The sequence below is a fragment of the Burkholderiales bacterium genome (assembly GCA_035518095.1).
In the GTDB taxonomy this organism is placed as follows: Bacteria; Pseudomonadota; Gammaproteobacteria; order Burkholderiales; family JAHFRG01; genus JAHFRG01.
This window is the reverse complement of sequence record DATIXX010000036.1, coordinates 1-52,813: the sequence shown is the minus strand read 5'-3', so window position 1 is coordinate 52,813 and position 52,813 is coordinate 1. Positions and strand designations below refer to the sequence as shown.

Annotated in this window: 54 protein-coding genes and 1 pseudogene; 19 read left to right on the top strand and 36 right to left on the bottom strand. The window is 55.2% G+C overall.

Features of this window, described 5'->3' with window-relative positions; genetic code table 11:
• Positions 1-43 precede the first annotated feature (43 nt).
• The 11 genes from VLV32_07000 to VLV32_06950 form a co-directional block, all read right to left on the bottom strand.
• The gene (locus tag VLV32_07000; protein HUL41634.1) at positions 44-604 is read right to left on the bottom strand and encodes a NifU family protein; all 561 of its coding nucleotides are present in this window, start codon (positions 602-604) and stop codon (positions 44-46) included.
• Positions 605-616: 12 nt separating this feature from the next.
• The gene (locus VLV32_06995; GenBank protein HUL41633.1) at positions 617-1,105 is read right to left on the bottom strand and encodes an SUF system NifU family Fe-S cluster assembly protein; all 489 of its coding nucleotides are present in this window, start codon (positions 1,103-1,105) and stop codon (positions 617-619) included.
• A 139-nt stretch (positions 1,106-1,244) separates the two neighbouring features.
• Positions 1,245-2,507 carry a cysteine desulfurase gene (locus VLV32_06990; protein HUL41632.1) on the bottom strand — a complete coding sequence of 421 codons (1,263 nt, stop codon included), beginning with the start codon at positions 2,505-2,507 and terminating at the stop codon, positions 1,245-1,247.
• Positions 2,504-3,823, bottom strand: coding sequence for a Fe-S cluster assembly protein SufD (gene sufD / locus VLV32_06985; protein ID HUL41631.1), 1,320 nt, complete (start codon positions 3,821-3,823; stop codon positions 2,504-2,506). Before sufD ends, VLV32_06990 begins: the two co-directional genes overlap by 4 nt.
• 8 nt (positions 3,824-3,831) lie before the next feature.
• The gene (sufC, locus tag VLV32_06980; GenBank protein ID HUL41630.1) at positions 3,832-4,599 is read right to left on the bottom strand and encodes a Fe-S cluster assembly ATPase SufC; all 768 of its coding nucleotides are present in this window, start codon (positions 4,597-4,599) and stop codon (positions 3,832-3,834) included.
• Positions 4,600-4,613: 14 nt separating this feature from the next.
• Positions 4,614-6,050 (bottom strand): Fe-S cluster assembly protein SufB, encoded by a 1,437-nt coding sequence (sufB, locus tag VLV32_06975; protein HUL41629.1) that lies wholly within the window; start codon positions 6,048-6,050, stop codon positions 4,614-4,616.
• A 139-nt stretch (positions 6,051-6,189) separates the two neighbouring features.
• Positions 6,190-6,513: an iron-sulfur cluster assembly protein IscA gene (iscA, locus tag VLV32_06970; GenBank protein ID HUL41628.1), complete on the bottom strand. Its 324-nt coding sequence runs from the start codon at positions 6,511-6,513 to the stop codon at positions 6,190-6,192.
• 34 nt (positions 6,514-6,547) lie between these two features.
• Positions 6,548-7,705, bottom strand: coding sequence for a cysteine desulfurase family protein (locus tag VLV32_06965; GenBank protein HUL41627.1), 1,158 nt, complete (start codon positions 7,703-7,705; stop codon positions 6,548-6,550).
• A complete protein-coding gene (gene iscR / locus VLV32_06960; protein ID HUL41626.1) occupies positions 7,702-8,175 on the bottom strand; it encodes a Fe-S cluster assembly transcriptional regulator IscR in 474 nt (157 codons plus the stop codon). Before iscR ends, VLV32_06965 begins: the two co-directional genes overlap by 4 nt.
• A 65-nt stretch (positions 8,176-8,240) precedes the next feature.
• Positions 8,241-8,993, bottom strand: coding sequence for a serine O-acetyltransferase (cysE, locus tag VLV32_06955; GenBank protein ID HUL41625.1), 753 nt, complete (start codon positions 8,991-8,993; stop codon positions 8,241-8,243).
• A 59-nt stretch (positions 8,994-9,052) separates the two neighbouring features.
• A complete protein-coding gene (locus VLV32_06950; GenBank protein HUL41624.1) occupies positions 9,053-9,769 on the bottom strand; it encodes an RNA methyltransferase in 717 nt (238 codons plus the stop codon).
• Positions 9,770-9,828: 59 nt separating this feature from the next.
• Between VLV32_06950 and VLV32_06945 the strand changes: the two genes are divergently transcribed.
• Complete coding sequence (locus tag VLV32_06945; GenBank protein HUL41623.1) at positions 9,829-10,626, top strand: inositol monophosphatase family protein; 798 nt, start codon at positions 9,829-9,831, stop codon at positions 10,624-10,626.
• A 15-nt stretch (positions 10,627-10,641) separates the two neighbouring features.
• Positions 10,642-13,236, top strand: coding sequence for a DNA mismatch repair protein MutS (gene mutS / locus VLV32_06940; protein ID HUL41622.1), 2,595 nt, complete (start codon positions 10,642-10,644; stop codon positions 13,234-13,236).
• A gap of 184 nt (positions 13,237-13,420) precedes the next feature.
• Here mutS and VLV32_06935 read toward each other — a convergent pair whose 3' ends face one another.
• On the bottom strand, positions 13,421-13,888 hold the full coding sequence (locus tag VLV32_06935) for a peroxiredoxin (protein ID HUL41621.1): 468 nt from the start codon (positions 13,886-13,888) through the stop codon (positions 13,421-13,423).
• A gap of 165 nt (positions 13,889-14,053) precedes the next feature.
• Here VLV32_06935 and VLV32_06930 point away from each other — a divergent pair, with 165 nt between their 5' ends.
• The 4 genes from VLV32_06930 (at position 14,054) to VLV32_06915 (ending at position 15,965) form a co-directional block, all read left to right on the top strand.
• Positions 14,054-14,311, top strand: a complete 258-nt coding sequence (locus VLV32_06930; protein HUL41620.1) for a hypothetical protein — start codon at positions 14,054-14,056, stop codon at positions 14,309-14,311.
• Positions 14,311-14,751, top strand: coding sequence for a cupin domain-containing protein (locus VLV32_06925; protein HUL41619.1), 441 nt, complete (start codon positions 14,311-14,313; stop codon positions 14,749-14,751). Before VLV32_06930 ends, VLV32_06925 begins: the two co-directional genes overlap by 1 nt.
• Positions 14,752-15,109: 358 nt before the next feature.
• On the top strand, positions 15,110-15,613 hold the full coding sequence (locus tag VLV32_06920; protein ID HUL41618.1) for a hypothetical protein: 504 nt from the start codon (positions 15,110-15,112) through the stop codon (positions 15,611-15,613).
• 127 nt (positions 15,614-15,740) lie between these two features.
• Positions 15,741-15,965 (top strand): hypothetical protein, encoded by a 225-nt coding sequence (locus tag VLV32_06915; GenBank protein ID HUL41617.1) that lies wholly within the window; start codon positions 15,741-15,743, stop codon positions 15,963-15,965.
• A 49-nt stretch (positions 15,966-16,014) separates the two neighbouring features.
• Here VLV32_06915 and VLV32_06910 read toward each other — a convergent pair whose 3' ends face one another.
• From VLV32_06910 to VLV32_06895, 4 genes are all read right to left on the bottom strand, one after another.
• Entirely contained in the window at positions 16,015-16,785 is a 771-nt protein-coding gene (locus VLV32_06910) for an MBL fold metallo-hydrolase (protein ID HUL41616.1), read from the bottom strand.
• A 96-nt stretch (positions 16,786-16,881) separates the two neighbouring features.
• The gene (gene bamC, locus VLV32_06905; GenBank protein HUL41615.1) at positions 16,882-18,006 is read right to left on the bottom strand and encodes an outer membrane protein assembly factor BamC; all 1,125 of its coding nucleotides are present in this window, start codon (positions 18,004-18,006) and stop codon (positions 16,882-16,884) included.
• Between the two features lie 26 nt (positions 18,007-18,032).
• A complete protein-coding gene (gene dapA, locus VLV32_06900) occupies positions 18,033-18,911 on the bottom strand; it encodes a 4-hydroxy-tetrahydrodipicolinate synthase (protein ID HUL41614.1) in 879 nt (292 codons plus the stop codon).
• 54 nt (positions 18,912-18,965) lie between these two features.
• Positions 18,966-19,496, bottom strand: a complete 531-nt coding sequence (locus tag VLV32_06895; GenBank protein HUL41613.1) for a class I SAM-dependent methyltransferase — start codon at positions 19,494-19,496, stop codon at positions 18,966-18,968.
• A gap of 31 nt (positions 19,497-19,527) precedes the next feature.
• Here VLV32_06895 and VLV32_06890 point away from each other — a divergent pair, with 31 nt between their 5' ends.
• Complete coding sequence (locus tag VLV32_06890) at positions 19,528-20,259, top strand: creatininase family protein (GenBank protein HUL41612.1); 732 nt, start codon at positions 19,528-19,530, stop codon at positions 20,257-20,259.
• A gap of 140 nt (positions 20,260-20,399) precedes the next feature.
• Here the strand turns inward: VLV32_06890 and VLV32_06885 are convergent, their stop codons facing one another.
• Both VLV32_06885 and clpB read right to left on the bottom strand, forming a co-directional pair.
• Positions 20,400-21,437: an MBL fold metallo-hydrolase gene (locus VLV32_06885; GenBank protein ID HUL41611.1), complete on the bottom strand. Its 1,038-nt coding sequence runs from the start codon at positions 21,435-21,437 to the stop codon at positions 20,400-20,402.
• Positions 21,438-21,493: 56 nt separating this feature from the next.
• Complete coding sequence (gene clpB / locus VLV32_06880) at positions 21,494-24,073, bottom strand: ATP-dependent chaperone ClpB (protein HUL41610.1); 2,580 nt, start codon at positions 24,071-24,073, stop codon at positions 21,494-21,496.
• A 146-nt stretch (positions 24,074-24,219) separates the two neighbouring features.
• Here clpB and VLV32_06875 point away from each other — a divergent pair, with 146 nt between their 5' ends.
• The 7 genes from VLV32_06875 (at position 24,220) to nadC (ending at position 29,412) form a co-directional block, all read left to right on the top strand.
• Positions 24,220-24,636 (top strand): SRPBCC family protein, encoded by a 417-nt coding sequence (locus VLV32_06875; GenBank protein ID HUL41609.1) that lies wholly within the window; start codon positions 24,220-24,222, stop codon positions 24,634-24,636.
• Between the two features lie 41 nt (positions 24,637-24,677).
• A complete protein-coding gene (locus tag VLV32_06870; protein ID HUL41608.1) occupies positions 24,678-24,884 on the top strand; it encodes a hypothetical protein in 207 nt (68 codons plus the stop codon).
• Positions 24,871-26,433 carry a cytochrome ubiquinol oxidase subunit I gene (locus VLV32_06865; GenBank protein HUL41607.1) on the top strand — a complete coding sequence of 521 codons (1,563 nt, stop codon included), beginning with the start codon at positions 24,871-24,873 and terminating at the stop codon, positions 26,431-26,433. The genes VLV32_06870 and VLV32_06865 overlap by 14 nt, the downstream gene beginning before the upstream one ends.
• Positions 26,430-27,572, top strand: a complete 1,143-nt coding sequence (gene cydB, locus VLV32_06860) for a cytochrome d ubiquinol oxidase subunit II (protein ID HUL41606.1) — start codon at positions 26,430-26,432, stop codon at positions 27,570-27,572. The genes VLV32_06865 and cydB overlap by 4 nt, the downstream gene beginning before the upstream one ends.
• 10 nt (positions 27,573-27,582) lie before the next feature.
• Positions 27,583-27,699 (top strand): cytochrome bd-I oxidase subunit CydX, encoded by a 117-nt coding sequence (gene cydX, locus VLV32_06855; protein ID HUL41605.1) that lies wholly within the window; start codon positions 27,583-27,585, stop codon positions 27,697-27,699.
• A complete protein-coding gene (locus tag VLV32_06850; protein ID HUL41604.1) occupies positions 27,696-28,379 on the top strand; it encodes a haloacid dehalogenase type II in 684 nt (227 codons plus the stop codon). The genes cydX and VLV32_06850 overlap by 4 nt, the downstream gene beginning before the upstream one ends.
• A gap of 196 nt (positions 28,380-28,575) precedes the next feature.
• Positions 28,576-29,412, top strand: a complete 837-nt coding sequence (gene nadC, locus VLV32_06845; protein HUL41603.1) for a carboxylating nicotinate-nucleotide diphosphorylase — start codon at positions 28,576-28,578, stop codon at positions 29,410-29,412.
• Between the two features lie 237 nt (positions 29,413-29,649).
• Here the strand turns inward: nadC and thrC are convergent, their stop codons facing one another.
• The 3 genes from thrC to alaC all read right to left on the bottom strand — a co-directional run bounded on the left by thrC (position 29,650) and on the right by alaC (position 33,369).
• The gene (gene thrC / locus VLV32_06840; protein HUL41602.1) at positions 29,650-30,774 is read right to left on the bottom strand and encodes a threonine synthase; all 1,125 of its coding nucleotides are present in this window, start codon (positions 30,772-30,774) and stop codon (positions 29,650-29,652) included.
• A gap of 97 nt (positions 30,775-30,871) precedes the next feature.
• The gene (locus VLV32_06835; GenBank protein ID HUL41601.1) at positions 30,872-32,188 is read right to left on the bottom strand and encodes a homoserine dehydrogenase; all 1,317 of its coding nucleotides are present in this window, start codon (positions 32,186-32,188) and stop codon (positions 30,872-30,874) included.
• Positions 32,185-33,369, bottom strand: coding sequence for an alanine transaminase (gene alaC, locus VLV32_06830; GenBank protein HUL41600.1), 1,185 nt, complete (start codon positions 33,367-33,369; stop codon positions 32,185-32,187). The genes VLV32_06835 and alaC overlap by 4 nt, the downstream gene beginning before the upstream one ends.
• Before the next feature lie 99 nt (positions 33,370-33,468).
• Between alaC and VLV32_06825 the strand changes: the two genes are divergently transcribed.
• The 4 genes from VLV32_06825 to VLV32_06810 are packed head-to-tail and all read left to right on the top strand — an operon-like array spanning position 33,469 to position 37,760.
• Entirely contained in the window at positions 33,469-33,840 is a 372-nt protein-coding gene (locus VLV32_06825; GenBank protein HUL41599.1) for an Mth938-like domain-containing protein, read from the top strand.
• 38 nt (positions 33,841-33,878) lie between these two features.
• On the top strand, positions 33,879-34,820 hold the full coding sequence (locus VLV32_06820; GenBank protein ID HUL41598.1) for a MoxR family ATPase: 942 nt from the start codon (positions 33,879-33,881) through the stop codon (positions 34,818-34,820).
• Positions 34,821-34,846: 26 nt separating this feature from the next.
• Complete coding sequence (locus VLV32_06815) at positions 34,847-35,827, top strand: DUF58 domain-containing protein (GenBank protein ID HUL41597.1); 981 nt, start codon at positions 34,847-34,849, stop codon at positions 35,825-35,827.
• Positions 35,811-37,760, top strand: coding sequence for a DUF3488 and transglutaminase-like domain-containing protein (locus tag VLV32_06810; protein ID HUL41596.1), 1,950 nt, complete (start codon positions 35,811-35,813; stop codon positions 37,758-37,760). Before VLV32_06815 ends, VLV32_06810 begins: the two co-directional genes overlap by 17 nt.
• Before the next feature lie 61 nt (positions 37,761-37,821).
• On the opposite strand, the pseudogene rpoS reads toward VLV32_06810, so the two are convergent.
• From rpoS to VLV32_06780, 6 genes and pseudogenes are all read right to left on the bottom strand, one after another.
• A pseudogene (gene rpoS, locus VLV32_06805) lies at positions 37,822-38,664 on the bottom strand (RNA polymerase sigma factor RpoS).
• An 80-nt stretch (positions 38,665-38,744) separates the two neighbouring features.
• Positions 38,745-39,749, bottom strand: coding sequence for a peptidoglycan DD-metalloendopeptidase family protein (locus tag VLV32_06800; GenBank protein HUL41595.1), 1,005 nt, complete (start codon positions 39,747-39,749; stop codon positions 38,745-38,747).
• A complete protein-coding gene (locus VLV32_06795) occupies positions 39,749-40,378 on the bottom strand; it encodes a protein-L-isoaspartate(D-aspartate) O-methyltransferase (GenBank protein HUL41594.1) in 630 nt (209 codons plus the stop codon). The genes VLV32_06800 and VLV32_06795 overlap by 1 nt, the downstream gene beginning before the upstream one ends.
• 28 nt (positions 40,379-40,406) lie before the next feature.
• Positions 40,407-41,153 carry a 5'/3'-nucleotidase SurE gene (surE, locus tag VLV32_06790; GenBank protein ID HUL41593.1) on the bottom strand — a complete coding sequence of 249 codons (747 nt, stop codon included), beginning with the start codon at positions 41,151-41,153 and terminating at the stop codon, positions 40,407-40,409.
• Positions 41,154-41,686: 533 nt separating this feature from the next.
• On the bottom strand, positions 41,687-42,076 hold the full coding sequence (locus VLV32_06785; GenBank protein ID HUL41592.1) for a DUF1634 domain-containing protein: 390 nt from the start codon (positions 42,074-42,076) through the stop codon (positions 41,687-41,689).
• Between the two features lie 2 nt (positions 42,077-42,078).
• Positions 42,079-42,915 (bottom strand): sulfite exporter TauE/SafE family protein, encoded by an 837-nt coding sequence (locus VLV32_06780; GenBank protein ID HUL41591.1) that lies wholly within the window; start codon positions 42,913-42,915, stop codon positions 42,079-42,081.
• Between the two features lie 311 nt (positions 42,916-43,226).
• Here VLV32_06780 and VLV32_06775 point away from each other — a divergent pair, with 311 nt between their 5' ends.
• Positions 43,227-43,565: a P-II family nitrogen regulator gene (locus VLV32_06775; GenBank protein HUL41590.1), complete on the top strand. Its 339-nt coding sequence runs from the start codon at positions 43,227-43,229 to the stop codon at positions 43,563-43,565.
• Between the two features lie 312 nt (positions 43,566-43,877).
• Here VLV32_06775 and VLV32_06770 read toward each other — a convergent pair whose 3' ends face one another.
• From VLV32_06770 to VLV32_06730, 9 genes are all read right to left on the bottom strand, one after another.
• Complete coding sequence (locus VLV32_06770) at positions 43,878-44,261, bottom strand: hypothetical protein (GenBank protein HUL41589.1); 384 nt, start codon at positions 44,259-44,261, stop codon at positions 43,878-43,880.
• A gap of 564 nt (positions 44,262-44,825) precedes the next feature.
• Positions 44,826-46,274, bottom strand: a complete 1,449-nt coding sequence (locus tag VLV32_06765; protein HUL41588.1) for an ammonium transporter — start codon at positions 46,272-46,274, stop codon at positions 44,826-44,828.
• Between the two features lie 572 nt (positions 46,275-46,846).
• A complete protein-coding gene (locus VLV32_06760; GenBank protein HUL41587.1) occupies positions 46,847-47,458 on the bottom strand; it encodes an ABC-type transport auxiliary lipoprotein family protein in 612 nt (203 codons plus the stop codon).
• Positions 47,455-48,402, bottom strand: coding sequence for an MlaD family protein (locus VLV32_06755; protein HUL41586.1), 948 nt, complete (start codon positions 48,400-48,402; stop codon positions 47,455-47,457). The genes VLV32_06760 and VLV32_06755 overlap by 4 nt, the downstream gene beginning before the upstream one ends.
• Before the next feature lie 45 nt (positions 48,403-48,447).
• A complete protein-coding gene (locus VLV32_06750) occupies positions 48,448-49,239 on the bottom strand; it encodes an ATP-binding cassette domain-containing protein (protein HUL41585.1) in 792 nt (263 codons plus the stop codon).
• A complete protein-coding gene (locus VLV32_06745; protein HUL41584.1) occupies positions 49,236-50,357 on the bottom strand; it encodes an ABC transporter permease in 1,122 nt (373 codons plus the stop codon). The genes VLV32_06750 and VLV32_06745 overlap by 4 nt, the downstream gene beginning before the upstream one ends.
• Before the next feature lie 362 nt (positions 50,358-50,719).
• Positions 50,720-50,869, bottom strand: coding sequence for a hypothetical protein (locus VLV32_06740; protein ID HUL41583.1), 150 nt, complete (start codon positions 50,867-50,869; stop codon positions 50,720-50,722).
• Positions 50,870-50,917: 48 nt separating this feature from the next.
• Positions 50,918-52,516: a DHA2 family efflux MFS transporter permease subunit gene (locus tag VLV32_06735; GenBank protein HUL41582.1), complete on the bottom strand. Its 1,599-nt coding sequence runs from the start codon at positions 52,514-52,516 to the stop codon at positions 50,918-50,920.
• Between the two features lie 23 nt (positions 52,517-52,539).
• On the bottom strand, positions 52,540-52,813 hold a 274-nt coding region (locus VLV32_06730; protein HUL41581.1), incomplete at its 5' end, for a hypothetical protein.

Genomic DNA, 52,813 nt, shown 5'->3' with positions numbered 1-52,813 from the left:
GGAAGCAATTCGTCAACCCGCGACACGGCAACCCATTCCGCCATTAAACCGCCACCAGCTGTATATCGGGATCAATGGTCCGCACCAAATTTTCCACTGCGGACAAGGTGCCAGCGAGTGAAGTCGGGCAACTGCCGCACGCGCCCTGATAATGAATGGTAAGCGTGTTGCCTTCCAGTTTCAGCACCTTGAGGTCACCGCCGTCACCCTGGAGATAAGGCCGGATTTGCTGATCGAGAAGCTCGTTGATTTGCGCCAGCCGCAGTGTGTCCTCAATGCTCAGGGCCACACCCGCTTCATTTTCGGCAGGCGCAGCCTGGGAATGTAACTGGGCTTCAGCGCTCGCAGTGCGGATCGGCACGGCAAGCTGTTTCAGCAGTTCCTGCCAATTCGCCTGTCCATCCTGGGTTACGGTAAGCCATTGGTCGACATAAAAAACATTGGTAACATGGGGAATGGCAAATAGCGCCGCAGCGAGCGGGTCATCTTTGGCTTGCGCCGCGCTGTCATAAGAGCGCGTCACTCCGTACGTAAGCGGCTCGCGCAAGATAAATTTCATGGCGTTGGGATTGGGGGTGCTTTCGATCTCCGCTATTTTGGGCATGGCAATTCTCTGTTATATGCTGACCCCGGCGGCTTTCATCGGCTCTTCTTCGTTTTCGGTCGTCGTCGTCGGAACTGAATGCAAGGCTGCGTGCAAGGTATGCCAGGGGAGAATCGCGCATTTTACCCTTGAGGGCAGGTCTTTCACTCCTTCAAACACTGCAAGCCGCCCGAGGTGATTCGGTTGTTTTTTCACATCCAGCTTGCCGGTCGCCATGTCGCGGAATTCCTGCACTATCGTCTGCGCCTGTTCCACGGTTTTTCCCTTTACGCTGGCAGTCATCATCGAGGTAGACGCCTTGCAAATGGCACAGCCTTCACCGCGGAAAGCGATGTCTTCAACCGTGTCGCCGCGAACGCGCAACGAAACGAAAATGTGATCGCCGCACAACGGATTCAATCCTTCGGCCGTGTGGCTTGGATTGTCCAACGTGCCGAAGTTGCGCGGCTTCCTGTTATGGTCCAGGATAACTTCCTGATATAAGTTTTTAACATCAGTCATAATCAGGCCCTAAGCAAAACAAGAAGTTTGACTTGAGAGAAGGCGCGGCGAAGTTGAGCAGCGGAGCATGCATATTTAAGCATGTGAGCACCGGAAACGAGCCGCAACGACGTATCAAGACAAAATCCGCAGTTTTGCATTATGCAAACATCCTTTGCACCTTTTTAATGCCCGCAACCAGCGCATCTACCTCTTCAAAAGTATTGTAAAACGCGAACGAAGCGCGCGCGGTGGCCGGTACCCCAAAGCGCCGCATTACCGGTTGCGCGCAGTGATGACCGGTGCGAATCGCAATCCCGTCTTCATTCAATATTGTGCCTACATCGTGCGGATGCACGCCTTCAACCATGAAAGACAGCACCGCTGCCTTATGCTTTGCAGTCCCGATAATTCGCACGCCTTGCATCAGGCCGATTTGTTGCGTTGCGTAGTTGAGCAAATCGGTCTCGTGCCCGCCGATGCGTTCGAAGCCAATGCTGCTAAGATAATCCATGGCCGAGCCCATGCCGATTGTGGCAGCGATCGGCGGAGTGCCGGCCTCGAACTTGAAGGGAACAGAATTGTAGGTGGTTTTTTCGAAGGTGACGCTCAATATCATGTCGCCGCCACCCTGGAAAGGCCGCATTTTCTCTAATAGCGCGCGCTTGCCGTAAAGCACGCCGATGCCTGTCGGCCCGCATATTTTATGGCCGGAAAAAGCGTAAAAATCGCAATCGAGCGCCTGCACATCAATTTTGAGATGCGGCGCTGCCTGCGCTCCGTCAAGCAGCACCGGAACACCTCGCTGATGCGCAGTAGCAATCATTTCGCGCACCGGATTGACCGTGCCCAGAGCATTTGAAACATGCGAAAGCGCCGCGAATTTGCTGCGTTCGTTAAACAGCTTCTGATATTCATCCAGCAGAATTTCGCCTGTATCGCTGATCGGTGCGACGCGCAGCTTCGCTCCTTTTTCTTCACACAGCATCTGCCACGGCACAATGTTGGAATGGTGCTCGAGTTCCGTGAGGATAATCTCATCGCCGGCTTGGATGAAGGCGCGGCCATAGCCCTGCATCACCAGATTGATGCTTTCGGTAGTGCCGCGCGTAAAGATGATTTCGTGTTCGTCCTTCGCGTTGATAAAGCGCTGCGCCTTGCGCCGCGCTTCTTCGTATTCCGCCGTGGCGTGCTCGCTCAGGGTGTGCACCGCACGGTGGATGTTGGCGTGCTCCTGGGTCTGATACCGTACCAAGCGGTCGATAACGGGCTGCGGCATCTGGCTGCTCGCTGCGTTGTCCAGATATACCAGTGGCTTGCCGTTTATAAGCCGCGCAAGAATCGGGAACTCCGATCGGATATGCGCCACGTCCAGCGACGCGGCGACCATTTTTTCACTCAGTACGGAGCTGGCCTTGTTCATAATCTGTCTCTTAACTGTATTTTTTCCATCGCCGTGTGCCGCAATTGCCGTGCCAACGAAGCGACCGGAATTTTGTCTATGATCTCCGCCGCAAAAGCGTATGTCAAAAGGCTGCGCGCACCTCTCTCATCCAGTCCGCGACTTCTAAGATAAAACACTTCGTCGGCATCAAGTTGCCCCACCGTTGCCCCGTGAGTACATTTCACATCGTCTGCGAAAATTTCCAGCTGCGGTTTAGTATCCACATGTGCCTTTTCCGAAAGCAGCAAGTTGCGGCTGGATTGTGCCGAATCCGAACGCTGCGCACCTTCGCGCACCAAAACTTTGCCGTTGAACACCGCGTGCCCGGCATCATCCACAATACACTTGTGCAGCTGGCGGCTGTAGCCGGCGGGCTTTGCGTGGTCCATAAATGTATGCGTGTCCGCAAGTTGACGGCCTGAAATCAGAGCAAGCCCGTCGAGCGAACAGCGCCCGCCTTCTGCGCTCTGCAACACACACAGGTTATGTCGCGAAAACCGCGCGCCTAAAGTGACGGTATCGGAATAGTATTCAGAATCCCGCGCCAGCGTTACCGCGCATTGCGCGATATGAAAGGCGGCACGGCTCTCGTGCTGCAGCTTGATGTGCTGGACGCGGGCACGTTCGCCGATAATGATCTCAGCCACTGCATTATTAAAATAAACGTCTTCTGCAACGCTAATATATTGCTCGACCAGCGTGCATCCACTCCCGGGCTCGGCCACCGCCAGTAAACGCGGGTAAACCACGGCTTCCGCTTTGGTCGCGATAAACAGCAAATGTATGGGGGTGGGGTGCACAACATCCGCGTCGATCACGATCAATGCGCCATCGCGCAAAAAGCTGGTGTTGAGCGCGCAAAATACATCGTTTTGAAATTCGGCATGGCGCGCAAGATGCTGCTGCAACATTTCGCCGTGCGATGACAGACCTTGCTCCAGGCTCGTTACCTGAATTCCGTGTTCGTGACCGCAGTGTGTGGAAAGCCCTGCCGCATACACGCCATCGATAAAAACCAAGCGGTCGGAAGAAGCTTCGGGAATGACAAAGCGCTGAATGTCTGCTTGCGCAAGCCGCGACATGCCACGCGCCGGCTGGAATGAAAATTTAAACAGCGGTGAGGGATCGGTAAAGCGCCAGTCTTCGTCCCGCGTGCTGGGAACGGTGAGCGCATTGGCGCGTTCCGTCGCCGCACTGCGAATTTGATTCAGCCAGCCAAGCGGGCTGGCCGCAGGTTGCCCAAGTAACAGGCTCTCGAAAAAGCGGTCTTTCGCGCCGCGAGTGACGAGTTCCATAGCTACACTCAGGCTGCGGCTCGGGTCGCGTCGAATTCGGCGCGTACCCAATCGTAGCCGCGCTTCTCGAGTTCCGACGCAAGGTCCTTGCCGCCGGTCTTGACAATTTGCCCGCTTTCCATGACATGCACGTAGTCGGGCACGATATAGTTCAGCAGGCGCTGGTAATGCGTTACCACGATAATCGCATTTTCCGGCCTCATGAGGTGGTTCACACCGCTCGCCACAATTTTCAAAGCGTCAATATCGAGCCCTGAATCAGTCTCATCAAGCACGGCAAGCTTGGGGTCGAGTACCGCCATTTGTACGATCTCGTTGCGTTTTTTCTCGCCCCCCGAAAATCCTGCATTGACGCTGCGGTCGAGAAAACTTGGATCCATTCCCACGAGCTTGATTTTTTCCCTCACAAAGTCGTCAAATTCCAGAGGGTCAAGTTCTTCGCCGCCGCGCGCGGCCTGCATCGTGTTGTACGCCAAGCGCAGGAAAGCGCTGTTGCTCACCCCCGGGATTTCGACCGGATACTGGAACGCGAGAAACACTCCCGCTCGCGAGCGTGCTTCCGGGGGCATATCCAGGAGATTTTTTCCCTGATACAGCACTTCGCCTCCGGTCACCGTGTAATCGGCGTGCCCTGCCAGCACCTTGGCAAAAGTGCTTTTCCCGGAGCCATTCGGTCCCATGATGGCGTGCACTTCGCCGGTTTCCACAGTGAGATCAATTCCTTTAAGAATCTCTTTGCCGGCGACCTGGGCGGACAAATTTCGGACTTCAAGCAGAACCGTGTTCTTGCTCATCCCACGCTTCCTTCCAGCTTGAGACCAAGTAATTTAGTGGCTTCGACGGCGAATTCCATCGGCAGCTGGTTGAACACATCCTTGCAAAAACCGTTGATGATAGTGGTAACGGCTGCTTCCGCGCCGATGCCGCGCTGCGCGAAGTAGAACAATTGGTCTTCGCCGATTTTCGAAGTGGATGCTTCGTGCTCCACTTTCCCAGAATTGTTCTGCACGTCGATATAAGGAAATGTATTGGCGCTGCAGGCGCTACCCAAAAGCATGGAATCACACTGCGAGTAGTTGCGAGCGTTTTGCGCCCGCGGTCCGATTTTCACCTGGCCTCGGTAACTGTTGATCGAACGCCCGGCCGAAATGCCCTTGCTGATAATGCGGCTCCTGGTGTTCCTGCCGATATGCGTCATTTTGGTTCCCGTGTCCGCTTGCTGTTTGTGATTGGTTAGCGCCACCGAATAAAACTCGCCTATGGAGTTATCCCCCAGTAAAACACACGAAGGATATTTCCAGGTAATCGCCGAACCGGTTTCCACTTGGGTCCAGGAAATTTTCGAATTGACACCCTTGCACAAACCGCGCTTGGTCACAAAGTTGTAAATTCCTCCAACGCCGTTCTCATCGCCCGTATACCAGTTTTGCACGGTCGAATACTTGATTTCGGCGTTATCAAGCGCAATCAATTCCACCACCGCGGCGTGCAGTTGATTGGTGTCGAATTTGGGAGCGGTACAGCCTTCGAGGTACGAAACCGACGCGCCTTCTTCGGCAATGATTAGGGTACGTTCAAATTGCCCCGAATCCTGAGTATTGATACGGAAGTAGGTACTCAGATCCATCGGACACTTCGTACCCTTCGGTATAAAGCAGAATGAACCATCCGTGAACACCGCTGAGTTAAGCGAAGCAAAAAAATTATCGGTCGGAGGTACCACGCTGCCGAGATATTTCTTCACCAACTCCGGGTGCTCTTGCACTGCTTCCGAAAAGGAACAGAAAATAATCCCAAGCTCTGCAAGTTTCTTCTTGTACGTCGTAGTAACGGATACGCTATCAAACACCACATCAACCGCCACGCCGGCGAGTGCCTTCTGTTCGTGCAATGGAACGCCAAGTTTTTCGAAGGTACGCCGCAATTCGGGATCAACTTCGTCCATGCTTGCAAGTTTTTTCTTGGGCTTGGGCGCGGCATAATAAATGATGTCCTGGTAATCGATTGTCGAATAACGCACATTCGCCCAGCGCGGCTCGCGCATGGTTAGCCAATGACGGTAGGCGTTGAGCCTGAATTCCAGCATCCAGTCCGGCTCATTTTTCTTCTTGGAAATCATACGAATCACGTCTTCGCTGAGTCCTTTGGCGATGACGTCTTCCGCGATTGAAGTCACGAACCCGTGTTTATAGGGCTGGTTGATCAGCTTTTCTAACATTGCACTCATTAGCTTAGTTCCTGATTTTACAGTTCTTAAATCCCGAGTCAATTACTCAAGTATTAGTTTATAATACCCGAGCAAATTAGTCAACTTTGCCCTCCTCGCTAGCTAGTAGACTGCGGACCTGCTTTAAGTGATGGATGCATTAAACGCTGAAGCTTTCACCGCATCCGCACTGCTCTTTGACGTTGGGATTATCGAATTTAAAGGTTTCTTTGAAACCCTCCTTAACAAAGTCGAGCACTGCGCCGTCGAGATAAGGCAAGCTATCCGCGTCCACCACTATTTTAGCGTCGTGCGATTCGAAAAGATGGTCGCGTTCACCGACCGCGTCGGCGTAATCGAAGGTGTACGCCAAACCCGAACAACCGACTTTCTTCACGCCAAGACGCAAACCGACGCCCGTTCCGCGTTTTGCCAGAACCTTTTTTATGTGCTTAGCCGCGTTTTCAGTCAATGTGATAGCCATGTTTTCCCGTCTTCCTCGCAACACGTTTTATCATTCAGACCGCAACCGCCGCGAGCCGTTGCAACCGGCTTAAGACCATACTAATTGCTTGGAGAAATTCCACGATTTCGCGCATCTCGTTGTCTTTGCCGAGGCTAACCCGCACCGCGCCTTCCGCAATTTCGGGCGCTACCCCCATGGCAAGCAAAGTCGGACTGGGATCATGGCTTACGCTCGAGCACGCGGAGCCGCTTGCCACCGCGTAGCCGGCCCTGTCAAGCTCAATTACCAAAGTTTCTCCGCCTACCCGGGGAAACGCAAAATAGCTGGTATTGGGCAATCGCCGCGCATTGCCGCCGAATATCCGGGCGCCCATGCTCGTCAAACCTTGTTCCAGACGGTCGCGCATGAGTTGCAATTCAGACGCAAATTTTTGCAGGCGATTTTGCGCCAGTTCGCACGCTACGCCAAATCCGACGATGGCGGGAACGTTTTCAGTTCCTGAACGCATGCCTCTCTCATGCCCGCCGCCCGACAGCAGCGGTTTCACCTCGAGGCGCTTGTCCAAAATCAGCGCGGCGGCGCCTTTGGGACCGTAGATTTTATGCGCAGAAATTGTCATCGCATGCACGTTGAGCGCGCTGAAATCCACGGCGATTTTTCCAAGAGCCTGCACTGCATCAGTATGCACCCACGCATTCTGCCGTCGTGCTACGTCGGCCACTGCGGCCACATCTTGGATCACGCCGGTTTCATTGTTGGCTAGCATCACTGACACTATGCCCGTTGGGTGTGCAAGCGCCGCTTTCACGTCGGCAAGATCAACCCTGCCCTCGCTATCCACCGCCAGCTTGCGCAATTTCCAACCTAGCCGTGTCAATTCCTGCGCCGGCTTGCCAATACAGGGATGCTCGATTGCGCTCACCGCTATTTGCGAAGGATTAAGCTGCGCTGCGGCGCCCTTGATGAAGGTATTGTTGGCCTCGGTCCCTCCGCTGCCAAACACGACTTGCACGGGTTCAACCCCCACTGCCGCAGCGACCTGCGCGCGCGCGCGGTTCACTGCCTTTCTCGCCTGCGTCCCGTACTCGTGGCGGCTTGAGGCATTACCGTAATTTGTTTTTAAATACGGCAGCATCGCCTCCAGTACCCGTGCGTCGAGTGGCGTAGTGGCATTGTGATCAAAATAAACGGGAAGGCCCATGCGTGTCATGCCGATACCGCCGATTCGTCCTTTTTGCTGCTCGCGCGCTGGTCGCGGAGTACCTTGACACTGTCTTCTTTCTGGTCAGTTACCAGCTGCGAAAGCGTAACCGATTGCAGGTAATCGAAGATGCGGTCATTCAACGCGGCCCACAAGTCATGGGTCAGACATTTTTGATCATCGCGACAGTTTTCCTTGCCACCGCATTGAGTGGCATCAATCGGTTCGTCCACTGCAAGGATAATGTCGGCCACTGAAATCCGGTCGACGCTCTTCGCCAAGCAATAACCCCCGCCCGGACCCCGTACGCTGTCCACCAAGTTATGCCGGCGCAGCTTGCCGAATAGCTGTTCGAGATAAGAAAGTGAAATCTTCTGCCGCTCGCTGATTTCGGACAATGTTACCGGCCCGCTGCTGTGATGCATTGCCAGGTCAATCATCGCGGTTACCGCAAAACGTCCTTTAGTCGTTAGTCGCATGGGCCCACCTTTAGGCCGTTAAAAATACCTGATCAATTTAGTCAAGTTTACAATGCCCGAGTTCCCTAGTCCACTATTTTATTCAAATAGTTTGGGTCGAATTTATCCGCAGTCGCCCGCTCGTCCTCGACTTTTGCGCCAAGCTTTTCCAGCTGCCGCACAATGGCCTCGATGCGTTGGTCTATGTTCACGGTATGGTCGAGCAGACCGTGGATCGCCTGCGCTACCGGGTCGTTCTCGTCGCGGCTCAGAGCGTAAGCGGAAAAACCCAATTTTTCAGCCGTCTTCACCCGCGCAGCGTCGTGGTCGGTATCCACGATGCGTGCAGGTATGCCGATCGCAGTGGCACCGGCCGGAACGTCTTTTACCACTACCGCGTTGGAACCGATCTTGGCGCCATCACCGACCAATATAGGCCCCAGAATCTTGGCTCCCGCGCCGATCACTACCCCTTTGCCCAAGGTCGGATGACGCTTGCCCTTGTTCCAGGACGTCCCGCCAAGCGTGACTCCGTGATACAAGGTGCAATCGTCGCCGATTTCCGATGTCTCTCCGATGACGATCCCCATGCCGTGATCGATAAAAACGCGCCTACCGATGCTCGCCCCTGGGTGAATTTCTATGCCGGTGATCCATCGCGCACAATGAGAAACCAGCCGTCCCAGCCATTTGAAACCCGCGAACCACAGCCAATGGGAAAACCTGTGAATCAGCAGCGCATGAAATCCGGGATAGCAGGTAACCACTTCCCACGGTGTACGCGCCGCGGGGTCGCGGTCAAATACCACCGCAATGTCTTCCTTGATCTTCTGAAACATTTTTATGTCCGATTCACCTTAAGAAGCATGAGTTTGCTATAACCTAGTAAATTAATCAACTATTTCTCAAAAACCCGCAGAATCCCCCTGAGGATATTAACCTCATCTCTTTCCAGCCGGGTTCGAGCAAACAGCCTGCGCAACCTTTCCATAAGCCGTTTGGGTTGCTCCAGTTTCAAAAATCCCGCCTCCACCAAAACTTTTTCGAGATGCCGGTAGAGCATTTCGGTTTCCTCAAAGGTCGCCGCTTCAAATTCGTATTCCTGCACGTCGCGGTCTTCCAACGCCAAACGCAGTTCGTAACACATCACCTGTACTGCCGCCGCCAGATTTAGCGCGGCATAGCTGGGATTTGCTGGAATATGCACCAGCAACTGGCATTTGATGATTTGCTCGTTGCTTAACCCGGATTTTTCGCCGCCGAACACCAGGGCCACCGGGTCTCGCCTGGCCTGTTGCAGCAAAATGCTCGCCGCTTTCCTCGGGCAATACGCAGCGTGTGAAAGCTCGCGGGGACGCGCGCTCAGTGCGGCGGCCAACACAGTATCTGCGAGTGCCTCATCGAGCGATGTGCAAACGCGCGCTTCACTCAATACGTCAACTGCGTTGGAAGCAAGAACCTCGGCCTCATGATCAGGAAAGCGTTTGGGACTCACCAAGACCAATGATTTCAAACCCATGGTCTTCATGGCGCGCGCGCTGGCCCCAATGTTCCCGGGATGGCTGGGCTGATTCAACACGACGCGAACGTTATCAAGCGGGTTTTCCGGGTTCATATTAGAATGACGCTCTTCGCGTATCCGTAATTTCAAGATTCGAATTCTGGTTGCCGGCTATGCATCCCATGCTCAACATTGCAGTGAAGGCCGCGCGCCGCGCAGGAGGCATCATTAACCGTGCGTCGCTCAATCTCGACGTGCTCACGGTAACGCCCAAATCCTTTAATGATTTCGTAAGCGATGTGGACCGCGCGGCAGAACAGGCTATTATCAAAGTGCTAAAGGATGCCTATCCCGCGCACGCGATTCTAGCAGAAGAGAGCGGAACTCAGGGCGAGTCCGAATACCTATGGATCATCGATCCGCTCGACGGTACCACTAATTTCCTGCACGGATTTCCGCAATACGCGGTATCGATCGCCCTTTCACACAAGGGAACGCTCCTGCTGGGGGTCGTGTATGACCCCGGACGCAATGAGTTGTTTACCGCCACGCGCGGGCGCGGCGCCTATCTTAATGACCGCCGTCTGCGAGTAAGCAAACGCATCAGGCTCGGCGAAGCGCTTATTGGCACCGGCTTCCCGTTCCGACAGTTGAAGCATCTCGACAGCTATCTGGCAATGTTCCGCGACATGGTCAAAAACACTTCCGGTGTCCGCAGAGCCGGCGCCGCCGCGCTCGATCTGGCATATGTCGCCGCGGGCAGGTTGGACGGCTTCTGGGAAATCGGCTTGAGCCCCTGGGACATCGCTGCGGGGAACCTGCTGATCCAGGAAGCAGGCGGCCTGATTGCCGATTTCGAAGGTGATGACGGCTATCTTGAAAGCGGCAACGTGGTCGGAGGCAATCCGAAGATATTTGCCCAGCTCATCAAGATATTGGCGCCGCATTTGACGCCCGCGCTGAGAAAATAACGCAATTTTTTCTCCATGGGCGAGCAGCTGATACAAAAAACCAAACCAAGCGGGCACACGCCCGTGATGCAGCAGTACCTGCGAATCAAGTCGGCATACCCGGACATGCTGGTTTTCTACCGCATGGGGGATTTTTACGAGATGTTTTATGACGACGCTGAAAAAGCAGCCCGCGTATTGGACATAACACTAACAAGCCGCGGCGAGTCCAATGGTCAACCCGTGAAAATGGCCGGGGTCCCGTACCATTCGGTTGATCAATACCTGACTAAGCTTATCAAGCTGGGAGAATCGATAGCGATCTGCGAGCAAATCGGCGAACCCGCTCAGTTCAAAGGACCGGTGGAGCGCAAAGTCACCCGCGTCATCACCCCTGGCACGCTCACCGACTCCGGATTGCTCGATGAAAAACGTGACAGCATATTGCTTGCAGTCGCTCCGCAGCAGCCCACCTTGGGTCTGGCGTGGCTCAGCCTTTCTGCAGGCAGTATGCGCGTTCTGGAAATCCCGGCGGACCAGCTTGGCTCCGAGCTGGAACGCCTACAGCCTGCGGAAATCCTGTTGCCCGAGAATTATATTCATCCGCTGCTCGAGAACCGTCACTGCGCTGTCAAACACCTTGCGCAATGGCAATTCGATTTCGACACGGCTACCCGAAATCTGTGCAAGCAGTTTCGCACACACGACTTGAGCGGCTTCGGTTGCCAGGGCTTGCGCGCGGCAATAGCTGCGGCGGGCGCACTGCTCGAATATGCCATATCCACTCAAGGCACTGCGATTACCAATATTACTGCGTTGCAGGTCGAGGACCACGATGCCTTTGTGCGCATGGATGCAGCAACCCGCCGCAATTTGGAAATTTCGGAAACCCTGCGTGGTGATCCGGCGCCGACACTGCTCTCGTTGCTTGACACATGCGCAACCGGCATGGGCAGCCGCTTGCTGCGCCACTGGCTGCATCATCCTCTGCGCAATCACGATTCGCTTAATTTTCGCCTGCAGGCGGTGTCCTCACTGTTCGGCGATGGGGGTATGGGCGCGTATCGCGCAATTCACAAAGGACTCATGCACTGCAGCGATATCGAGCGCATTTCGTCACGCATCGCGCTGAAAACAGCCCGCCCGCGCGACCTTTCGGGATTGCGCGATAGTTTAATTCAGCTGCCGTCGTTGCAGCGGACATTGGACACGGTAGCCAGTCCCAGGCTTAGCGAACTCTCGACGGCACTCACCCTACCCGAAGCGCTTATAACGCTTTTGCAGCGGGCGCTACAGGAGGAACCTGCAGCGCTGTTGCGCGAAGGTGGTGTTATGGCAAGTGGATTTGATGCCGAACTGGATGAGTTACGAGCCGTTCAGAACCATTGCGGCGAATTTCTGATGCAACTCGAAGCGCGCGAGAGGAGCCGCACAGGCTTGAGCACGCTTAAAGTGGAATACAACAAGATTCATGGCTTTTATATCGAGGTATCACGCGTCCAGGCCGAGCGCGTTCCCGCTGATTACCGGCGGCGCCAGACCATGAAAAACGCCGAACGGTTCATTACCCCCGAGCTGAAAGCATTTGAAGATAAGGCCTTGTCCGCGGCGGAGCGGGCCTCGGCGCGAGAGAAACTGTTGTACGAAAAACTCTTGGACGGGCTGGCCTCCTACATCCCGTCACTTAAGAACGCCGCGGCAGCGATTGCCGAGCTGGATGTGCTCGCCACATTTGCCGAGCGAGCGGCGAGCCTCAATTACGTTTCGCCGCAATTCAACGACGAATCCGGAATCCATATTGAAGAAGGACGGCACCCAGTAGTGGAAAGGCAACTCGAGCATTTCATCGCCAACGGCACTGATTTATCGTCCACTCGCCAGATGCTTCTTATCACCGGCCCCAATATGGGGGGCAAATCGACCTACATGCGGCAAATCGCGTTGATCGTGCTGCTTGCGCACTGCGGTTCCTTCGTCCCCGCAAAAAATGCGGTGATTGGGCCGCTGGACCAGATTTTCACCCGAATAGGCAGTTCCGATGATCTTGCGGGCGGTCGATCCACGTTCATGGTCGAGATGACCGAAGCAGCAAACATTTTGCATCACGCCACCGAGCGCAGCCTGGTGCTTGTAGATGAAATCGGGCGCGGAACGTCGACCTTTGACGGCCTTGCGCTCGCGTGGGCAATTGCCGGACATTTGCTCGAAAAAAATGGTTCACTTACCCTCTTCGCTACTCATTATTTCGAACTCACTCACCTCGCCGAGAGCCATTCTCAAGTCGCCAACGTGCATCTCGACGCCATCGAGCACCACGATCACATCGTTTTTCTGCACGCAGTCGAAGACGGACCTGCGAATCAAAGCTACGGCTTGCAGGTAGCGCAGCTCGCCGGAGTGCCACAACCGGTTCTTCGCGCGGCAAGGAAACATCTGATGAAACTCGAGCAGGAGGGCATAACCAGGGATCCACAGAACGACTTGTTCGCAGCGCAGCCGCAAACAAATCCCGCTGTGACGCAACATCCGATGCTGCAGCTACTAAAAGCAACCGACCCGGATCAACTGAGCCCGAAACAGGCTCTGGAGTTCATCTACCGTCTAAAACAGGAACTTGATCAAAAACCATGATCGGGGGCAACGCCTGTCCGGGTAGTGACCTTGGCCGCGCTCGATATCTTCCCGCGGAAAGCGCTCCTTTGACGCTGACAACCGCTGCGCAAGCCGCTTGTTGATACCTAAAAACTTTCCGGAAACCTGGCGTTGGCGTCTATCAGTGCACAGGCGGTTGAAGCCATTGTCCTGCTTTTGATTTTTATTTAAGCTTTTTAATCAGATTCAATACTTCCTCGGCATGACCACGGGCGGTTACGCTGTAAAAGACATGTCGCAGGATGCCGTATTTGTCGATGATGAAGGTTGAACGCAGGATACCGGTTTTTTTCTTGCCATCCACTTTTTTTTCCTGTAACACACCGTATTTTCGGCATACCTCCCCGTCGGTGTCGGCCAGCAACTGTACGCTAAGTCCGTGCTTGTCGCGAAAGGAGCCGTGGCTTAAGCAGTCGTCCATACTTACACCAAGGACAATGGTGTCTATATGGGCGAATTCATCGTCCAAGTCGCTGAATTCGATCGCTTCGATGGTGCACCCGGGCGTATCGTCTTTCGGATAAAAATACAGCACCACGTTGTTTTTGTTTTTAAACCTAGAAAGGCCGACCATTTGCATGTCAGCATCGGGTAAGTCGAATTCGGGTGCCGCTTGTCCTGCTTGCAACATAGATACTCCTAAATTTCAACCGCAATTTTAACCGATTTCACTCACCTTGAAATACTTTACACTCCACGGTAACGTGCACAGGTGAAAAAACTCTTTTCGGCGGCGTGTCACCGCGAAAATTCCTAAAACATTATTGGCAAAAAACCGCTGGTCATTCGCAACGCATTGCCTGCATCCCGCGACCTGCTCACCAGCCGGCAACTATTTGAGCTGGCGTGCCGCGATGACGTGCAGTCGCATCTGGTTTTGCAAAAGCGCAACTTCTGGCAAGTACGTCATGGGCCGTTCCACGCGCGATACCTGCGCGGTCTGGGAACAAGTAAATGGTCTTTGCTGGTCCAGGGAGTCAACCATGTGTACCCGCGGGCACAGCGCCTGTTGCTGAGTTTCGATTTTTGCCGTGCGCCAGGCTGGACGACATAATGATCGGCTATGCTCCACCGGGCGGCGGGGTCGGCGCGCATATCGACTGTTACGATGTGTTTCTGCTGCAAGGCAGCGGGCAGCCACTTTGGCAAATAAGCAGGCAGAAAGATTTACAGGTCGTCGAAGGCGCACCTTTCAAGATTTTGAAAAACTTCAAGCCCGAGCGGGAGTGGGTGCTCAATCCCGGAGACGTGCTCTATTCGCCTCCGCATTGCGCTCATAACGGAGTGGCACTTGATTATTGCATGACTTATTCCGTCGGTTTCCGGGCGCCTTCTGCTCAGGAGCTCGCCGTCCAGTTCCTGATGTTTCTCGAAGATCACCTGAGCGTCAAGGAAAGGTACCGCGATCCCGGGCTTAGCCCGCAGCGGCACCCTGCACAAATCAGCGACGCGATATTGCAACAGCTAATTCGAAAGCTTGGCCGCGTACGTTGAGCAAAACGCGATGTCGAACTTTTTCTCGGGAAGTTTCTCACCAACCAAAACCGCACCTGATATTTGAGCTGCCGTCCCGGCCGCTTTCAAGCAAGCGCTTTTCCCGCAAATGCCAGACGTAAGGCATACATCTTGACCCGAAAAGCCAAATGCTGTTCCGCCGCGATTTGCTATTTATAAATGGCGAAGCGCACCGAACCGGACAACGCGCGTCGGCTTCGTTGTCACGGCTTGCCGACAGGGGTGAAACTAAGTGCCGTACCGCGTTCGACCAAGAAACGGGACGTTTACTTTACCGATGGTATCAGGCGGGCTATATTAAGATTGGTGGCCTGCCCTAGACTGTTCAGGAATTCTAATGGAAAGCATTATCGAGACCTCACCGCAATACCAGAAAATCGAAAGTGGGGCGGATTACGAAGCCGCGACCGACCTGGTAATCGCCCGGGCGAGCCGCAACATCCGCATTTTCGACAATCAGGTAAGCAGCGCTTTCAATTCCTCAAAGCGCTGTGAGTTGTTGCGCAGCTTCCTGCTTGCAAACCGCATCAACCGCCTACGTATTGTTTTGCACGACACGCGTTATCTGATCACCGGCTGCCCGCGCATGCTGTCGTTGTTAAGACAGTTCAGCCACTGCATCGCCATCCACGAAACGCTGGAGGACGCCAAACAAGTATACGACCCGTTTACTGTGGCGGACGAAAGTCACTACGTGCACCGATTCCATTACACCACAAGCCGGGGATTGCTGGCGCTTAACGATTTAAATGGCGCGCACGAATTCATTAATCGGTTTGAGCAAATATGGGAAGCGTCGCATCCCGCGTTATCCGCGACCAAGCTCGGACTCCGCGGATAAGGTAACGATTTTCCGAGAAAATTCGAATGTGCTAGAATGCGCGCGTTGGTTGCTTACCGTTGTCCAGGTACGCACCGACGACCCGTTGCTGTTATCGTAAATTTTATATATTAGAGGATGTTATTACATGAAACGCTTACTCCTTGTTGCCGCCTTGCTAGTATTGGGTTTGACTGCTTGCGGCAAAAAAGAAGAACCCGCAACCGCTCCCGCGCCAGCAATGGCTCCTGCGCCTGCTCCGGCTCCTGCGCCTGCCGCAGCGCCGGCGCCCGCTCCGGCTCCGAACGCTGAAATGGCAAAACCGGCTGAACCCGCCAGCGCCGAAGAGAAGAAACCCGAAGAAAAGAAGTAATTTCTCAGTAGTGCGACAAAAGCCGGCGTTCGCGCCGGCTTTTTTTGCCCTAGGCAATCTCACGCCAGGCAAAACCGTTTTGCTGGTCAGCGATACCCACCCACTCCGGATCGCAATTCATCACTCGGGCAAGGGCAGCCTTGGCCAACTGCGGGGTATTGTTGTTCTGGCTTAAGTGGGCGGCGATGAGGTGCTGCAGGCGGTGGCGGTCAAGAGCGGCAAGCAGTTTCGCCGCATCGTCGTTCGACAAATGGCCGAAGCGCCCCGCAATGCGCTCCTTGAGAGGAGCCGGATAGGCGCCGTTTTTAAGCATTTCCAAATCATGATTGCATTCCAGCACCAGCGCGTCACAACAGTTCAGCACATTTTCGATATGGGAGGTTGAGCTGCCGGTATCGGTAATCACACCCAGGCGTCGTGCTCCGTTGCCGAAGACAAATTGCGCCGGCTCGCGCGCATCGTGCGGCACCGGAAACGGCTCGAGCTCGATATTTCCAACGCTGAAACGCTGGTGAACCTCAAAGTAACACACCTGCGGCAAGCTTGAAAATTCTTCGCGAAATACACTTGCGGTGCCGCAAGTAACCCAGACCGGCATACCAAACTTGCGTGCGAGTCTGACCGCTCCACCAATGTGATCCGAGTGTTCGTGGGTCACAACTAATGCGCTTATCTGTTGCGGCGCGAGTTTCAGACGGGATAATCTGAGGACCGTTTCATTGATGCCAAAACCGCAATCCAGCATGACCCTGGTCTGCCCCACTTCCACCACCAGGGAATTGCCCTGGCTGCCGCTGCCCAGGGAAGCGAAACGCATCATGAACTGTGAAACGTGAACTGTAAGACGTGAAGCGTCGAATCAAAGCCGAACCCGCGACACGCGACTCTTTTCACGTTTCACCATTCATGTTGCACCTCATTTCAATTGTTCATACAGCAATGTCAAAATTCGATTGGCTGTATCGGATGAATCCGGAAGGCCGTCGCTGTCCAGCACATTGACTCGGCTTTGGTCTCCCTCGCTTCGCACCAGGATGCGGTAGCTTTTGCTTTTAGGATTTTTCTTCTCATCCGACTTCCAAAACGCCAGTTTATCCAGCCATCCTTTCTTGTGATAATCACTGGCCTCCGGATCCGCGTAACTCACGAAGTAAACGCCCTGGGAGCGGTCGCGATCTTCCACAGCGAAGCCCACGCGGTCGAGCGCTAACCCGACGCGCCGCCAGGCGTGGTCAAAGCCATCGTTGATCGACAATGACCCGGTGCCATCCGACATTTTGCTTAGGCTGGCGCGGTTAGTCGCGGGAGCAGCCTCCACAAGTTCTTTAGCCTGTTCTTCTTTAGTCCCAAAGCGCACCATCAGCCTAGACAGCATTTCTGCATCGAGCTGAGGATCCGGCGGGCTCGGCTGCCAGATCGTGTGGTCCTCGTATTCGTTCTCGTACACTTCGGCCATGCTGTAGTGGCTGATAAAAATCTCCGTGGTATTAGGATCGTTTCCGCGCTCAAGACGCGTGCGGAACTTGTTGCGTTGCGAAGTCGAGGTTACCGTGGTTAGCACCTTGTTAATCAAACCGCGGATTCCCCCCTCAGGCACTTTCACCCGGTATTCCGCCCAATCGGTTTCCATTACGCCGGCTTCAGGCATTTCAGTCTTAAGCTCATAACCGTTATCCAGCCAGAACTGCTTGACGACGGGCCAGACTTTATCCGGACTTTCGGGCACTACCAGCCAGCGCTGGTTACCATCGCGCTCAACGCGCAGTTTCTTGTCGAACACCGGCAGCACCTTCGCTTCTTCTACGCCGGCCTGCGGAGTTTTTTCCTTGCTAAATTCGGAGAAAGTGGTGATGTTCTGCGCCTGGCCCTCGGCATTGCGCTCGTTTTCTCCGGGCGTAGTAAGATCAGGCGGAACATCGAGCGGCTTCCCTTGCTTTGCCGACTTGTACTCGTCCTTTTTTAAGAAAGGAATCGAGTCGCAGGCGCCCAGCGCCAGCGCGACAACCAGCATCGGCAGTACGTGCTTTGCGATCCTCCTCATGTTTTCATCGACCTGTCTACCCGGCTTTACGCGTTTATTCCCGCCTGGCGCATTGCGGCAGTTACTGTCTCATAATGAGCCGGCGAAAGCGGTGTCATTGGAAGGCGTATGCCTGGCCCGATCAATCCCATTCGTGCAAGCGCCCATTTCACCGGTATCGGATTGGCCTCGACAAACAGATTCTTGTGCAATTCAAAAAGCTTGTTGTTGATGCCGCGAGCCGTCGCAACATCGCCTTTGAACGCCGCGTTACACATCTCGTGCACGAGTTTGGGCGCGACATTCGCGGTGACCGAAATTACCCCCTGCCCGCCCAGCAGCATCAGCGCCAAAGCACTTGCGTCGTTGCCGTCGTACACCGCAAAATTTTGCGGCGCCTGCCGCACCAGATCGCTGCTGCGATCGATGCTTCCGGTGGCGTCCTTGATGCCGACAATGTTTTGCACTTGTGCCAGCCTCAACACCGTTTGATTCTGCAAATCGCAAGCAGTTCTGCCCGGCACGTTGTAGAGTATTTGCGGGATATCCACGCTTTCTGCAATCAACCTGAAATGGCGGTATAAACCTTCCTGCGTCGGCTTGTTGTAGTACGGTACTACTGAGAGACAGTAGTCGGCGCCAACTTTTTTGGCGTAGCGGGTAAGCTCGATCGCTTCGCTGGTGGAATTGGCTCCGGTACCAGCAATCACCGGAATGCGTTTTTTCGCATGTTCGACCACGACGCGGATAAGCTCACAGTGTTCTTCGATGTCCACCGTCGGCGATTCGCCGGTTGTGCCGACCACCGCGATGCCGTCCGTGCCTTCGCGTATATGCCAGTCCACCAAGGCGCGCAATCGCGGAAAATCGAGGCCGCCGTCCTCCGCCATAGGGGTGACAATCGCCACCAAACTACCTTTGAGCATTGCCTATTACCTGATAACTAGAGACGGTATTTTACCTTAAATTCGCACTGCTTCTTAAGCGTTATCGCGCACCGCGCAGATTCGCTGCACTAATGCGCGTCTGGGCTGCGCGACAACTACGTCTTCATAGGCAATTACGCGCAATCGACCGCGCACCACCTCCAGCAATTCGCCGGGTTTGAGCAAATAATCCGGGTTAGTCGGCTTGCCAAAACGTTCGTTGCCCGCAGCGAAGGTTTCATATATCAGTACTCCATTGCGCCCCAAAGCTGCCAACAGGTGTGGGAATAGTGGGCGGTGCAGATAATTGCATACAATAATTCCGGCAAAGCGCGGGTTTTTGTAAGGCCACGGGCCAGCCTCCAGATCCGCGCAACGAACCGAAACTCCGTCCACATCGCGCACAACCCGCAAATACGATTCATCCCTGTCCACGGCTTCGACGCGATATCCCAAGCCGGCGAGCATGCGCGCGTGTCGGCCCATTCCGCAGGCCAAATCGAGCACCCGTCCCCCTGCTGGAATCAATTTGACAAAGCGGCACACCCAGTCGGAAGGTGCCGTCAAGTCATGTTGCGATTGCATAACGCGCTAGTCTCCACCAGAATTTCTCCTCATGGCAGATCATACAGCCAAACCGCGGGGCGCATGGGTTGCAAATCTCAGTTGGCCCGAAGTCGAGAAACGCATTCATTGCGGCGCGCCCGCGATTCTGCCTGTCGGAGCAGCCGCCAAAGCGCACGGTCCGCATCTGCCGCTCAATGCTGATCAATTGCAAGCGGAATGGTTGGCTTCCCGACTCATTGAAAAAGCCGACGTACTGGTTTGGCCGACACTGAGCTACGGCCATTATCCGGCCTTTGCCGATTATCCGGGCAGCTGCAGTCTGAGCCGCGCAACGTTTGAAAAATTGGCGGAAGAAACGTTAAGGAACATTTTCAGCAGCGGCATCAAATCCGCGCTCATTTTAAACACAGGGATTAGCACCATTGCTGCTCTAGAAAACGCGGTCGTGCGCACCGGTCGACAAATTAAACTTGCCAATGTGTACCGGGGCCGGCGCTATCTTGAAGTCTTTAAGAAAATTGGGCAACAAGCTCGCGGCAGTCATGCCGATGAACCGGAAACCTCAATCATGCTCGTGGTTGCACCGCATAAAGTAAACATGAGGCGGGCCCGCTCCTGGGCTGGACGCGAGATGCAAGCTGGAGCATTGGTGCGAAACGACAAATCGCATCCAAATTACTCGCCGGACGGCGTCTACGGCGACCCGACCCTTGCCAGCAAGCAAAAAGGCAGACTGCTGCTCGCTGCAATGCTTGAAGATATTCTGGACGCAATCACTTGACGTGGTTGCCAGAACCGCAGCAAAACATCACAGCCCGAACGGGGAAACAGAGTCGAGAATGCGGAATGTGATAAAAAACAAATATGGGCACGATGGTAACCCGGGATAAATCGCCTCCGCAACGAAGTTGCAACAACTCATTAATGCTCAACCGGCAGTTGTTGTTCGACCCACTCAAGCATTCCGCCGCGAAGATTGGAAACCTGCTCAAAACCAACACTGGTAAGAATCGCCGCCGCGGTTGTGCTGCGCACGCCGGCACGGCAAATGGCGATCACATGCTTGTTCTTATGCGCCTCGAATTCATTCGCCCGGCTGGCGAGGTCCTTTAACGGAACCAGCTTGCTGCCGCGAATATGCCCCAGCTCGCCGAAGTATTCGTTGGGCTCCCGCACATCGAGAATGAGCGGTGGTGCGTCGCCCTTGACCAACGCCTGCACCTCGCTAGCATTCAGCTGGCGAACTTGATTGAGTTCGGCTACGGTCGGGAACGCAATACGATCGTCATCGAGCGCGGTTTGGTTGGGTTGAAGCACTTCCTGGATTTTGGACGGCAAGGGCAGACCGAGTTTTGCCATTAATTCCACATACTCGGTTCTGGAACGGTTGGCAATGCGCGGATTCAGGTGCTTTTCTTCGCCGATGCTGGACTGAGTGTTGCCACGATAGTCGTGCGCCGGGTACACCTGGGTGTCATCCGGCAAAACAAACAGTTTTTGGGTAATGCTGTCGTACTGCATCCCGGCGTCGCCGCCTTGAAAATCGGTTCGCCCGGTCCCACGGATCAGCAATGTGTCTCCGGTAAAAACCCTGCCATCGGAATACAGACTCATGCTGTCGGGAGTATGGCCGGGCGTTGCCAATACCCGTAGCTGCATTTCCCCGCAATCGATGGTCTGCCCGTCCTGAACATGCATGTCCACAAGCGGCGCGGGCGCGTGGCGGTGCATTACTACTTTGGCACCGGTAAGTTCCTTCAACTCAAACGCTGCCGTGCGGTGGTCGGCGTGTGTATGCGTGTCGATGACCAGTTCCAGCTGGTATCCGAAATACGCCAACGTTGCCAAATAACGGTCGGTCTTTTCCCGTATCGGGTCAATTAGCAGCGCTTTGCGGGTCGTTTCGCAGCCCAGCAAATAGGTCTTGCATTTGCCCTGATTCAATTCACGAAATAACATTTAACGCCCGGAGAACTTTAGGTTTGTCGATTATAGCCCCTGGCACAGGCCGCAATTCAGACCTTGCTGAAACTAAACTTGCCGTTTTTGTATTCCACTTTGATCTTGTCTTTGGGCGCAAAACGGCCTTCCAGGATTTCCATGGCCAGCGGATTTTCCATCTGGGACTGTATCGCACGCTTTAACGGGCGCGCCCCGTATGCCGGATCAAATCCGGTTTTGGCGAGTTCATCCAAGGCCGAATCGCTGACCTCAAGCTTGATATCCATCTGTGCGAGACGCTTTTCAACATACTTAAGCTGAATGTTGGCGATGGATTTAATGTTCTTTTCGTCGAGTGCGTGGAATACAACCACTTCATCGATGCGGTTGATGAACTCCGGCCGGAAATAGGCCTTGACTTCGGCAAGCACGGCAAGCTTGATGACCTGGTAGTCATCGCCCGCCATTTGCTGAATCATCTGCGAACCGAGGTTGGAGGTCATCACAATCACGGTGTTCTTGAAATCTACGGTTCGCCCCTGGCCGTCGGTCATGCGTCCGTCGTCAAGAACCTGCAGCAGCACATTGAACACGTCCGGATGTGCTTTCTCCACCTCATCCAGCAGGATCACCGAATAGGGCTTGCGTCGCACCGCCTCGGTAAGGTAACCGCCTTCTTCATAACCAACATACCCTGGCGGCGCACCGATCAGTCGCGCCACCGAATGCTTTTCCATGAATTCAGACATGTCTATGCGGATGAGGTGGTCTTCCGAATCAAACAGGAATTCCGCCAGCGCCCTGCACAATTCGGTTTTGCCGACACCGGTGGGGCCGAGGAAAAGGAACGATCCATAAGGCCTCCTGGGATCGGCGAGACCTGCGCGCGAGCGGCGGATCGCGTCGGAAACCAGCTTTACGGCCTCGTCCTGTCCCACCACTCGGTTATGCAGCCGTTGTTCCATGTGCAGCAGTTTTTCGCGCTCGCCCTGCATCATTTTCGAAACCGGAATTCCGGTCGCGCGCGACACCACTTCGGCGATTTCCTCGGCGCCGACCTGGGTGCGCAGCAGCTTGTGCTTGGCGCTGTGGGCGCCCGATTTGTCAGCTTGTTTCAGCTGTGCCTCGAGCTGCGGTATTCGCCCGTACTGCAATTCGGAAACCTTTTGCCAATCGCCCTTGCGCTTAGCGGCTTCCATCTCGATCTTGAGTTTCTCCAGCTCTTCCTTAATGTGCTGCGATCCCTGGACCTGCGCTTTTTCCGCTTTCCAGACTTCCTCCAGGTCGGCGTATTCCCGTTCGAGTTTCTTGATCTCGCCTTCAATAAGCGACAGGCGTCTTTTCGAGGCTTCGTCTTTTTCTTTCTTCACTGCTTCGCGCTCGATCTTCAACTGGATTAGGCGCCGCTCGAGCTTATCCATTGTCTCCGGCTTGGAATCAATTTCCATCTTGATGCGCGCCGCCGCCTCGTCTATCAGGTCGATCGCCTTGTCGGGCAAAAAGCGGTCCGTAATGTAGCGCTGCGAAAGCTCCGCAGCGGCAACGATTGCCGGGTCGGTAATTTCCACGCCGTGATGCAGTTCATATTTTTCCTGAAGTCCGCGCAATATGGCGATGGTGTCCTCCATCGTCGGTTCGTTCACCATGATTTTCTGGAAACGCCGTTCCAGCGCCGCATCTTTTTCGATGTATTTGCGGTATTCGTCGAGGGTGGTCGCGCCTACGCAATGCAACTCGCCCCGCGCCAGCGCCGGTTTCAGCATATTACCGGCGTCGATCGCGCCTTCCGCCTTGCCTGCTCCGACCATGGTATGGAGCTCGTCGATAAATACAATGGTGCGTCCTTCATCTTTCGCCAGTTCCTTGAGCACGGATTTGAGCCGTTCTTCGAACTCGCCTCGGTATTTGGCGCCTGCCAAAAGGGCCGCCAGGTCGAGCGCGAGTACGCGTTTGTTTTTCAGCGTCTCGGGCACCTCGCCGTTGACGATGCGCTGTGCAAGGCCCTCGACTATCGCAGTCTTGCCTACGCCGGGTTCCCCGATCAACACCGGGTTGTTCTTGGTGCGCCGCTGCAGCACCTGAATGGTACGGCGGATTTCGTCATCGCGTCCGATGACCGGGTCGAGCTTGCCCAGCCGCGCCCGCTCGGTGATATCGAGCGTATATTTCTTTAACGCCTCGCGGCTGCCCTCTGCTTCCGGATTCTCGACCGTCTCGCCACCGCGAACCGCGCTGATCGCCTGCTCCAAATGCTTGCGTTCTGCCCCATGCTGCTTGAACAGCTTGCCGGTCTCGCCTTTGTCCTGAGTCAACGCCAGCAGGAAAAGCTCGGAAGCGATGAACTGGTCGCCGCGCTTCTGCGCTTCCTTATCGGTAACGTTTAGCACGTTGGCGAGCTCTCGCGACACGTTGATTTCTCCCGCAGTTCCTTCTACCTTGGGTAAGGCCTCAATACTTTTCTTGAGCGCTGCGCGCAGCGGCGGCACGCTGACGCCGGCGCGTGCCAAGAGCGATGCGGTACCACCATCCCCCTGGTCCAGCAATGCCAGCAGCAGGTGCTGTGGCTCAATATAAGAATTGTCATGGCCTACCGCCACGCTTTGCGCGTCTGAAAGCGCCTGCTGGAACTTGGTCGTAAATTTATCAAATCGCATGATTGCTCCGGGGTTTGTAACCGCTTGGCCAAATTGTAAATGGGGCTTTAGCCCGCTGTTTCAAGCCGCTGCTAATTACGATTTGGCTTGCTGCTCGGTTTTGGGGGAAAATAGACCATCCGCCGTCAATACACAAGGAGCCCATCATGGCAAAGGTCAGAATGGAAACCAAGCTCGTCGTTCCGGCAAATATATTGTGGGATGCCATAGGCCGCTTCGGCGCGCTGGGAGATTGGCACCCCGCGGTCGAAAAGTGCATATCCGACGGTGAAAGCAAGGGTTCAACGCGCAAACTGAGTTTGGTCGGGGGAGGCAGTATCGTCGAGCGTCTGGAACATATTAACAAGAAGGAGAAGCTTTACCGCTATTCGATAACCGATAGCCCGCTACCGGTCGACGGTTATATTGCCGAGATCAGGGTCAAGGACAACGGCGACGGGACCTCGACGGTCGAATGGTCCAGCAAATTCGAACCAAAAGGCGTAAAAGCCGAGGAGGCGATAAAGGTAATTCAGGGGATTTATCAGGCGGGCTTTGACAATTTAAAAAAGATGTATCATTAACGAGCAGCAATTAAACTTGCCCTGCTGTATTTAATCCGGACATGAGCCAACGACGAGCACGGCTGCGCATCTCCCCTCTCGGGCGCGATATCACGCTCATGCTGGTAATCAAGGCAATTGCGCTGTACCTCATTTGGCTCGCCTGGTTTTCCAGTCCGCCGGATAAAAATCTTGATGCCGCCCGCGTGGGAAATACCTTGCTTAGCGCGCCCCACGTCCATAAGGATGCGAATCATGCCGAGCCCTGAGGTCGTTGAATTATCGCGGCTGCAGTTTGCGGTCACCGCTCTTTACCATTTTCTGTTCGTACCGCTGACGCTCGGTTTGTCGTGGATCCTGGTCATCATGGAATCCGTTTACGTGATGACCGGCAAGCAGATTTACCGCGACATGACCAAGTTCTGGGGCAAGCTGTTCGGCATCAACTTCGCGATGGGGGTCGCCACCGGCCTTACCATGGAATTCCAGTTCGGCACCAACTGGGCATATTACTCGCATTACGTCGGTGACATCTTTGGCGCGCCGCTTGCAATCGAGGGTCTGATGGCCTTTTTCCTCGAATCCACCTTCGTGGGATTGTTTTTCTTCGGTTGGCAAAAGCTAAGCAAGAGGCAGCACCTAGCGGTGACCTTCCTGGTGGCGCTGGGCTCCAATCTCTCGGCGTTGTGGATATTGATTGCCAATGCCTGGATGCAAAACCCGGTCGGCGCCCAATTCAATTACGAAACCATGCGTATGGAATTAGTGAGCTTCTCGCAGCTCTTCTATAATCCTGTGGCCGGAGTGAAATTCGTGCACACGGTTGCAGCGGGTTATGTCACCGCCTCGATGTTCGTGCTCGGCGTCTCCAGCTATTACCTGCTCAAAAAGCGTGACACCGGTTTTGCGTTGCGTTCCTTCGCCGTGGCCGCCGGCTTCGGGCTTGCGTCCACTTTGTCGGTCCTGGTGCTTGGTGATTCGAGCGGTTACACCGTCGGCGAAGTGCAGAAAGTCAAACTTGCGGCAATTGAAGCAGAATGGGAAACTCAGAAACCTCCCGCCTCGTTCACGCTGTTCGGGTTCCCGGATGACAAAACGGAGCGAACGAATGATGCAATTCATATTCCTTATCTGCTGGGCTTGCTAGCGACCCACTCGGTGGATGAAAAAGTGCTTGGGATAAAAGATCTCAAGGCGAATCATTTGAAGCGCATAAACAGCGGCATCGTCGCCTATGGTGCGTTGCAAAAGCTGCGCAACGGGGACAACAGCCGGGAGGTACTGGATACCTTTAACAAGCACAAGGATGATTTGGGTTACGCTCTGCTGCTCAAGAAATACACGCCAAATGTGGTGGATGCGACTCTAGAACAAAAGCTTATGGCCGCAGACGACACCATCCCGAAGGTGTGGCCGGTGTTCTGGGCGTTCCGCTTCATGGTCGGGCTAGGGATGCTTTTCTTGCTCATCTTTTCGTGCGCGTTCTATTTTTGCGCGAGACGGGATGTTCAGCACCAAACCTGGCTGCTGATAGTTGCGCTGTGCTCCATCCCATTGCCGTGGATAGCGGCCGAGTTGGGCTGGGTTGTCGCGGAATACGGTCGCCAGCCATGGACCATCTCTGAGGTGCTGCCGACTTTCCTGAGCAGTTCCAACCTTCCAGCGGACCACGTTTATTTCAGCCTCGGAGGGTTTATTTTCTTCTATACATTTTTGCTGATCGTAGAACTTTACCTCATGCTCAAGTACGCGCGGCTCGGTCCGAGCAGTCTGGGAACCGGCGCCTACCACTACGAAACCGCCGGGGCGCACGCATGATTTTCGATTATGTGACACTCAAGTTCATCTGGTGGCTGTTTATCGGCGTGCTGTTGATCGGATTTGCCGTGATGGACGGGTTTGACATGGGCATCGGAACACTGCTCCCGTTCCTTGGAAAAAACGAAGAGGAGCGCCGCGTAATCATCAACTCGGTGGGTGCGACCTGGGAAGGGAATCAGGTTTGGTTCGTCACTGCGGGCGGCGCTATTTTCGCGGCGTGGCCACTGGTTTATGCAGCAGCCTTTTCCGGCTTCTACATCGCGTTAATACTTACCTTATTCGCGCTGTTCTTTCGGCCGGTCGGTTTTGATTACCGCAGCAAAGTGCACGATCCGCGCTGGCGCCATGCCTGGGATTGGGGTTTGTTTGCCGGCGGCGCGGTTCCTGCGCTGATATTCGGAGTGGCATTCGGCAATCTCCTATTGGGCGTGCCGTTTCAATTTGACGCCGATTTGCGCGTGACCTATACCGGTTCGTTTTGGGCGCTGTTAAATCCATTTGCGCTGCTGGCCGGAATAGTAAGCGTTTCGATGCTGTCCATGCACGGAGCCGTCTATCTGCAAAACCGCACCGAGGGTGAAATTAATGCGCGCGCCAAGCAGGCTGTAAAAGTATCGGCAATCGTACTCATCATTTCATTCCTGCTCGCGGGGTTGTGGATTGTATCCGGCGCCGAGGGCTATAAAATCATTTCCATGCCGTCGCCGAATTCAGTTATAACGCCGCTCGCCAAGATGGTCGTAAAAGCGCGCGGTGCGTGGCTTAACAATTACTCGCTCTACCCGTGGAGCGTTGTTGCACCCATACTTGCTGTAGGCGCTGCGATTATCGCTTGGTTGCTGTCGGCGGCAAACCGAGCGGCCACCGCCTTCATTTTCAGCGCTTTAGCGGTCGCTTCGGTGATTTTGACCGCGGGTCTGGCGATGTTTCCATTTATCATGCCCTCTTCGAGTTCTCCGAACAGCAGTTTGACGGTCTGGGATGCGGTCTCGAGTCATCACACTTTGCAAATCATGTTCTGGGTGGTGGTGATTTTTCTGCCAATAATTTTCGCTTATACGTCCTGGGTATACGCGGTGCTGCGCGGAAAGATTACGGTGCAGTCGATTCGCGATGATGAACATACGGCTTACTAGGAGCTAGTCAATGTGGTACTTCGCGTGGATTCTGGGTGTGGGTGTGGCGCTTGCCTTCGGCATCATCAATGTTATGTGGCTTGAAGCGGAATATTTTTCCCGGGAAGATCAGCGGCCTAAAGAATGACGCGCGGGCCGCAAATCAAGGCGCTGGCATTTGACGCCTACGGGACCCTGTTCGATGTGCATTCCGTCATTCAACTTTGCGATGAGCTGTTTCCGGGCCGAGGAGCAGAGTTAAGTCAAATCTGGCGCGCCAAGCAGCTCGAATACTCCTGGCTCAAAAGCCTGATGCGGCGCTATCAGGATTTCGAAAAAATCACCGAAGCTGCGCTCAAGTTCGCCTGTATAACATTGCAACTCGATTGCCCGACTGAATCGCGCAAGCGGCTGATGCAGGCGTACCTGCACCTTGAGCCGTATCCTGAAGTAAGGGAAGCTCTGGCCGCGCTATCCCACCTGAAGCTCGCGATACTCTCCAACGGCTCGCCGAAAATGCTCAAAGCGCTGGTTAAAAACAACGGGCTGACACGAACCTTTGACAAGGTCATCAGCGTGGACGAGTTGAAAATTTTTAAACCCGACCCGAAAGTATACGCACTCGCTCCCAAAAAACTGAAAGTAAGAAAAAGTGAAATCGGTTTTGTTTCTTCCAACTTCTGGGACATCTGCGGAGCAAGTTCTTTCGGCCTGCGTACTTTCTGGGTCAATCGCGCTGGCAAATCTGCCGATGAACTCGGTTACTCACCGCAAGCGACAGTGACCAAACTCACTGAGCTGGAGCGGATCGCGGGGAAGTCCGATTAGCAACAGCGCACGCCGAAGTGGTTGGCCTTCACCGCGCTGCAGATGCCAGCCTCGGCATGTTGGCAAATCCCGCCGCGGTGCTTGGATCTGGTTTGCCTGCGTGTATCGCCCGTCTTCCCTCAAAACCTCGGAAGATCATTAGGCCGCTCACTTCCGCTCGCGTCTCTTCAATGGATTAGAATGATTCTGACAGACTATGACCACGAACTTGGCATCTGCGATACGGGAAAATGTTAAAGCGGCTCTCGAGGAGGACTTGGGGCGCGGCGATCTGACCGCAAAACTGATTTCCCCCGGCGCGCGCGCCAAGGCGACGGTCATTACCCGCGAGGCAGCGGTGTTGTGCGGAACATCCTGGTTCGAAGCTTGTTTCCGGAAGCTAGACCCCAAAGTGAAAATCCGCTGGACCGCGAAGGATGGCGACAACATTCACGCGGGACAAGCGCTTTGTGAAATTAAAGGAAAAGCGCGCGCGTTGCTCACCGCCGAGCGCACCGCCCTCAATTTTCTGCAACTGCTTTGCGCGACCGCAACACGTACCCGGCGCTATGCCGAGGCAGTCAAAGGCACTCGTGCCGCAATCATGGACACGCGCAAGACACTTCCGGGTTTGCGCATTGCGCAGAAATATGCGGTGAGGGTGGGCGGCGGGAAAAACCAGCGCTTCGGTGTATTTGACGGGGTCCTTATAAAGGAAAACCACATTATTGCCTCCGGCAGCGTTGCGCAGGCACTGCAGCGGGCGCAAAAGCTGGCCGCGGGCAAAGTGCCAATTCAAATCGAAGTAGAAAATTTCCAACAACTGCAGCAAGCGCTGAATGCGGGCGCGAAGCTAATGCTGCTCGATAATTTCAATGTTGATCAGATGCGCGAAGCCGTGCGCATAGTGGCCGGGCGGGCCGAGCTCGAAGCCTCTGGCGGGATAAATCTGGAGAATGTGCGCGCGGTTGCGGATACCGGAGTGGACAGGATTTCCATCGGCAGCTTAACCAAAGACGTCAAGGCCGTCGACTTGTCGATGCGCTTCGAATGAATTCGAAGCTCCGGCTTTTTTTTAGTCCCTTCTGAGCCGCCGAGTACCGCAGCCAAGCCGGCGGAATACGGCGAGCACTGTCTGAGCGCGCAGCGCGAATTGCGCAGCCGCCCGGCTTGGCGAGGAACGGAGTGAATCCGCAGGACGGCGAGGCAGGGCGTCGTTTTGTTTGGTTACTTTATTTTGGACGAGCAAAATAAAGTAACCAGCCGCCGGTCTGCCACCGGCGAATTCCTTTTACTTCGGCAAATTTGCCGCAATCACCCTCTCTATTGCCTTGCGAGTCGCCGCAACCGTGACCGGCTTGCCGCTCTGCGCTATCGCAGTGTCGGGGTCTTTGAGGCCGTGACCGGTGAGCGTGCAGACGATCACCGCGCCATCTCCGATCGTGCCCCGCTCCAGGTCTTTGATCACGCCGGTCACCGACGCGGCGGAAGACGGCTCGCAAAACACACCCTCCGCCTGAGCAAGCAGCTTCTGCACACGCAGAATTTCTTCATCGGTGCACTCGGCAAACCAGCCGCCGGATTCTTCCTTGACTTTCCAGGCTTGCGTCCAGGACACCGGGTTGCCGATGCGTATGGCGGTCGCCACGGTTTCCGGGTTTTTCACAGGGGCTCCGCGCAGAAACGGCGCCGCACCTGCTGCCTGGTAACCCAGCATGATGGGTCGCCTCGTGGCCAATCTTTTTTTGTGGTAAGCGCATTGGCCGCCGCAAAAAAGGCACGCCTGAGTGTTGTCACATACCGCTTCGCAATATCCGATCCAGTGCGCGGTAATGTTGCCTGCGTTTCCCACGGGCAACGCGTGGTAATCCGGTGCGTCACCCAGTTCTTCGATGATTTCAAATGCAGCAGTTTTTTGCCCCTGCAATCGATAAGGATTGGTGGAGTTCACCAGCGTCACCGGCAGTTTTTGCGCGATTTCGCGCACCAGCTTCATGCCGTCATCGAAATTACCCTTGATCTGTATAACTTTGGAACCGTGCATCATGGCCTGGGAAAGTTTGCCCAAGGCGATCTTTCCTTGGGGAATCACTACGAAGCACGCGAGTCCCGCACGCGCCGCATAAGCCGCGGCGGCGGCTGAAGTGTTGCCGGTGGAAGCGCAGATAATCGCTTTGGCTCCGGTCTCGACGGCTTTGCTTACCGCCATTGTCATGCCGCGATCCTTGAAGGATGCTGTGGGATTCAGGCCTTCGAACTTGGCGTAGAGCTGAACTTTTCTTTTAATCAAGTGCGGAATTTTTTTGAGCTCGATGAGTCGCGTGTCCCCCTCGCCCAATGAAATTACCGGCGTGTTTTCATCAACCGGCAGACGCTCGCGGTAGCGTTCGATGACTCCGTTGTAATGACTGGACATGCCTAGAACCTTTTTTCACCGCGGAGGACGCCGAGAGTGCGGAACAAGAGGAATCAGATTGCTTCTGTTTTTCCTCGGCGTCTTATGCGGCTTAAATTTAATTCCTATTCAACTGTTCGAGACGAATACGCACGACCTTGCCGGAAATAGTGGAGAGCCTCTCGATTTTTTTGATCGCGGCTTCGATATGCTTCTCCATAGTTTCGTGAGTGAGCATAATGATGTCCACCTGCTGTTCGCCTTCGCTCGGCTCTTTTTGCACCATTGCATCTATCGATATTCCGGAGTCGGCGAGAATGCGCGTGATATCGGCGAGCACTCCCGGTCTATCGAATGCGCGCAGGCGCAGATAATAAGAGGTCTGCACTTCGGACATCGGCAGGATGGGCGTATCGCTGAGCGCATCCGGCTGAAACGCAAGGTGGGGCACACGGTGCTTGCGGTCCGCAGTATGCATGCGGGTCACATCTACCAGGTCTGCGACCACGGCGGATGCGGTAGGTTCGGCGCCGGCTCCTGCGCCGTAGTATAGGGTGGCGCCTACCGCATCGCCTTTAACCAGCACAGCGTTCATCACGCCTTCGACATTGGCGATCAGGCGTCGCGCCGGAATCAGCGTCGGATGCACGCGCAGCTCGATTCCCTTCGGCGTGCGCTTGGTGATGCCCAGCAACTTGATTCGGTAACCCATTTCCTCGGCGTAGCGAATATCCTCGCGCGTAAGCTTTGAGATGCCTTCGGTATATGCCTTCTCGAATTGCATCGGGATACCAAAGCTGATCGCCGCCAGAATGGTGAGCTTGTGCGCGGCGTCTATGCCTTCAATGTCGAAGGTCGGGTCGGCTTCGGCATAACCGAGGGCCTGCGCTTGCTTGAGAGCCTCGGCAAAACTTGCCCCGGTATTGCGCATTTCCGAGAGAATATAATTGCTGGTGCCGTTGATAATGCCGGCAATCCATTCCACGCGGTTTGCAGTCAGGCCTTCGCGCAGCGCCTTGATAATCGGAATCCCGCCTGCCACTGCCGCTTCAAACGCGACCATCACGCCGTGTCTGTGCGCGGCGGCGAAGATTTCGTTGCCGTGCTTGGCCAGGAGCGCCTTGTTAGCGGTTACCACGTGCTTGCCGTTTTGAATCGCTTTCAGAATATACTGCTTCGCCACGGTGGTGCCGCCGATGAGTTCCACGACGATATCAATGTCGGGATGATTCACCACTTGCAGCGCGTCCGCAGTCACGATGGCATTTTTCCCTGCAAGTTTGCGCGCCTTTTTCAAATCCTTGTCGGCGATCATTTTAAGTACGATGGCGCGTCCGGCGCGCCTTGTGATTTCCTCTTGATTGCGCCGCAGTACCGTGAAAGTGCCCCCGCCTACCGTGCCGATTCCGAGCAAGCCTACGTTTATCGGTTTCACGCGAGGCCGTCCTTGCGGAACATGTCCTTGATGCCGCGCAGCGCCTGCCGGGTTCGCGCTTCATTTTCGATAAGGGAAAAGCGTACATGGTCATCGCCGTATTCGCCGAATCCAATCCCGGGCGAAACCGCGATCTTGGCGTCAACCAAAAGCTTCTTGGAAAACTCCAGCGAGCCCATGGTACGGTATGCGTAGGGGGTCTGCGCCCAAACGAACATCGTGGCTTTAGGCGATTGCACATTCCAGTTGATCGCTTGCAACCCCTTGCACAGCACGTTGCGCCGGCTCTGGTATATGTGGCGGATTTCCTCTACGCAATCTTGTGGTCCTTCCAGCGCCAATATGGAAGCCACCTGAATAGGTGTGAACGTGCCGTAATCGTGATAGCTCTTCAGGCGCGCCAGCGCCGCAACCAGTTTTTTGCAGCCTACCATGAAGCCGACCCGCCAACCCGGCATGTTATAGCTCTTCGATAAAGTAAAAAATTCCGCCGCGAGATCGCGCGCGCCCGGCACCTGCATGATGGACGGTGCGGTGTAGCCGTCAAACACGAGGTCGGCATACGCGAAATCATGCGCAACGTAAATGCCGTATTCATTGGCAAGTGCGATGATCTTCTCGAAAAACGGAAGTTCCACGCATTGCGTCGTCGGATTGCTGGGAAAGTTGATGACCAAAAGCTTCGGCTTGGGATACGAATCTTTGAGCGCTCTTTCCAGTTCTTCAAAAAAATCCACGCCGGGCGTCAAGCGCACGTGACGTATGTCGGCGCCGGCAATCACTGGCCCGTAAATATGGATCGGATAGCTTGGATTGGGAACCAGCACGATATCGCCGGCGTCCAGAATAGCCAGCGCGAGATGCGAAATGCCTTCCTTCGAGCCGATAGTGACGATGGCCTCGGTATCGGGATCGAATTCCACGTTAAAGCGCGACTTGTACCAGTTGCATATCGCGCGCCGCAGCCGCAGGATGCCCCGGGAAACGGAATAGCGGTGGGTGTCCGGGCGCTGTACGGTTTCAATTAGCTTGTCGACGATGTGCTTTGGAGTGGCGCCATCGGGATTGCCCATGCTGAAATCGATGATGTCTTCGCCGCGTTTCCGGGCTGCCGCCTTAAGTTCGCTGGTGATATTGAAGACATAAGGGGGGAGACGCTTTATGCGCGGGAATTCCTGCATGATTTTGTGACGAAAGTCGAATCTGCCGTTGCACAAAAAAGGTATAATTCTATCCGACCCGTCACCCTGCCGCAAATGCAGTTGCGATGATCTGAGGACATGAAATTACATATAGCACCCGCAACGAACGACAACCGCTTCACCGGATACGGCCACGGCTATGTGATGGTAAACAAGGTACGACATGAGAAAAACATAATCGTTATGTCGGAACGCTTGCTGCAATGGGATGTCGCTGCATTTGACGCACTGAGCGCGAAAGACTTCGAGTTTCTCGCGAATCTTGCGCCTGAAATCGTGCTGTTAGGCACCGGTTCAAAATTGCGCTTCCCGCATCCGGCATTGTCGCAGTCGCTTGCGAATGCCGGAATCGGTCTAGAGGTCATGGATACACAGGCTGCGTGCCGCACCTTTAACATTCTAATTGCGGAAGGACGGAAAGTTATCGCTGCTTTGCTGCTCGGGGAATAACGCAGATTATCGCCATCAGCGGGAGAGTCGGCTCGATTATGAAACCACATTTGCTTCAGCACGATCTCAAGGCACAGGCGATCGACCGGGTCATCGCCCAGGTCGGCAGTATTATTCTCGGTAAAGACCGGCAGATCCGACTTGCGCTTGCTTGCATGCTGGCGCGCGGTCACCTGCTTATTGAAGATTTGCCGGGAGTGGGCAAAACAACTCTGGCGCACGCTTTGGCGCGTTCGCTGGGACTGGAATTTCACCGTATCCAATTTACGAGCGATATGTTGCCTGCGGACATTTTGGGCGTCTCAATTTATGATCGCTCCATTGCGTCCTTTAAATTTCACCCCGGCCCGGTGTTCGCGCAGGTCGTACTTGCTGACGAAATCAACCGCGCCACGCCGAAAACGCAAAGCGCGCTTCTTGAGGCAATGGAAGAACATCAAGTCACCACAGAAGGCGAAACGCGCCCCCTGCCCCGGCCCTTTTTTGTCATTGCCACGCAGAATCCCTCCCAGTTTGTCGGCACGTTTCCGCTTCCCGAATCACAGCTCGACCGCTTCCTGATGCGCATCAGGTTGGGCTACCCGGACAATGGCGCAGAACGCGCGCTGCTCAAAGGCGGCGAGCGGCGCGATATGGTATCCCATCTTGCGCCGTGCATGAACGCTGCGGAGCTATTGGAAATTCAGCAAAAAGTACGTCTGGTGCATGCCTCCGATGCGCTGATGGATTATCTGCAAGCGCTGATTCAACGAACGCGGCAATCACCTCATTACGTAAACGGTCTGAGTCCGCGTGCCGGGCTCGCGCTCCTGCACTCCGCCCGAGCCTGGGCGCTGGTGCATGGCCGGAATCAAGTATTGCCGGAAGACGTGCAGGCCATATTGCCCAGCGTAGTCGGGCACCGCTTGCAACCGGCGGGCGATCATGCGCAAAGCAAGGACCCAGCCGAGAACCTCATTAGCTCGGTAGCGATTCCCTAAAGCTTGTTGGCGCGGGAACGGACCCGATGCGGCGCGCCCTCCAAAATTTTCTGAATAGGTGGCTTTTCAAGCTCAACGGGCCTGAAGCCGGCCCCATCGTGCTCACGCAGCGCCGGGTCTTCATCCTCCCCACGCGCCAAGGTTTGCTGTTTGGAATTCTGCTGCTGCTGTTGTTGATTGGCTCGATCAATTACAGCCTGGGTTTGGGTTATGTTCTTACTTTCCTGCTCGCGGCGATGGGCAACATTTCCATGCTGCATGCTTTCCGCAACCTGGCGGGAATGCAGGTGCGCCCGGGCAAAGCTGATCCGGTATTTGCGGGCGAGTGGGCGCGCTTTGCGGTGTGCCTGGATAATCGCCGCGTTCTGGCCCGCTACGCAATTGCCGTAACCCGCGGCAAGCAGGCTCCTGTTTTCTGCGATGTTCTGCAAAACGCAGCGGCAATTGCCGAAGTCGGCGTGCCGGCACCGCGGCGCGGTTGGCTTAGGCCGGGACGCATTACGCTGTTTACGCGTTTTCCACTCGGGCTGTTTCGCGCTTGGTCTTACGTCGAGCTGGACGCGCATTGTCTCGTCTACCCGCGCCCGGACGCCGCAACGTTGCCGCCGGTAAAGCCGCATTCTCACAGCGGCGCCGGGGTTGAATCGGGACGTGGAAATGATGATTTCACCGGTCTGCGCCCGCATCAACCCAGCGATTCGCCGCGGCATATTGCGTGGAAAGCGGCTGCGCGCGATTACGGATTGCTGACTAAGCAATTCGTGGGACGCGCGGACATGGAGCTTTGGCTGGACTGGAACGATCTGCCTTCAACCCTGGATGATGAAGCCAAGTTGTCCCGCCTTTGCCGCTGGGTGCTGGACGCAGAAACAGCGGGAATTAGCTACGGGTTGCGTCTGCCCGGTAAGGAATTGCCTTTGGCTTACGGCGAGCAGCACCGCCAGAGCTGCCTTGAAGCTCTGGCTTTATTCGGGCTGCCAGAGACAGAACATGGAAAAACAAATTAGCTTTCGCAACATCGTTTGGATTTCGCTTGCGCTTGCGATGGTCGTTGCGCCGCACGTGGAGCGGCTGCCGGCCTGGATACTGATATTCGCCGGCGTGCTGGGACTCTGGCGCTTGCATATTGCGCAGCGGGGGTTGTCCCTGTTGCCCAAGTGGCTGCTGTTCCTGCTGCTTGGCACCGGCATTGCCGGGATTTATTTAAGTTACGGCGCGATTTTTGGGCGCGACGCAGGCGTGGCGTTACTGGTTTTGCTGATCGGCATGAAACTGATGGAGACGAACAGCGTGCGTGATGCGGTCATGGTCATGTTTCTCGGTTATTTTCTGGTCATCACCAATTTTCTCTATTCTCAAACCATCCTTGCTGGTCTGTATATGCTGCTGGTGGTGCTTGTACTTACCGCAACATGGATCGGCTGCAACCACCCATCCGACAGCTATCCTGTAAAAACAAGGTTCCGAATCGCGGGCGTGCTGCTCATGCAATCTGTACCGTTGATGGTGGCGCTGTTCCTGCTCTTCCCTCGCGTGCAGGGCCCGCTTTGGGGATTGCCGCAGGACGCGTATTCCGGAATTACGGGGCTCAGCGACACCATGTCGCCGGGTTCTCTGAGCACGTTGACGCAGTCTGATGCGGTCGCATTCCGAGTTAAATTCGACAATCCTGCACCCAGAATTTCCTCGCTGTACTGGCGCGGCCCTGTGCTGTGGCGCTTCGACGGCCGAACCTGGTATGTCGGAGGACATTCTGCTCTCCGCGCACCGGAATTGCGCGATCTCGGTAAACCGTTGCGCTACACGGTCACGCTTGAGCCGCATAACAAGAACTGGTTGTTCGCACTGGATATGCCCGGCACTGCTCCCCCGCGCTCAAGGATTACACCGGATTTTCAAATACTCTCAAATTTCCCGGTGCGCAACCGCATGCGCTATGAAATGGCGTCCTATCTGAAATACCGGACCGGTACCGATGAAAACCCTGCTGAATTGCGACGCGGATTACAGCTTCCGCGGAACTCCAATCCGCGCGCGCGGGAATTGGCGCAATCATGGCGCCGCAACGCCGGTGATGATCTGGCAATCGTCAACCAGGCGCTGAATTTTTATCGAAAAGAAAAGTTTTATTACACGATGTTGCCGCCGCTGCTTGGCGAAAATCCGGTAGATGAATTCCTGTTTGACACCCGGCGCGGTTTTTGTGAACACTATGCCTCGAGCTTTGCATTTTTAATGCGCGCTGCAGGAATTCCCGCGCGCGTTGTGACCGGTTATCAGGGTGGCGAGTATAACTCCATCGATGATTATTTCATCGTGCGCCAAGCCGACGCCCATGCCTGGGTCGAGGTTTGGCTGAAGGAACGCGGCTGGGTGCGGGTCGACCCGACTGCAGCGGTATCGCCGTTGCGCGTGGAAGCCGGGATCGCAGCCGCAGTACCCGCAACCGACCCTCTCCCGCTTTTAGTACGGGAGGATTACCCGTGGCTGCGCCAAGCGCGCTTCATCTGGGATGCAATGGCAAATAACTGGAACCAGTGGGTGTTAGGTTATACGCAGCAACGCCAGATGCAATTTATGACTCGACTTGGCATGAGCGAAGCCACTTGGCAGAACATGGCCATCGCGCTCGTCGCTGCGTCAGGATTGATCATGCTGGGATTGGCCGGGATGATATTGTGGCGCTTGAAAAACGCGCCGCGCGACCCGGTACAAATTGCCTACCACAAATTCTGCGGTAAGCTGGCGAAACACGGATTGGCACGCAGCCCCGCCGAAGGTCCGTGGGACTATGCGCGGCGCTTGGCGCAAGCCAAGCCCCAGCGGGCGGAGCCGATACGCAGCATCAGCGAATTGTATATTGCCATGCGTTACGGCACGTTGACCGGCAAATCCGCGCTAAAGCGTCTGTCGCGGTTGGTAAGCGAGTTTGAACCCTGAGCGGGCCAGTGGAACGTTTGATCCGAGCACTGCGGACGCGAAATTAGCAGCGCCTAAAGCGCTAATACAAAATCTCCTTGGACACGCCCTTGCGCTTCAAGATTTTGCGCAGGCTGTGCAATGCTTCGATCTGGATTTGGCGCACCCGCTCGCGCGTCAAGTTCATGTACTCAGCGAGCTGTTCCAGGGTGCTGATTTCACAGCCGTTCAAACCGTAACGACGTTCAATCACACGCCGCTGCTTGTCGTTCAACTGATTAAGCCATTCCTGCACATAAGTTTCCAGTTCGGTATGCTCAAGCCGCGAGTCGGGTGCAGGCGTGCGCTCATCCGGAATGGATTCGCCAACCGAGAGCATGGGATCGATCTCCAGCGGCGCGTCAAGCGATGCCATGCGGTCGTTATAGGCCAGCACCCGCCGCAACTCTTCCACCGGTAGCCCGAGCAGATGCGCTACGTCGTCGGTGGTCGGTTCCTTGTCGCAATGCGTCTCCAGGTGGCGCAATGCGCGCAATACAATATTGAGTTCCTTGATGACATGGACAGGCAGGCGGATGGTGCGCGACTGATTCATGATGGCGCGCTCGATGTTTTGCCGGATCCACCAGGTCGCATAAGTGGAGAAGCGAAAACCGCGTTCTGGATCGAATTTCTCCAATGCGTGGATCAAGCCCAGATTGCCTTCCTCGATCAAATCAAGCAGCGCCATACCGCGGTGTGCGTAGTGCTTGGCGATGCTGACCACCAGCCTTAAATTGTGCTTGATCATTTTCTGCCGCGCCTCGAAGTCACCTTGCTTGGTGAGGCGGGCATAACGCAACTCCTCGTGGGCACTCAACAACTCATTTTGGCCGATTTCATTGAGGTAAATCTGCGTTACATCTGAAAGTACATCGGCGGTGAAACGGTCTACCTCCGCTACAGGTTCCTCGGCCTGTAGCGGCAGGCCCTCCTCCGGCGGCTCGTCCTCCATCAAATAATTGTTCATGATGTCTTATTAGTGGCCGGCAAATATTTCAGCGGGTCAACCGGCTTGCCCAAGCGCCGGATTTCGAAATGCAGTTTGACCTGATCGGCATCGCTATCTCCCATTTCCCCGATTTTCTGGCCTTTTACCACGGATTGCCCTTCTTTTACCAGAATTTCGCTGTTGTGAGCATAGGCGCTGAGATAGGTATCGTTATGCTTGATGATAATCAGCTTACCGTAACCGCGTAGGCCGCTGCCGCTGTATACCACTTTGCCGGGCGCGCTGGCGAAAACCGGCTGGCCGAGCTTGCCTGCGATGTCCACGCCTTTCAGATTAGCGGTCTCGCTGAAACCGGAAACGATTTTCCCGGTCGCAGGCCATCCCCAATCAATTTCCCCGGTTGCCGGCCCGGGCTTTTTATTGTCCGTTTTGGTTTCCGCTTTAATTTCAGTTTTGCTTTCGGTTTTGCTTTCGGTTTTGTTTTCCGGTTTAGTTTCCGGCAACAGCGCGGCTGTGGTTTGCGTTGCTTCTAGCTTTTGCACTTGCGCCAGTGCCTGATCGGAATACGGAAGTTTCACCGCCTTGGGCTCGGTTTTCAGCATCCCTGGCAGAGGCAGCGGTTTGCCTTCCACAGTTTCGACCGGTGTGCCCTCGACTCCCGGCGCGGTCATGAGCGGGGCGGTAATCACCGCATTCGGAGGTGGTGTGAGCCGCAATTGCTGGCCTACACTGATTGCGGTGGGATCGCCGATGTTGTTCCATTGCTCGAGCTCCTTATAATCAAGGTCCTGCGCCAGGGCAATGCTGTACACGGTATCGCCTTTTTGCACGGTATAAAACTCGCCATGCGCCACGGATTTCTTCGGCGCCATGGTCTCCGTTGCCGGCTTCGCTGCCTGCACGGCTCCAGGCGATTTTTCGACCACCAGGGCCGCAGGCTGGGTGGCGCAACCGCCCACCAGGAGATTAGCTGCCAAAAACAGTACGCCCGCGTAAAAAGATGATGTTGTGGTCTTCATCACTCCATTCCAGAGCGCATTGGAACAAACTTCACGGTTTCCAAAACCGATTCAATGTAACTCTCCGTATTGCGCTCGACAAGCCGCAAGTGCTGTTCGTGAGCGCCCATAGGCAACACCATTCTACCACCAACCACAAGCTGCTCTAGCAGCGCTGCGGGCACATGAGTCGCCGCAGCGGCCACGATAATCGAGTCGAATGGCGCAGCATCTGGAAAACCTGCAAAGCCGTCTGCCCTTCTTACGCGCACGTTGTTGACGTCCAGCTCGCGCAGCCGAACTCGCGCCTTCACGGCAAGCGGAACCACCCGTTCCACCGTATACACTTCGTGCGCAAGACGCGACAGTACGGCAGCCTGATAACCGCATCCGGTGCCAATTTCGAGTGCGCGTCCGATTCTCTTGCCGCCGCGTAGCACCTCCAGCATGCGCGCCACAATGTACGGACTGGAAATAGTTTGGCCATAGCCCAGCGGCAGCGCTACATCTTCATAAGCGCGGCTTGCCAGGGCTTCCTCTACAAAAACGTGGCGCGGCACCTCGGCCATTGCGGTCAGCACCACTTCGTCGCGAATGCCCTGGCTGCGCAGGCGCTCTATCATGCGTGCACGCGTGCGCTGTGATGTCATACCGATTCCGGAATAGCGCGCCTTCATCCTAAAGATCCGCAAGCCATTTGCTTAGACTTTCCAATTGTGAAAATTGAGTGAGATCGATTTGCAATGGTGTAATGGAAACCTTATGGTGCAAAACCGCATGGAAATCGGTGCCGTCGCCCGCGTCTTGCACACCACCAGCTGCACCGACCCAGTAAACCGTGTCACCGCGTGGAGTGTGGGTCTTCACAACCGGCTCGGCCTTATGACGCCTCCCCAAGCGGGTGACCTCAAATCCCTTAAGCTCGGCATAGGTCACATCCGGAACGTTGACATTCAGCAGGAGCGGTTGCACATGGGTATATTTCTGCAAACGCTCGATAATTCTCGTTGTGACCTGCGCCGCGGTCGCATAATTGTCACCAGCGCTCGCCGCCAGCGACACGGCGAGAGAAGGAATGCCGAGTAAAAAACCTTCGGTCGCTGCAGCAACGGTTCCGGAATAAATCGTGTCATCGCCCATGTTGGCGCCGTCATTGATTCCCGAGATAACAATATCAGGCAGCCGGTCGAGCATGCCCGTCACCGCCAGATGCACGCAATCGGTGGGTGTGCCGTTAACGTAATAGAATCCGTTGTGCGATTTGCGCAGGTTTAACGGTCTGTCCAGCGTGAGCGAATTACTCGCACCGCTGTTGTCACGCTCCGGCGCTACCACAGTAATTTCTGCGATGCGCGACAGGCTTTCGGCAAGCACCGCCAGCCCCGGCGAGAAATAGCCGTCATCGTTACTGAGCAGGATACGCATTTCGGAAGGATAAGCCAGGGTGGCGCAATGCAGGCAAGTCGCTGGGCAATAAGCAGTCGGCCCAAAGAAAAAAGCTCAATGTTTCGATTTCTGACCCCCGTTTTCCAATCGCTAAATGCTAAACGGGAAAGGGCGGCGAGATTCGAACTCGCGACCACTAACACCCGCAAAGCATCCTAACATCGCACCTGATTGTTAATCAATATGTTGCAATGGTCGCCGTTTGTTGGTGAACGCGCATCGGCCAGCGGCGCATTCCAAAAATATCAAAGGCCGCAAAGCAAAAAAACGTTAATCGCCTGCGGACTCAAAAAAATGCCCCAGTGAGGGGCGCAAAAGGGGGCAACCTAGAAGGGAGGTAGACGAACCCTACCCGGTTACATTCTGTCACTTAAATATTAAACAAATATTACCGCCATGTAACAGGCAAGCTGGAGAGAATCGCTATAAAATAGCTATACTGGCGGCCGTTAACACCAAGCCGGCACCCATGCATATCTTCTGATTATTGATTATAAGTAATCGCGCCGCAGCTACATCCGCCCCCCGGCAATGCTATAAAGCAGGATGCTCAGGACCACCAAAGTCACGGCGACATACACCCGGTCGCGCTGCATGGCAAATGCAATCATCGAGAAAATAACGCGAGCCACCGGAGTCGCCAGGAGGAGCAACAGGCCAAACTCAATCAACCCAGTGCCGCGCCACTGCAAGCAGTCGCGAAGAATGCCGCTGAAGCTGCGCAAATCCGCGGGCTCCCCGCGAAAAATGCGATAGTGCGGCATCTCGCGGCCATGATGAATTAGATAGACCGCGCCTCCAACCACTACCACAGCAGCCGCAATGATCACACCAACGCGCAGCAGGTTGCCGATCCCCTGCTCGATCTTCTGCTCTGTCCAACCCGTCCGTTGATCACTCATGGTTACAGCCTTCCCGTCAGGCCCTTGTAAATCATCTCAATTCCCAGAACAATGATCGCTACGACGAAGATCCTTCGTAGCGTCCCAATCCCCGTCCTTTCCAGGAGACGCGCGCCGGTGAGCGATCCGATCAACACGCCGAGCATGACGGGCATGGCAAGCCCGGGATCAAGATAGCCGCGGCTAAAGTACACTCCAGCGCTGGCAGCCGCCGTTACACCGATCATAAAGTTACTGGTGGTGGTTGATACCTTGAACGGAAGGCGCATTGCCCAGTCCAGCGCCAAAACTTTGACTGCACCGGACCCGATGCCGAGCAATCCGGAGAGTGAGCCCGCGACGAACATCGTAGCGAATGCCGCCGGCACACGGTGCGCGTGGTAGGCCTGCGCACCCGCGGGCGTAGGATAGGTGCCGTCCAAGTTGAGCCAGGTGGCGATACGGTCGGGGCGATCCGCGCCGGTCGGGCCGTGCAACCTGCGCAGCGACACATACGCGGATGCCAGGAGCACTGCGCCGAAGATCACGGCAATGCTCGAACCCGCGATATAAACCGTGAGCGTCGCGCCGACCACCGCTCCTATAGTGGTGGCTATTTGCAAGAACATGCCGATCCGCAGGTTAATATAACCCTCGCGTACATAGGCCGAGGCGGCGCCGGAAGAGGTCGCAATGACCGAGATCAGCGCCGCGCCGGCAGCGTAGTGAATGTCAACCCCGAGCATCAGGGTCAGCATGGGGATTACCATGATACCGCCCCCGAGCCCCGTCAGGGCACCCAGAAACCCGGCAGCGATCGACCCAAGCCATACCACAGTTGAGAATTCAAGAATGTTCAATGCGACTACCGTTGGCGATTGTGTTAATTGTTTGCAGGCAATAGGGTAGCACACCAGGCTAATCGTCGATCGTCCTCGCCAAATCAGCGACCGTCTCATCGACAAAAATGTCATGCAGTCCTTCCAACTTGATTCGGTTCTTTAGCAGCTATTTTCGCTGCAGGCTCACGTTTGCTTTTCGCCTATTGCGATCGCGGCACTCTAGATCTAAACTGGTCGAGCTCGCGTACTTGTTGAACAATCAGGACGCGAGACCAAGAGTACGGGTGTACGATTGGTCATGCACTGCGTAAGGAGGCGGTAACGGCATGATGAAATTAGTAACGGCGATCATTAAGCCCTTTAAGCTGGATGAGGTGAGGAAATCGTTGACTTCAATCGGGGTGCAGGGGCTCACGGTAACTGACGTGAAGGGCTTTGGACGCCAGAAAGGCCATACGGAACTGTACCGGGGGGCGGAGTACACCGTGGACTTTGTGCCCAAGGTGAAACTTGAGGTAGCGATCGGAGCGGACATGCTGGACCGCGTAGTTGAGGCAATCGAAAAATCTGCGGCTACCGGCAAAATTGGTGACGGCAAGATCTTTGTCTATGATCTCGAACAGGCGGTCAGGGTCCGCACTCGCGAAACCGGTCCAGCTGCGCTCTAGCCTGCTATAAGAAGAGCACGCTACAGCAACTAGCCCGGTACGCGGTACTGCTGTTCGCGCCAAAGGGTGCCGCGCTTGCGGTTGGCGACGGTGCACAGGTTCCCGTGTATACAACTTCTACAGCCGCGCTGACGCGGACGGGGCCCTTTGTAGTCTCCGCGATGCTCCTGAACGCCAGCCTGCTTCTGATTTGAGCCGTTCCCTTTGATTTAGAAACTAATGGCCGGGCCATGGCCATGTCCGGTCCGGATCAATACAGGCCAGGTATTCTACCGTGAGCCTGCTTGGCTTCTCTTTTCGATTTTGCGGCGGCTACTCCTCGTTACGGCATAACAGCAGGTATATGGCACAAATTAGGATGGTCATGATTAGCGCGCCAGTAAGCAGGCTTCCGAAAGTGGCTAGCAGCACATCGTAGCCAAGACGGAACTCAGGGAAATCAGCTTCCATACCGCCTAATACCGATGTCAGGCAAAAAAGCAACACTGATATGCACAGCCATTTGAACATGTATCTTGGAAGATGGACGCGTTGCTCTCGATTATGACGGTAAGCCATAGTCCGATCCCAAGGACTGCCGCGGGTCGCGTCCATAAACATCCAAAACGGCCACAGATACCGATAGAGATATTCCCACAGGCTCACATCGTTCGTAACATGGGAGCCCGGCTTCAATGCTGAAGTCATAAATGTCATTCGGTAAGACGACACGTAAGTTTCAGCGAGAAACCGCCCATGCTTGATGCGTAGATGACAGTTAAGCCGCCAGAGACCCGATCAAAAGAATAGTGCCCGCCGTGCGACACGTCATGCCAATCAATACTATTATCTGTAAATGTGGCGGGAAATGAATTTGCCGTGTTGTTTTCAAAGTCTATCGGCATGTCCCAAGTGGCACCACTAACCGGATTTGTGCAACGCAGGACTGCTTCTGAGGCATCTGCATGCGCGTCCGAGCACAACAGCAATAGCCGGGCTAAGAATGCCGCCAAAACATTTGTTACGCGAGCTCCGCGGTAACTGATCATAACGAACGTCTCGCTGCAAATTGCGTTACATTCCGCTGATCCGTTTTATAGCACTTCACCATTCCGGGGGCGTTTACGTCCCCACTAAACTATGGAGAGCCTAAACAACAAAGACTATTGGGAATCGGCGGGCCCAGCGCATTCCCGCCGATTTCCAGAACCATGGTTTAAGGGTAGCTATCCGACAATTAGTGGCGTCCTCTCGTTGTTGTGTGCGACACGGGTAATCTGTTCAAATCGACGGATACGCCTGTTCGCCGTGTACCTCAAAATCGCCCTCTTCCAACTGCTTGTCATTCATACGTAGCGGAACCACCAGAGAAATGAGCTTGAGCAGAATATAGGTGCCAACGGCGTTGAGTACGATGATGAACAGCGCGGCCTCCCCTTGCAGTATCAGTTGCGGGAAATTGCCGTAAAACCAGCCGGTAGCATTGACACCGGGTGCCTTCGCGCCGGTGCCAAGGTAAACAAGCATATCCGGATTAGCCAGAATACCTGTCAAAAGGCCGCCACAAAGGCCCGCCACACCGTGTGTGGAGAACACGCTCAATGTATCGTCTGCTTTGGACATGAACTTTGTCTTCTGAAACTTGTTCATGCTAAACCAGGGAATGATACCGACAACGACGCCGATAATGATTGCGCCCCACCCATTGACATACCCAGCCGCCGGCGTAATTCCAACGAGGCCGGCAATCATGCCATTGATCGCCCCGGTTATCGACGGCTTGCCGTACGCCATTGAGTCCATGACCGTCCATGTCAGCAAAGCGACCGCGGTGCAAAGATTCGTGTTGAAGACGGCGCCCCCTGCGTTGGCGTTTGCGAAGTACGGGTCACCCCCATTAAAGCCATTCCACCCCAACCACAGGATGCCCGCGCCAGCCATAGCGATCAGCAGGTTGTTGGGCGCAAATGTTTCTCTGTCACGCTGTAACCGCGGACCAATCACCGCTGCGGCCACAAAGCCTGAGACGCCGGCAGCAAGGTGGATCACATAGCCGCCCGAGAAGTCGAGTGCCCCCAAGCTAGCGAGCCAGCCGCCGCCCCATAGGCTAAACGCCCCGACGGTGTAGATGCACGTTATCCAAAGAGGGACGAAGATTATCCATGCTTTAAAATTCATGCGCCCGATCAGTGAGCCTCCCAGGATGATGACCGTGATTGCGGCAAAGACGAACTGGAAGAACATCAACGTCGCCATGGGAAAGGTGAGATCCGGCATCCCGGACGCCGCCGCCGGGACACTCGCCTGCCCTAACTCAAAACCCGCCGCGATTGCGGGTCCAGGGTGCCCGAGGAACGGGAACCATTGTGGGCCAAAGGCCATGTTGTAAGCAAAGAGCGCCCACACCACCAGGGTTGCGGCAAAAGCATAAAACGCCATGAACGCACTGTTGATTGCCCATTTCTTTTTGACCAACCCTGCATAGATGAGCATCAGGCCCGGTACGCTCTGTAAGCCTACGAAGGTTGCGGCTGCAAGCTGCCACGCATTGTTGCCTGTATTCAACCACGCTGGAGCTGACACATACTCCCCTGGAGGAGCAGCCGGCGCGGCTGCCGCTGCTGCTGGAGCCGGCGTAGTGGGTTGCGTATCGGCAAACGCGAGTGGTAGGACGGTGAGATTTAAAATGCTGAACAGAAGAAGCAACGTGGAAACTACGAACCGTTTCATGATTTTTTCCTCCTTGCTGGCTATGTTTCCTGAAGCGCGACGCACTCCTCTAGTACAAATGCACGATTCAATTCGTGGTAAGGTCCAGCAAAATTTAGGCCTAGTACGATTCGATTGTTTTACATGGAATTTATTTAATTCGAATGCACCAACATGGATCAATCAGCTACACTTGCGCCCTACGCTAGTGCAGTGGCATTGCTTTGGCCGGGATCAGACAATTTCAAAAACTGGGCGTCAAATTTTTGCTTCTAGATGAATGCAGCTAATAGTTTTTTTATTGGGTTTGGCTTTTGCTATCCACAATGAGCCGCGAAGTGACCAGGCCTAACCGTGCAGAGTGAAGCCAGACTTATCTGAGCGCGAAGCGCGAGTTGCGCAGCGCCAGTTTTGGCTGAAGAGCGAAGACGAAGTCGGCGAACCGGGGTCGCGTTTTTCTTTGGTGGCTTTCTTCTGCGTCGCCAATAGTAAAGTCACCATCCGCTGCGCTGCCTTCGCCATTCGGGTCACAAGACACGGGGCCTTTGAAAACGAATAGTGTGCGCCCATGTTAGAAAATCGGGGCGAACCGCCTAATTTTGGGTGGCCAGATTTCGCGAAACCCAGTCGATCAATTCGCTGATGAGACTATCGCTGGCGTCAACCAAACCTTTGACTGCGCCTTCGGCATTTGGGCTTGGGGCCTCACGCCTGAGGAGAAAGCTCCGCTGCGCAATGAGCTTACGATCAGGGAGCCGAATCACGCTTGCGCGCAGCCCGATTGCCACGTAGCTGCATTTCTCCGAGTAAAACACCTGAGTGAATTCCTGTAACTCCATGCGGACCAGATAATCCGCCTGCGCGCCGTCGCGGCTGTCAAGCACTCCTTTTTCATTGGCCGCGGCAATGCGCTGCCTGAGTCGTTGACTGAGCAACGCTGCTGGCGCGGCGACCCAGCGGCTGTCTGCGTAGGCATGATGACGGGTTTTATTGTCGTAATCCAAACGATAAGTAATATCCGGAGAATCGAGCCACGACGGTGCCGCAATATTGGGAATGAGCAGGGTGGCATTGATGCATTTTGAATTTTCATGGATAGGCAGCGGGCCCAAATCATAGACCGCGGCGGGCCCTCGAGACTGCGGCGCGGATATACAGCCGGCGAGAAACGCCGATAACGCCAGGACCCCAGCCAATCTCCTCACTGATTTCTACCTTCGGGTGAGAAACCCTTCTCTCCGGGACCGGGTTCAGGCACGGCTGCCCCGAACACGAGACTTTGCGGCCGTTCGCGGATATCCGCCAGCAGCCCATTTAGAGTGCGCGAAGTGTTAGAAAGGTTTCCAATCAAATCCGATAATTTCGGCAGGGTATCGTCAATCAATGCATCGCCCACCGCCTTGCCCTTTGAGCCGATTTCTTCTGCATTTTGGGCCACCACATCGAGAGCATTCAGGTGTGCCTGAGTTTGCGTCGACAGTCGGTCCAGATTGAGCAAAAATTCATCCGCGTCAGTAAGCACCTGGTTGGTTTTACTGGAAAGCGCCGGCAGCGTCCTTAAGGTCGGTTCCAGCTCGCTCGCGATCGATGCAATACGGGCGGAGGCGGTATCAAGGTTAGCAAGCGTGCGCCGCAAATGCGCCTGTGTTTCATCATTGAGAAGCGCATTTACCCGCGTGGCGGTCTCGTTCGCCGCGACAATCAGGTCCTGGCCTTCGGTGCTTAGTTTGTCAAGAACCGAAGGGCGCATTTCAATTCGAGCCGGATGCTCGAAATCGGTATTCAGGGGCTCGCGCCGCAGACCCTTGTCGTCAAGCTGAACGTAGGAAAGCCCGGTAACGCCTTGGGGAGCGAGCTGCGCATAAGTTCCCTTAGTAATGGGAGCGGTGTGGTCGACAAGTATGCGGATTAAAATGTTCTGTGAATTGCTCGGATCGAAGCCTATCGTATCAACTTTGCCCACCGTCACACCGCGAAAACGAACCGGTGCCTGTGGATTGAGACCCGAGACCGATGATCTGGAAACGACCAAGTAGGCATTCACCGGGACCGTAGAAATCCCCTTAAACCAGAATATCGCGGCGGCAAGCGCAGCACAAAGCACAAGCACAAAGATACCCGCCGCCAGGGCATACGCGCGATTTTCCATTGTTGCGCCTCCTTTAAGTAACAAGAGTTCTCACAGCGCAGCGACTTAAGCGCTCAGGCGAGCGTTTTCCATCCCGGTAAGTGCACAGCGCCCCCGCTCACCCAGAAAGAAATTCCGAATAAAGGGATCATCCAGCTTTATAAGTTCCTTGAGTGGAGCAACGGCGACCAGACGTTGGTCCGTCAATACAGCAACTCTGTCGCTGAGTTCGACGACCGAATTCAGGTCGTGAGTCGCCATTACTACGGTCAGGTGAAGTTGACTGCGCAGCATCTTAATCAATTTCACAAAACTTTCGCTGCGTTCGGGATCCAATCCCGCCGTCGGTTCATCCAGAAACAGCAATTCAGGATCGAGGGCGATTGCACGGGCCAGCGCGACGCGTTTTACCATGCCGCCTGAAAGTTCAGCGGGGAATTTCTCAGCATCGGCCGCGGCGATTTCAACCAGGTCCAGTTTTACCATAACCAGACTATTGATGACGGCTTCGTCCAGCAGCCCGAGTTCACGAAGGGGCAAGGCGACGTTGTCATAAACAGTAAGCGCAGTGAACAGCGCGCCGTCCTGAAACAACACACCACAGCGGTTATGCATTTGCCGCATAGCGTCCGGACCGCATGACCGCAACGCTTGACAGAACAGGCAGACTGTCCCACGGGCCGGTTTTTCCAATCCGAGCATTTGCCTCAGCAATGTGGTCTTGCCGCTGCCCGATCCGCCCACCAGCGCAAGCACTTCGCCGCGGTGGACGCATAGATTAATGTCGCGGTGTATCACGGTCTCGCCGAAGCGGGTCCATAATCCTTCCACCTCGATAACACATTCTTCGTTCATCATCGGAGCCCCACGTGGGAGAACAGGACTGCGAATATAGAATCTGTGACGATGACAATCGTAATCGATGTAACCACTGAGGTGGTGGTGCCGATGGCCAAGCTGGACGTGTCACGGTGAATTCTTAGACCGAACTGGCAGGCGATGATTCCGATCAGAAGACCGAACACCACAGCCTTACTGAACCCCAGCCAGAGATTGGCGATGGGCACAACATCCGGCAAGCGCGTTAGAAAGAACCGGTAACTGATATCCAGCTCGAACCCGGCTGAAACCATGCCGCCAAGCAGCGCGGCCGCATCGGTCCAGAGAACAAGTAAAGGCAAAGACACAGCAAGCGCAACCACTTTGGGCAAAATCAGTCGCGTGGTGTGTGAAATGCCCATGACAGACAGTGCATCCAATTCCTGTGTAATCTTCATAACACCCAGCTGAGCAGTCATCGCGGAACCGGAGCGGCCTGCCACCAGAATTGCACAAAGCACCGGACCCAGTTCCCGAATAATGCTGATGCCCAGAATATTAATAATGTAAACGCCGGCTCCAAATATCCGCAGTTGTTCCGCCGACAAATAACCGATTACTACCCCGATGAGAAATCCCAACAATGCGGTAATCGGCAACGCTTGCGCACCGGCCCGGTAAATGTTCGTCGAGATTTCCCGCCAGGGTGCGCGCGATGGACGCGCCAATAAATAGGCCGCGTCGAGTGCGAGTTGGCCGAAAAGCTGAACCGCAGCATAGAGGTAACTGAGAAAGGCAAGGACGGATTCTCCTATGGTCACGACAGGCACAGTCCAGTCATATCGTGCGCCGGGTGACACGTGTTCACCCGTAGAGCCAAGGCCAACAAAAAGCGCATCATGCTCGGGCCGCAAGCTGAGATTTTTCACTCGACGCTCACCCCAGGCCTGCCAGAGCAAAGCTGCGCCCACAGTGTCCAGAGAATCGACGCCCTTCAAATCCCAGTGCAAGCCCTGATTGGCAGCGTAGGTTACGAGCTGGGAGCGAAGCAAATTAATCTGCTTCCCCAAAGCCGCCAAATTCCATGCGCCGGTAAGTTCAACCCGTCCTTCTCTATCCGGAATAGCTACGTAGCGAAGCGACGGGGAGGTAATCATGATGACGGGTAGTAAAGGCGGCGAGCCCTAACGAAATTGTAACCCGAGTTGCCACGGTGAAAGAACGACGTCTTGGGCTTCAAGGCCGTCGGACCAGCGTGATGATTATTGATCGAGCGCCGAATGTTTTGTATCCCTGGCTGTGTCCGCACAGTAAAAATAGCCCGCGAAGTCCACAAACGAGCCATTGATATTGCTGGTTGGGACGGTGCGATTCGAACTCACGGCCACTGGCACCCTGTCTGGAACATAGCATCGGGGAATATTGTCAATCAATGCCTTGCAACGCTCGCCAATTCGAAAATTAGTACAAAAGTGTCCCAAAAACCGTCAGATGAAGTGGTATAGAAATTCGCGACTGGTCATTTCGCATGGATTTTCCGGAAATGTTCTCCGTTCACGGTTTTCATCGTGGCGAAGTCCGCCTTATCCAGGTCGAATTTGCAGCCCGCCTCGCGCAGCACTCTGTGCGGGGCCATCGAGGATGCGTCCGGATAGTAGTAGAGCCTCATGTGGTTTGTGTCTTTCAACGAATTAATGAAAGCAAGCCGGATTTGACGTCAACATCGGAATGAAGAGCCGCCGCCGCCGGCACTGTCTGGAGTGCCTTTGCAGGGTTTCGCGAGCCAGATGACCGGAATCAAAAGCAGAAACAGAATGGCCGATGCGTAGAAAATGTCGATTGCCGAAAGCAGGAATGCCTGCTGATCGATCACGCGATTCACCATGGCATGGCTTTGCCCGGTATTCAGGCCCAAGGCCTGAAGGTTTGCAAACGACTGCGTGGAAACCGGGCTGTAGGTCGTAATGTACTCGACAAGGTGCGAGTGATGGAGTTTCGCGCGGTCATCCCACAGGGTGGTCACAATCGACGTGCCAAATGAGCCTGCCAACACGCGCGCGAAATTGCTCAAACCGGTCGCTGCGGCAATCTGATCCGGGGGCACGCCTGCAAGGGAAATCGTGATCAGCGGAATAAAAAAAATAGCGACCGCCACGCCTTGCACGATGGTCGGCATCAGTATCGTGTAGAGGTCGGCCTGGGTGTTAAAGTGCGAACGCATGAACATCATTACGGCGAACACCACGAAGGACGCGGTTGCAAAAATGCGCGCGTCGACGCGATCGATAGTTTTGCCGACCACAGGCGACAGCACGACGGCAAACAGCGCAACCGGCGCCAGTGTCACGCCGGCAAGCGTCGCGGTGTAGCCCATGTATTTCTGCAGCCACAGGGGAAGCAGCACGATATTACCGAAGAAAGTGCCGTAGCCGAGCGAAACCGCGAGCGTGCCGGTCCAAAAATTGCGCACCTTGAACAGCCGCAGGTGCACGATAGGATGCTGTTCGGTGAGTTCCCATACCAGAAACAGCGCAAAGCCTACGATGGTCGTGATAGCGAGCGCTGTGATGAACGTCGAATTAAACCAGTCGAGGTCCTTGCCCTTGTCGAGCATGACCTGCAGCGCGCCCACCCAGATTATGAGCAGCCCCAGCCCGACGGTGTCGATCGGAAGCTTGCGCGTGGCCGTCTCGCGCTTGCTGTAAATGACCCACGTCACCGCCGCAGCGGCGATGCCGATGGGCACGTTGATGTAGAAAATCCACGGCCAAGAATAATCATCCGTGATCCAGCCGCCAAGCAGCGGCCCTACCCCCGGCGCCACCAGCGTGGTGATGGACCACATTGCAAGGGCAGTGCCCGCTTTTTGCTTGGGATAACTCGAGAGCAGCAACGACTGGGATAGCGGGATCATCGGTCCCGCCACCGCGCCCTGAATCACCCGGAAAAAAATCAGCAACCCCATCGAAGGCGCGAAACCGCATAAAAAAGAGGCAATCACAAACAGCACCACCGACGCCGTGAAAAGACGTACCTGCCCATAACGCTGCGAAAGCCAACCGGTGAGCGGCAGCGAGATTGCGTTGGCCACGGCGAACGAGGTAATGATCCAGGTGCCTTGCTCCGCCGAAACTCCGAGGTCGCCTGCAATCGTGGGCAGCGATACGTTGGCGATCGAGGTGTCGAGCACATTCATGAAAGTCGCGAGCGCCAGCGCGAGGCTGCCCAATACAAGCGCGCCGCCCTGAAGCGGCGCAGCAACAGCCGTGGCCGGTCTTGCGGCTGGAACGTCAGCGGTACTCGATGCGGCGGCCATAACTGCGTTCTCGCGAAATGGTATTAAAACCCTTCGGGCGCTGTGGGGCGTGGCTTCGCGCCATCAACTCCCACCAGGCGACTCCGATTCCCGCCGCTCCCGTGATCGATGTCGCGGGCGGATCGTGCCGTTTCGCCTTCGTTAGCTCCGATAATCGATTTTGCGCGCGCATCGGCGCCGGCATCCTGCGACTGGAATACGTCGGTCGCATAACTCGGCGTGTTCTGGGCAAGTTGCGGCAGGCGCGCGCCTGTGCGATTGTGCGTGTCGACATTCACCAGCATCGACAATCCGATT

Excerpts from the sequence above, each read along its gene's own strand:
- VLV32_07000 (HUL41634.1), bottom strand. The coding sequence starts at position 604 with ATGCCCAAAATAGCGGAGATCGAAAGCACCCCCAATCCCAACGCCATG.
- VLV32_06995 (HUL41633.1), bottom strand. The coding sequence starts at position 1,105 with ATGACTGATGTTAAAAACTTATATCAGGAAGTTATCCTGGACCATAAC.
- VLV32_06990 (HUL41632.1), bottom strand. The coding sequence starts at position 2,507 with ATGAACAAGGCCAGCTCCGTACTGAGTGAAAAAATGGTCGCCGCGTCG.
- sufD (HUL41631.1), bottom strand. The coding sequence starts at position 3,823 with ATGGAACTCGTCACTCGCGGCGCGAAAGACCGCTTTTTCGAGAGCCTG.
- sufB (HUL41629.1), bottom strand. The coding sequence starts at position 6,050 with ATGAGTGCAATGTTAGAAAAGCTGATCAACCAGCCCTATAAACACGGG.
- iscA (HUL41628.1), bottom strand. The coding sequence starts at position 6,513 with ATGGCTATCACATTGACTGAAAACGCGGCTAAGCACATAAAAAAGGTT.
- VLV32_06965 (HUL41627.1), bottom strand. The coding sequence starts at position 7,705 with ATGACACGCATGGGCCTTCCCGTTTATTTTGATCACAATGCCACTACG.
- iscR (HUL41626.1), bottom strand. The coding sequence starts at position 8,175 with ATGCGACTAACGACTAAAGGACGTTTTGCGGTAACCGCGATGATTGAC.
- cysE (HUL41625.1), bottom strand. The coding sequence starts at position 8,993 with ATGTTTCAGAAGATCAAGGAAGACATTGCGGTGGTATTTGACCGCGAC.
- VLV32_06950 (HUL41624.1), bottom strand. The coding sequence starts at position 9,769 with ATGAACCCGGAAAACCCGCTTGATAACGTTCGCGTCGTGTTGAATCAG.
- VLV32_06945 (HUL41623.1), top strand. The coding sequence starts at position 9,829 with ATGCATCCCATGCTCAACATTGCAGTGAAGGCCGCGCGCCGCGCAGGA.
- mutS (HUL41622.1), top strand. The coding sequence starts at position 10,642 with ATGGGCGAGCAGCTGATACAAAAAACCAAACCAAGCGGGCACACGCCC.
- VLV32_06935 (HUL41621.1), bottom strand. The coding sequence starts at position 13,888 with ATGTTGCAAGCAGGACAAGCGGCACCCGAATTCGACTTACCCGATGCT.
- VLV32_06925 (HUL41619.1), top strand. The coding sequence starts at position 14,311 with ATGATCGGCTATGCTCCACCGGGCGGCGGGGTCGGCGCGCATATCGAC.
- VLV32_06920 (HUL41618.1), top strand. The coding sequence starts at position 15,110 with ATGGAAAGCATTATCGAGACCTCACCGCAATACCAGAAAATCGAAAGT.
- VLV32_06915 (HUL41617.1), top strand. The coding sequence starts at position 15,741 with ATGAAACGCTTACTCCTTGTTGCCGCCTTGCTAGTATTGGGTTTGACT.
- VLV32_06910 (HUL41616.1), bottom strand. The coding sequence starts at position 16,785 with ATGATGCGTTTCGCTTCCCTGGGCAGCGGCAGCCAGGGCAATTCCCTG.
- bamC (HUL41615.1), bottom strand. The coding sequence starts at position 18,006 with ATGAGGAGGATCGCAAAGCACGTACTGCCGATGCTGGTTGTCGCGCTG.
- dapA (HUL41614.1), bottom strand. The coding sequence starts at position 18,911 with ATGCTCAAAGGTAGTTTGGTGGCGATTGTCACCCCTATGGCGGAGGAC.
- VLV32_06895 (HUL41613.1), bottom strand. The coding sequence starts at position 19,496 with ATGCAATCGCAACATGACTTGACGGCACCTTCCGACTGGGTGTGCCGC.
- VLV32_06890 (HUL41612.1), top strand. The coding sequence starts at position 19,528 with ATGGCAGATCATACAGCCAAACCGCGGGGCGCATGGGTTGCAAATCTC.
- VLV32_06885 (HUL41611.1), bottom strand. The coding sequence starts at position 21,437 with ATGTTATTTCGTGAATTGAATCAGGGCAAATGCAAGACCTATTTGCTG.
- clpB (HUL41610.1), bottom strand. The coding sequence starts at position 24,073 with ATGCGATTTGATAAATTTACGACCAAGTTCCAGCAGGCGCTTTCAGAC.
- VLV32_06875 (HUL41609.1), top strand. The coding sequence starts at position 24,220 with ATGGCAAAGGTCAGAATGGAAACCAAGCTCGTCGTTCCGGCAAATATA.
- VLV32_06870 (HUL41608.1), top strand. The coding sequence starts at position 24,678 with ATGAGCCAACGACGAGCACGGCTGCGCATCTCCCCTCTCGGGCGCGAT.
- VLV32_06865 (HUL41607.1), top strand. The coding sequence starts at position 24,871 with ATGCCGAGCCCTGAGGTCGTTGAATTATCGCGGCTGCAGTTTGCGGTC.
- cydB (HUL41606.1), top strand. The coding sequence starts at position 26,430 with ATGATTTTCGATTATGTGACACTCAAGTTCATCTGGTGGCTGTTTATC.
- cydX (HUL41605.1), top strand. The coding sequence starts at position 27,583 with ATGTGGTACTTCGCGTGGATTCTGGGTGTGGGTGTGGCGCTTGCCTTC.
- VLV32_06850 (HUL41604.1), top strand. The coding sequence starts at position 27,696 with ATGACGCGCGGGCCGCAAATCAAGGCGCTGGCATTTGACGCCTACGGG.
- nadC (HUL41603.1), top strand. The coding sequence starts at position 28,576 with ATGACCACGAACTTGGCATCTGCGATACGGGAAAATGTTAAAGCGGCT.
- thrC (HUL41602.1), bottom strand. The coding sequence starts at position 30,774 with ATGTCCAGTCATTACAACGGAGTCATCGAACGCTACCGCGAGCGTCTG.
- alaC (HUL41600.1), bottom strand. The coding sequence starts at position 33,369 with ATGCAGGAATTCCCGCGCATAAAGCGTCTCCCCCCTTATGTCTTCAAT.
- VLV32_06825 (HUL41599.1), top strand. The coding sequence starts at position 33,469 with ATGAAATTACATATAGCACCCGCAACGAACGACAACCGCTTCACCGGA.
- VLV32_06820 (HUL41598.1), top strand. The coding sequence starts at position 33,879 with ATGAAACCACATTTGCTTCAGCACGATCTCAAGGCACAGGCGATCGAC.
- VLV32_06815 (HUL41597.1), top strand. The coding sequence starts at position 34,847 with ATGCGGCGCGCCCTCCAAAATTTTCTGAATAGGTGGCTTTTCAAGCTC.
- VLV32_06810 (HUL41596.1), top strand. The coding sequence starts at position 35,811 with ATGGAAAAACAAATTAGCTTTCGCAACATCGTTTGGATTTCGCTTGCG.
- VLV32_06800 (HUL41595.1), bottom strand. The coding sequence starts at position 39,749 with ATGAAGACCACAACATCATCTTTTTACGCGGGCGTACTGTTTTTGGCA.
- VLV32_06795 (HUL41594.1), bottom strand. The coding sequence starts at position 40,378 with ATGACATCACAGCGCACGCGTGCACGCATGATAGAGCGCCTGCGCAGC.
- surE (HUL41593.1), bottom strand. The coding sequence starts at position 41,153 with ATGCGTATCCTGCTCAGTAACGATGACGGCTATTTCTCGCCGGGGCTG.
- VLV32_06785 (HUL41592.1), bottom strand. The coding sequence starts at position 42,076 with ATGAGTGATCAACGGACGGGTTGGACAGAGCAGAAGATCGAGCAGGGG.
- VLV32_06775 (HUL41590.1), top strand. The coding sequence starts at position 43,227 with ATGAAATTAGTAACGGCGATCATTAAGCCCTTTAAGCTGGATGAGGTG.
- VLV32_06770 (HUL41589.1), bottom strand. The coding sequence starts at position 44,261 with ATGACATTTATGACTTCAGCATTGAAGCCGGGCTCCCATGTTACGAAC.
- VLV32_06765 (HUL41588.1), bottom strand. The coding sequence starts at position 46,274 with ATGAAACGGTTCGTAGTTTCCACGTTGCTTCTTCTGTTCAGCATTTTA.
- VLV32_06755 (HUL41586.1), bottom strand. The coding sequence starts at position 48,402 with ATGGAAAATCGCGCGTATGCCCTGGCGGCGGGTATCTTTGTGCTTGTG.
- VLV32_06750 (HUL41585.1), bottom strand. The coding sequence starts at position 49,239 with ATGATGAACGAAGAATGTGTTATCGAGGTGGAAGGATTATGGACCCGC.
- VLV32_06745 (HUL41584.1), bottom strand. The coding sequence starts at position 50,357 with ATGATTACCTCCCCGTCGCTTCGCTACGTAGCTATTCCGGATAGAGAA.
- VLV32_06740 (HUL41583.1), bottom strand. The coding sequence starts at position 50,869 with ATGAGGCTCTACTACTATCCGGACGCATCCTCGATGGCCCCGCACAGA.
- VLV32_06735 (HUL41582.1), bottom strand. The coding sequence starts at position 52,516 with ATGGCCGCCGCATCGAGTACCGCTGACGTTCCAGCCGCAAGACCGGCC.